The organism is Okeania hirsuta, assembly GCF_003838195.1.
Lineage (GTDB): Bacteria > Cyanobacteriota > Cyanobacteriia > Cyanobacteriales > Microcoleaceae > Okeania > Okeania hirsuta.
The window spans coordinates 1-57671 of sequence record NZ_RCBY01000017.1 but is presented as its reverse complement, the minus strand read 5'-3'; the positions used below and the strand labels follow the sequence as shown (position 1 = coordinate 57671).

Annotated in this window: 43 protein-coding genes and 6 pseudogenes (1 of these 49 running past the window's edge); 27 read left to right on the top strand and 22 right to left on the bottom strand. The window is 34.3% G+C overall.

Going from position 1 to position 57671, the window contains the following annotated elements; translation table 11 throughout:
- The 3 genes and pseudogenes from D5R40_RS05140 to D5R40_RS05130 form a co-directional block, all read left to right on the top strand.
- A pseudogene (locus tag D5R40_RS05140) lies at nucleotides 1–75 on the top strand (aldo/keto reductase) (its annotated part extends 562 nt beyond the left edge of the window); the annotation flags it as partial.
- Between the two features lie 335 nt (nucleotides 76–410).
- Complete coding sequence (locus D5R40_RS05135) at nucleotides 411–692, top strand: DUF2470 domain-containing protein (RefSeq protein WP_124145719.1); 282 nt, start codon at nucleotides 411–413, stop codon at nucleotides 690–692.
- A 274-nt stretch (nucleotides 693–966) separates the two neighbouring features.
- The gene (locus tag D5R40_RS05130; RefSeq protein ID WP_192901147.1) at nucleotides 967–1533 is read left to right on the top strand and encodes a Uma2 family endonuclease; all 567 of its coding nucleotides are present in this window, start codon (nucleotides 967–969) and stop codon (nucleotides 1531–1533) included.
- Between the two features lie 1815 nt (nucleotides 1534–3348).
- Here D5R40_RS05130 and D5R40_RS34620 read toward each other — a convergent pair.
- From D5R40_RS34620 to D5R40_RS05085, 9 genes are all read right to left on the bottom strand, one after another.
- Nucleotides 3349–3540, bottom strand: coding sequence for a hypothetical protein (locus tag D5R40_RS34620; RefSeq protein ID WP_124145721.1), 192 nt, complete (start codon nucleotides 3538–3540; stop codon nucleotides 3349–3351).
- 55 nt (nucleotides 3541–3595) lie between these two features.
- Entirely contained in the window at nucleotides 3596–6088 is a 2493-nt protein-coding gene (gene recG / locus D5R40_RS05120; protein WP_124145722.1) for an ATP-dependent DNA helicase RecG, read from the bottom strand.
- 1453 nt (nucleotides 6089–7541) lie between these two features.
- Entirely contained in the window at nucleotides 7542–8534 is a 993-nt protein-coding gene (locus D5R40_RS05115) for a hypothetical protein (protein WP_124154312.1), read from the bottom strand.
- Between the two features lie 92 nt (nucleotides 8535–8626).
- The gene (gene tsf, locus D5R40_RS05110; RefSeq protein WP_124145724.1) at nucleotides 8627–9286 is read right to left on the bottom strand and encodes a translation elongation factor Ts; all 660 of its coding nucleotides are present in this window, start codon (nucleotides 9284–9286) and stop codon (nucleotides 8627–8629) included.
- Nucleotides 9287–9712: 426 nt separating this feature from the next.
- Nucleotides 9713–10534 (bottom strand): 30S ribosomal protein S2, encoded by an 822-nt coding sequence (rpsB, locus tag D5R40_RS05105; RefSeq protein WP_124145725.1) that lies wholly within the window; start codon nucleotides 10532–10534, stop codon nucleotides 9713–9715.
- Nucleotides 10535–11404: 870 nt separating this feature from the next.
- On the bottom strand, nucleotides 11405–12877 hold the full coding sequence (locus D5R40_RS05100; RefSeq protein WP_124154311.1) for a glycosyltransferase family 39 protein: 1473 nt from the start codon (nucleotides 12875–12877) through the stop codon (nucleotides 11405–11407).
- Between the two features lie 277 nt (nucleotides 12878–13154).
- On the bottom strand, nucleotides 13155–13820 hold the full coding sequence (locus tag D5R40_RS05095; RefSeq protein ID WP_124154310.1) for an HAS-barrel domain-containing protein: 666 nt from the start codon (nucleotides 13818–13820) through the stop codon (nucleotides 13155–13157).
- A gap of 872 nt (nucleotides 13821–14692) precedes the next feature.
- Nucleotides 14693–14887 carry an NAD(P)H dehydrogenase subunit NdhS gene (locus D5R40_RS05090; protein ID WP_124145727.1) on the bottom strand — a complete coding sequence of 65 codons (195 nt, stop codon included), beginning with the start codon at nucleotides 14885–14887 and terminating at the stop codon, nucleotides 14693–14695.
- 88 nt (nucleotides 14888–14975) lie between these two features.
- Complete coding sequence (locus D5R40_RS05085) at nucleotides 14976–16046, bottom strand: Mrp/NBP35 family ATP-binding protein (protein ID WP_124154309.1); 1071 nt, start codon at nucleotides 16044–16046, stop codon at nucleotides 14976–14978.
- A gap of 503 nt (nucleotides 16047–16549) precedes the next feature.
- Here D5R40_RS05085 and hemF point away from each other — a divergent pair.
- Nucleotides 16550–17584: an oxygen-dependent coproporphyrinogen oxidase gene (gene hemF / locus D5R40_RS05080; RefSeq protein WP_124154308.1), complete on the top strand. Its 1035-nt coding sequence runs from the start codon at nucleotides 16550–16552 to the stop codon at nucleotides 17582–17584.
- A gap of 68 nt (nucleotides 17585–17652) precedes the next feature.
- Nucleotides 17653–18027 carry an STAS domain-containing protein gene (locus D5R40_RS05075; protein WP_124145730.1) on the top strand — a complete coding sequence of 125 codons (375 nt, stop codon included), beginning with the start codon at nucleotides 17653–17655 and terminating at the stop codon, nucleotides 18025–18027.
- A gap of 633 nt (nucleotides 18028–18660) precedes the next feature.
- Here D5R40_RS05075 and D5R40_RS05070 read toward each other — a convergent pair.
- Nucleotides 18661–19299 carry a chromophore lyase CpcT/CpeT gene (locus D5R40_RS05070; RefSeq protein ID WP_124154307.1) on the bottom strand — a complete coding sequence of 213 codons (639 nt, stop codon included), beginning with the start codon at nucleotides 19297–19299 and terminating at the stop codon, nucleotides 18661–18663.
- Nucleotides 19300–20456: 1157 nt separating this feature from the next.
- Between D5R40_RS05070 and psb29 the strand changes: the two genes are divergently transcribed.
- Nucleotides 20457–21179 carry a photosystem II biogenesis protein Psp29 gene (psb29, locus tag D5R40_RS05065; RefSeq protein ID WP_124145732.1) on the top strand — a complete coding sequence of 241 codons (723 nt, stop codon included), beginning with the start codon at nucleotides 20457–20459 and terminating at the stop codon, nucleotides 21177–21179.
- A gap of 396 nt (nucleotides 21180–21575) precedes the next feature.
- Here the strand turns inward: psb29 and D5R40_RS05060 are convergent, their stop codons facing one another.
- Complete coding sequence (locus D5R40_RS05060) at nucleotides 21576–22097, bottom strand: late competence development ComFB family protein (RefSeq protein WP_124145733.1); 522 nt, start codon at nucleotides 22095–22097, stop codon at nucleotides 21576–21578.
- Nucleotides 22098–22287: 190 nt separating this feature from the next.
- Complete coding sequence (locus tag D5R40_RS05055; protein WP_124145734.1) at nucleotides 22288–23163, bottom strand: M23 family metallopeptidase; 876 nt, start codon at nucleotides 23161–23163, stop codon at nucleotides 22288–22290.
- 257 nt (nucleotides 23164–23420) lie between these two features.
- Here D5R40_RS05055 and D5R40_RS05050 point away from each other — a divergent pair, with 257 nt between their 5' ends.
- A complete protein-coding gene (locus tag D5R40_RS05050) occupies nucleotides 23421–23693 on the top strand; it encodes a cation:proton antiporter regulatory subunit (RefSeq protein WP_240039022.1) in 273 nt (90 codons plus the stop codon).
- Between the two features lie 550 nt (nucleotides 23694–24243).
- Here D5R40_RS05050 and D5R40_RS05045 read toward each other — a convergent pair.
- Nucleotides 24244–24456, bottom strand: coding sequence for an Hfq-related RNA-binding protein (locus D5R40_RS05045; protein ID WP_124145736.1), 213 nt, complete (start codon nucleotides 24454–24456; stop codon nucleotides 24244–24246).
- Between the two features lie 76 nt (nucleotides 24457–24532).
- Here D5R40_RS05045 and dapF point away from each other — a divergent pair, with 76 nt between their 5' ends.
- From dapF to D5R40_RS37430, 7 genes are all read left to right on the top strand, one after another.
- Nucleotides 24533–25387, top strand: a complete 855-nt coding sequence (gene dapF / locus D5R40_RS05040) for a diaminopimelate epimerase (protein WP_124145737.1) — start codon at nucleotides 24533–24535, stop codon at nucleotides 25385–25387.
- A 440-nt stretch (nucleotides 25388–25827) separates the two neighbouring features.
- Nucleotides 25828–26973 carry a hypothetical protein gene (locus D5R40_RS05035; protein ID WP_124145738.1) on the top strand — a complete coding sequence of 382 codons (1146 nt, stop codon included), beginning with the start codon at nucleotides 25828–25830 and terminating at the stop codon, nucleotides 26971–26973.
- 328 nt (nucleotides 26974–27301) lie between these two features.
- Nucleotides 27302–27430, top strand: coding sequence for a hypothetical protein (locus tag D5R40_RS40800; protein WP_275670397.1), 129 nt, complete (start codon nucleotides 27302–27304; stop codon nucleotides 27428–27430).
- A 212-nt stretch (nucleotides 27431–27642) separates the two neighbouring features.
- Complete coding sequence (locus D5R40_RS05030) at nucleotides 27643–27999, top strand: hypothetical protein (RefSeq protein ID WP_124145739.1); 357 nt, start codon at nucleotides 27643–27645, stop codon at nucleotides 27997–27999.
- Nucleotides 28000–28329: 330 nt separating this feature from the next.
- Nucleotides 28330–28773 (top strand): hypothetical protein, encoded by a 444-nt coding sequence (locus D5R40_RS37440; protein WP_205127419.1) that lies wholly within the window; start codon nucleotides 28330–28332, stop codon nucleotides 28771–28773.
- 102 nt (nucleotides 28774–28875) lie between these two features.
- A complete protein-coding gene (locus tag D5R40_RS37435) occupies nucleotides 28876–29073 on the top strand; it encodes a hypothetical protein (protein WP_205127420.1) in 198 nt (65 codons plus the stop codon).
- Nucleotides 29074–29080: 7 nt separating this feature from the next.
- Entirely contained in the window at nucleotides 29081–29533 is a 453-nt protein-coding gene (locus D5R40_RS37430) for a phospholipase D-like domain-containing protein (RefSeq protein ID WP_339379431.1), read from the top strand.
- Nucleotides 29534–30078: 545 nt separating this feature from the next.
- Here the strand turns inward: D5R40_RS37430 and D5R40_RS05020 are convergent.
- Complete coding sequence (locus D5R40_RS05020) at nucleotides 30079–31035, bottom strand: DMT family transporter (RefSeq protein WP_124145740.1); 957 nt, start codon at nucleotides 31033–31035, stop codon at nucleotides 30079–30081.
- 857 nt (nucleotides 31036–31892) lie between these two features.
- On the opposite strand from D5R40_RS05020, the gene D5R40_RS05015 reads away from it, so the two are divergent.
- From D5R40_RS05015 to sigC, 7 genes and pseudogenes are all read left to right on the top strand, one after another.
- Nucleotides 31893–32684 (top strand): NCS2 family permease, encoded by a 792-nt coding sequence (locus D5R40_RS05015; protein WP_124154306.1) that lies wholly within the window; start codon nucleotides 31893–31895, stop codon nucleotides 32682–32684.
- Nucleotides 32685–32968: 284 nt separating this feature from the next.
- Nucleotides 32969–33112, top strand: a pseudogene (locus D5R40_RS42425) (transposase family protein); the annotation flags it as partial.
- A 57-nt stretch (nucleotides 33113–33169) separates the two neighbouring features.
- Nucleotides 33170–33358, top strand: a complete 189-nt coding sequence (locus D5R40_RS37420; protein WP_205127422.1) for a hypothetical protein — start codon at nucleotides 33170–33172, stop codon at nucleotides 33356–33358.
- A 12-nt stretch (nucleotides 33359–33370) separates the two neighbouring features.
- Nucleotides 33371–33697 (top strand): annotated as a pseudogene (locus D5R40_RS39140) (ISL3 family transposase).
- Nucleotides 33698–33865: 168 nt separating this feature from the next.
- Nucleotides 33866–34075 (top strand): annotated as a pseudogene (locus D5R40_RS42420) (transposase); the annotation flags it as partial.
- A 307-nt stretch (nucleotides 34076–34382) separates the two neighbouring features.
- Entirely contained in the window at nucleotides 34383–35285 is a 903-nt protein-coding gene (gene lipA / locus D5R40_RS05005; RefSeq protein WP_124145742.1) for a lipoyl synthase, read from the top strand.
- A gap of 639 nt (nucleotides 35286–35924) precedes the next feature.
- On the top strand, nucleotides 35925–37175 hold the full coding sequence (gene sigC, locus D5R40_RS05000) for an RNA polymerase sigma factor SigC (protein ID WP_124145754.1): 1251 nt from the start codon (nucleotides 35925–35927) through the stop codon (nucleotides 37173–37175).
- Between the two features lie 471 nt (nucleotides 37176–37646).
- On the opposite strand, the gene D5R40_RS04995 is transcribed toward sigC, so the two are convergent.
- Nucleotides 37647–38192 carry a C1 family peptidase gene (locus D5R40_RS04995; protein WP_124145743.1) on the bottom strand — a complete coding sequence of 182 codons (546 nt, stop codon included), beginning with the start codon at nucleotides 38190–38192 and terminating at the stop codon, nucleotides 37647–37649.
- Nucleotides 38193–38466: 274 nt separating this feature from the next.
- Nucleotides 38467–39429, bottom strand: coding sequence for an aldo/keto reductase (locus D5R40_RS04990; RefSeq protein WP_124154316.1), 963 nt, complete (start codon nucleotides 39427–39429; stop codon nucleotides 38467–38469).
- Between the two features lie 535 nt (nucleotides 39430–39964).
- Here D5R40_RS04990 and D5R40_RS39135 point away from each other — a divergent pair.
- A pseudogene (locus tag D5R40_RS39135) lies at nucleotides 39965–40471 on the top strand (DUF4347 domain-containing protein).
- A gap of 564 nt (nucleotides 40472–41035) precedes the next feature.
- A complete protein-coding gene (locus D5R40_RS04980; RefSeq protein WP_124154305.1) occupies nucleotides 41036–43360 on the top strand; it encodes an Ig-like domain-containing domain in 2325 nt (774 codons plus the stop codon).
- Between the two features lie 95 nt (nucleotides 43361–43455).
- On the opposite strand, the gene D5R40_RS04975 is transcribed toward D5R40_RS04980, so the two are convergent.
- The 4 genes from D5R40_RS04975 to D5R40_RS04960 all read right to left on the bottom strand — a co-directional run bounded on the left by D5R40_RS04975 (nucleotide 43456) and on the right by D5R40_RS04960 (nucleotide 51337).
- The gene (locus D5R40_RS04975; RefSeq protein ID WP_124154304.1) at nucleotides 43456–45993 is read right to left on the bottom strand and encodes a glycosyltransferase; all 2538 of its coding nucleotides are present in this window, start codon (nucleotides 45991–45993) and stop codon (nucleotides 43456–43458) included.
- 71 nt (nucleotides 45994–46064) lie between these two features.
- A complete protein-coding gene (locus D5R40_RS04970; protein ID WP_124145747.1) occupies nucleotides 46065–46844 on the bottom strand; it encodes a sulfotransferase family 2 domain-containing protein in 780 nt (259 codons plus the stop codon).
- A complete protein-coding gene (locus D5R40_RS04965; RefSeq protein WP_205127426.1) occupies nucleotides 46845–47579 on the bottom strand; it encodes a CatB-related O-acetyltransferase in 735 nt (244 codons plus the stop codon).
- Between the two features lie 11 nt (nucleotides 47580–47590).
- Nucleotides 47591–51337 (bottom strand): tetratricopeptide repeat protein, encoded by a 3747-nt coding sequence (locus tag D5R40_RS04960; protein ID WP_124154303.1) that lies wholly within the window; start codon nucleotides 51335–51337, stop codon nucleotides 47591–47593.
- 1086 nt (nucleotides 51338–52423) lie between these two features.
- Between D5R40_RS04960 and D5R40_RS04955 the strand changes: the two genes are divergently transcribed.
- Both D5R40_RS04955 and D5R40_RS04950 read left to right on the top strand, forming a co-directional pair.
- Nucleotides 52424–53086 carry an ureidoglycolate lyase gene (locus tag D5R40_RS04955; protein ID WP_124145749.1) on the top strand — a complete coding sequence of 221 codons (663 nt, stop codon included), beginning with the start codon at nucleotides 52424–52426 and terminating at the stop codon, nucleotides 53084–53086.
- Between the two features lie 1152 nt (nucleotides 53087–54238).
- Nucleotides 54239–54670: an NUDIX domain-containing protein gene (locus D5R40_RS04950; protein ID WP_124145750.1), complete on the top strand. Its 432-nt coding sequence runs from the start codon at nucleotides 54239–54241 to the stop codon at nucleotides 54668–54670.
- An 818-nt stretch (nucleotides 54671–55488) separates the two neighbouring features.
- Here the strand turns inward: D5R40_RS04950 and D5R40_RS39130 are convergent.
- A pseudogene (locus D5R40_RS39130) lies at nucleotides 55489–55992 on the bottom strand (transposase family protein).
- A gap of 91 nt (nucleotides 55993–56083) precedes the next feature.
- Nucleotides 56084–56224 (bottom strand): helix-turn-helix domain-containing protein, encoded by a 141-nt coding sequence (locus tag D5R40_RS42415; RefSeq protein ID WP_375339363.1) that lies wholly within the window; start codon nucleotides 56222–56224, stop codon nucleotides 56084–56086.
- Between the two features lie 42 nt (nucleotides 56225–56266).
- On the opposite strand from D5R40_RS42415, the gene D5R40_RS04930 reads away from it, so the two are divergent.
- Both D5R40_RS04930 and D5R40_RS04925 read left to right on the top strand, forming a co-directional pair.
- Complete coding sequence (locus D5R40_RS04930; protein ID WP_124154302.1) at nucleotides 56267–57187, top strand: HAD-IC family P-type ATPase; 921 nt, start codon at nucleotides 56267–56269, stop codon at nucleotides 57185–57187.
- 248 nt (nucleotides 57188–57435) lie between these two features.
- Nucleotides 57436–57639, top strand: a complete 204-nt coding sequence (locus D5R40_RS04925; protein WP_240039027.1) for a hypothetical protein — start codon at nucleotides 57436–57438, stop codon at nucleotides 57637–57639.
- Nucleotides 57640–57671 lie beyond the last annotated feature (32 nt).

Genomic DNA, 57671 nt, shown 5'->3' with positions numbered 1-57671 from the left:
ATTGATAATTTAAGTAGGGAGTCACGGAATTTGTTTAAAATTATTGGTGACTGTGGTGATGAATATCGAAGATAGGAGTCATGAAACATAAGTCAAAATACATGAGACAGGAGGCAGAAAATTAACTAAGCACTCAGAAGTTAGAATAAAATTATTAGGACTTATGCAGTACAATGTATCTCCATCATTGCAACCGACAGGGTTTGCGTAGCAGTCCGGAACGGAAAGCAATCTCAAATCCTAATTTTTCGTACCTTATGCATTTTACTTTCATCTGGGAATATGGTTGATATTAAGATTTTTCTAGATGTTTATAGCTCAATCTATAGTTCTCTTACCTAGTTTTTTTAGATTAAGTTTTTGAGCTTGTTTTATATTTAAAAATAATACTCATAAAAAGATTTGAAAATATGACTAATTCATTTACTTCAGAAATTAGTGCTCGCATTTGTTCCCATATGAATGAAGACCATGCAGATGCTGTACTTCTTTATGCTCAAAAATTTGGTAGTTCTGCCAATGCTACAGCAGCAAAGATGCTTTCTATTGATGCTCAAGGTATGAACTTAACTGCTGAATTTACTGGGGAAAGTTTACCGATAAGGATTGAATTTGACCATACTTTAAAGGATGCTGAAGATGCTCATCATACTCTTATTGATATGTTGAAACAAGCTCGTGTTCAAGAATGAGACTTGAGCACAAATATAGTAATAATTATTGCTAAAATTGGATTCGCTATTATAGGTATTCGTCTTTTATTTTCTAGTGAATTATACCAATTAAAAAAAAGAATACTACAAAAAGGTAGATATCGATCGGATATGCTAAAAAAAATAGCGACTATAGTTCATTTTAGATAGTTATTTCTATCGTCTACCCCTTTTTTTCAATATTTACCCCTTATTACTTCTTCCCTCTTCCCTCTTCCTTAAATAGTTAAGCTTAAATTGAGGCAAAATAATTATGTTAACTACTGTTAATTCACCCCAACAAGTTACTCTCGAAGAGTTTTTACAATTGCCAGAAACAAAACCAGCAAGTGAATATTTTAACAATCAAATTTATCAAAAACCAATGCCACAAGGAGAACATAGTAGAATTCAAATTTGTCTATCGTCAGCTATTAATCAAGCAGGTGAACCACAAAAGTTAGTAATGGCATTCCCAGAATTAAGATGTACTTTTAACGGACGTTCCATAGTTCCAGATATTTCAGTTTTTGCATGGCAACGTATTCCCACAAAAGCAAATGGTAGAATTGAAAATAGATTTGAAATAGCACCAGATTGGGTAATAGAAATTCTCTCGCCAGACCAAAGTTCTAATCAATTAATTAATAAAATTCTTTTCTGTCTCAATAATGGTACTCAGTTAGGTTGGTTAATAGATTCTGAAGATGAATCTGTAGTGATTTTTCAACCTAACCAACAACCAGAAATTAGGTATAATTCTGATAATTTACCAGTTCTCAATTTATTAACAGATTGGCAATTATCTATTGCAGATTTATTTAGTTGGTTATACAAGTAGTCGCAAAATAAATTTCCTATCATCTATAAATCTTTAAATTACAGCCTATTTCTCTGTTTTGATTTGTCTGGAGCGATCGCTCCATATCTAGAGAAGGGAAAGTAGGTTGCTTTGAGTTGAGTCTTTCTAGACTTTTGAGATTCTACTATTGCGTATGAAAAAATAGTTATGAATAAATTTTTGATTTTGAATTAATAATTAGTTTCTGTTTGTCTGTCTAGAGCGATCGCTCCATATCTAGAGAAGGAAAAGTAGGTTGCTCCTAGTTAACTATTTCCAGACTTTTGAGATTCTACTATTGCGTATGAAAAAATAGTTATGAATAAATTTTTGATTTTGAATTAATAATTAGTTTCTGTTTGTCTGTCTAGAGCGATCGCTCCAGACAGACAAACAGAAACTAATTATTAATTCAAAATCAAAAATTTATTCATAACTATTTCCAGACTTTTGAGATTCTACTATTGCGTATGAAAAAATAGTTATGAATAAATTTTTGATTTTGAATTAATAATTAGTTTCTGTTTATTTGTCTGGAGCGATCGCTCCAGACAAATAAACAGAAACTAATTATTAATTCAAAATCAAAAATTTATTCATAACTATTTCCAGACTTTTGAGATTCTACTATTGCGTATGAAAAAATAGTTATGAATAAATTTTTGATTTTGAATTAATAATTAGTTTCTGTTTATTTGTCTGGAGCGATCGCTCCAGACAAATAAACAGAAACTAATTATTAATTCAAAATCAAAAATTTATTCATAACTATTTCCAGACTTTTGAGATTCTACTATTGCGTATGAAAAAATAGTTATGAATAAATTTTTGATTTTGAATTAATAATTAGTTTCTGTTTATTTGTCTGGAGCGATCGCTCCATATCTAGAGGAGGAAAAGTAGGTTGGTCTCAACTGAGTCTTTCGGTGATTTTTGAGATTCTACTATTGCGTATAGAAAAATAGTGATGAATAAATTTTTGATTTTGAATTAATAATTAGTTTCTGTTTGTTTGTCTGGAGCGCTTGAGATTCTACTATTGCGTATAGAAAAATAGTAGTAAATAAATTTTTGATTTTAAATTAATCAATTAACTCCTGTTTGTTTGTCTAGAGCGATCGCTCAACATCTAGAGAAGGAAAAGTCAGTTGGTCTGAGTTGAGTCTTTCAGTGATTTTTGAGATTCTACTATTGCGTATGGAAAAATAGTGATGAATAAATTTTTGATTTTGAATTAATAATTAGTTTCTGTTTGTTTGTCTGGAGCGATCGCTCAACATCTTCAGAAGAAAAAGTAGTGTCGTGTCAAGCTGAAAATGGTGTATTAAATTTTTGAGTATAATTCTTGCTCTGACTAAGGTTTGGAGAATTTTCCTAAAACACTATTTCAAGCTTGACGCGCTAGTAGTGGACTGACACAGCTTAAATGGTGCATTAGATTCAATTCAAAAGTCAAAAGTCATGCATTCAAAAGTAAGAATTTTCAAGTTAAAAGCTAATGCACAGTTTTAGCTGTGTCAGTCTAGTAGGGTGTGTTAGCGAAGCGTAACGCACCGAAACCCACCCTACTGGACTCGGAAAACTGACAACTTCTGAAAGGTTTTCTACTAATTTAAGTACATAATAATCTTCTCAAATGGCGCGTTACTTCTACTGGACCTTCCCATACTGCTAAAATGGTGCGTTACATTTCATTAACGCACCCTACTGGACTGACACACTCCTGTTTGTTTGTCTAACACAAAATTATGATCTAGATTGAGTTCCTTAGAGATTCAAGATAAGCTTGATATAGCTCATCTGGATTCGTTACTGTCAATTCTGTATGGCCACATTCTCCACAAATAGTTGCCTCAAGAGCCTCTCTGTGTGACCGTTTAAAAATATAGCGTCTGGTTTTTTGAATACTTCAACTTCTAAAGGTGTTATGCTGCCATTGTGCCCCCTATCAATTATCCTGACATTGTGCATTAACTTTTCAGAATTACATTTTGGACATCTTTGCATATCTCTATAATACCTCCTGAAAATTCTAGGATTAATCTATTATAAATATTAAAAATCAATTTAAAATCGACCCCCCCATCATTTTCTGATACCGCCATTCCAACTCCCTCCTCAAAAGAGGCCAACTATTCAAACTTTCATCCTTCTCCATCACCCGAAAAGCAGCACCCCGCGCCAACTCCAAAACCTCCTGGTCCTCAACCAAACTCGCCAAAGCAAAATCCGGCAACCCAGACTGCTTCGTTCCCAAAACCTGACCAGGTCCCCGCAAACGCATATCCATCTCCGCAATAAAAAATCCATCCTGAGACTGCTCCAACACTTTCAAACGTTCAGTAGCATCAGTGGAACCCGCACCCCTCATCAACAAACAATAAGACCGATGGACACCACGACCCACTCGCCCCCGCAACTGATGTAACTGAGATAAACCAAACCTTTCTGCATTTTCAATCAACATTACTGTGGCATTCGGCACATCTACTCCTACTTCCACCACAGTTGTAGATACTAAAATCTGAGTTTGATTATCCCGAAATGCACTAATTGTTTGGTCTTTTTCTACACTTGTCATTCTGCCATGAAGTAAACCTATTTTAAATTCTGGGAAAACTTTTTCTGCTAACTTTTGATGTTCTTCAACTGCAGATTTTACATCCAATTTTTCTGACTCTTCAACTAAGGGTAAAACAACATAAACTTGTCTACCTTGAACTATTTCTCGGCGGATTAAATCGTAAGCTTTTTTACGTTGTCTTCCAGTTAAAGTAGTTGTTTGAATTGGTTGTCTTCCTGGTGGTAATTCATCTATTTGACTAACATCCAAATCTCCATGTAATGTCAGAGCTAAAGTTCTCGGAATTGGGGTAGCTGTCATTGCCAAAAAGTGCGGAGATTCACCTTTTTGTTGTAATTTTGCTCTTTGTTGAACACCAAATCTATGTTGTTCATCTATTACTACTAAACCTAATTTGTGAAAATTTACTGCTTCTTGAATTAGAGCATGAGTGCCGACTAATACTGGTAATTCTCCAGTCTCAAGTTGAGAGTGAATTTCTCGACGTTTTGCTACCTTTGTCGAACCAGTTAATAGTTCAACTGGCAAATGTAAAAGATTAAACCAAGCAACTAATTTTTTATAATGTTGTTCTGCTAATACTTCTGTTGGTGCCATTAAAGCAGCTTGATAACCTGCTTGAATTGCTGCTAACATCGCCACAACTGCTACTACAGTTTTTCCTGCTCCTACATCTCCTTGTACTAATCTTTTCATTGATTCAGGTTTTTGTAGGTCATTGAGTATTTCATTAACTACTCTTTTTTGAGCATTAGTTAATGCAAATGGAAGTAATTTATAGAATTGCTCGATTAATTTTCCTGTAGTTGGTAAAGCTATTCCTGTTTCTACTTTTTTTTGTAGTTGCCGACGTTTCAATAATCCTAATTGTAGGTAGAAAAATTCATCAAAAACTAAGCGACGACGAGCTGCTGCTAAACAATCTCGATCTATAGGAAAGTGAATATTTTTAATCGCATTTTTTAAATCTATTAATTGATATTGATTTAGTAATGCTTCAGGCAATGTATCTGATAATTGTTCTGCTGTTGGTAAAACTGTAAATATTGCTCTTCTAACAACATCTGCTCCTACTCCATCTGTTAAGGGATAAACTGGTACTAAACGACCAACTTTCATTGATTCAATTTTACCCCCTTCACTATCAAGAACTTCTATTTCTGGGTTATCTAAATTTTTTCCATATTTGTTTTCTTTAACTAAACCTGAAGCAGCTACTGTTGCACCGACTGGATAGATTTTTTTCTGCTGCATTTGCCAACCTTTATTACTAAATCTAGGTCCGGCAAAAAAGCGACTTATTTTGATTTGACCTGTAGCATCTGTGAGAGTAAGTTCAAGAATGGTTAATTTCTTATTTTTCGGGCTAGAAAAACAGTTAAATCGTTTAACTTTGCCAATTATTGTGACAGTTTCTCCAGGTTCTAGGTCGCGAATATGTACTTGACGAGCATAATCTATATGGTCTCTTGGGTAATAATAAAGTAATTCTCTAACTGTATATAATCCTAATGTCGCTAGGCGATCGCTGTTTCTTTTGCTAATATCTTTGACTTCTGTTAATGGTTGTTCTACATCAAGTTTATCGCTGTATTTTTGAGAAGTAACGGAGTTGCTTTTTAGTGTTTTTTGACTTTTTTCTTCTGATTTAAATCTCTCTTTTTTTATTGTTTCTTCTGGTTTTACACCTTCAGAAATATATTGCATTTTTTGTAAAAAATATTTAGTTATTTCTAGTAATTTTTGTCGCTCTTCTCTGGTCATTTCTGGATAGCTGACAAATTGATTAGATATCTCCTGAAATTGATTTTGATAACCTTTTAATATTATTGGTGACTTGCTCAAACTGATACTTAAAAAGTCATTAAATATATATTGTTTTCCCTGGATATTTTGAAATCCATATTGTACTTCTACTGACAAAGCTTTTTGTAGTCTTTCCCAGTCTATATTTTCTCTTTCGTTATTCATGACATATTATTTCTGTAATATTTTCTTAGTCGCTCATTTATAGAAATTCACACTTAAATAAATATCAGCATTCAGTTTTTTGACTTCTTTTATTTTGCTTTCTTTGAGGAAATCCATTTATATATTTAATGAATTTATTCATTAAATATATATTGTTTTCCCTGGATATTTGGAAATCCATATTGTACTTCTACTGACAAAGCTTTTTGTAGTCTTTCCCAGTCGATATTTTCTCTTTCGTTATTCATAGCATATTGTTTCTATAATATTTTCTTAGTCGCTCATTTATAGAAATTCACACTTAAATAAATATCAGCATTCAGTTTTTTGACTTCTTTTATTTTGCTTTCTTTGAAGAAATCCATTTATCTACCTATAATATATACAGCAGATTGCAGATAAATGAGGTACACATAAGAATGGTCAAGTGTTTGTCGTGTGAGCATCTTGCCCGCGACTGGTGTACCTTACTAATATGAAATACGCTGTAGAATAATATTTTAATCAGAGTTGACTGTAGATTGAGATAGACAAGTTAATAAATTTCATAATTCTGTGCCATTTCACATAAAATTCGTATAACAACCAATAGACATCTCCGGAAAAGAGGGAGTAGAGAGTAGGGGGGAAAGAATTGATGATTTATCTACGATAATTAATTTGGTTTTTTATTATTGGAGATGTCTAATATTTAATACCAAAGGTGATAAATTTTTGCTACAAATAGCTAGGATATTTCTTAGGAGTCAGTCCTCAGGAGTCAGAAGTCAGAATGAATAGCTTCAATACCATTTTTGACCTAGGAAATTCTCTTTTTTCTCCAAGGGACATCTCCTTTAAAGTCTTTTAATCATGCTTATTATTCGTAACATTCTTTTTTCAAAATGGTATAACACCTAATACCTAATTATGTGCCACCTCACATAAAATTAGTATTATCTAAGGAATTAATGAAGAAGTAAGAAAAAATTCAGGAAAAACTCCTTTTAGGTATGATTTTCCAATTACCTTTTTGTAGAATTAATCCATGATAATTAGTATTACTTCTGTCCTCGAATTACTTTAGTGTGAAAATTTTTAGCCCATATAATCTTAATGTATAGCAGAAATTACTTATCTAGGCGATTAGTTATCTAGAAAAGAAAAATATTGCATTGTCTGAATTTTAAGCTTTTGATATGTCAAATACAGTAATAGCGACTACTATATTTACCACAAATTTTATCGAATAACTAAGGTTTAAAGCTTAATTAAATCAAGGATAAAAAAGAAAAAAAATTATTTATAGAACTCCGTTCCACTGAAATGACCAAAAAACCTTCGTCCTTCTACTCCTCTTTACTTCTTCTTTCTTCCCTCCTGACTTGGTTCTTCCCCTCCTGGGAGGGGTTAGGGGTGGGTTGACTCCTAAGTAATGAAGATGAATATCATACACGTGCTTCAGCAATACCAATTATTCTTCATACCAACTAGAACGCCATGCTGACTCTGCCTCTATTACAGCTCGTTCACGTTGCTTTTTACGATATTCTCGCTGCAATTGGTTAAGTCTTCGATCAAGGTTACGAATTTTATTACGCCAGGCAGTAATATTAATATCAGTAAATTCTATTTCAGATAATCTGAGATTTACTGCTATAACTTTAGTAACTCTAGAATTTTTTTCTTCTTCTGGATCTTCTGCTTCAATTAATAAATTTAATAAATTAGGTTTTCCACCTAAAGGAGTATCACCTGATTCCATTTTGGTCGCAGCTTCTAAAACTTTTTTCGGTATTTTTTTCGGTAGTATTTCTGCATTTTTAAGGATGCAATTTGCCTGATGAGAAATTTTTTTGAGGATTTCAGGTATTTGCCTTTCTATATTCTCTTGCCAAGATATTAATGTATCTAAATTATCTAATTTATCAATAATATTTTCTGGGGAATTTTCTATTTCTTCTGTTTCAATTTTATTCAAATTTTCTTCTATCCGATCTGCCAATTTTTGCTCTTTATTATCAGATGTTTGAGTTGGAAATAATACAGCAGAATCAAATTCTATGTTTGTCTTTTGGTCTTTTAGTGGGGATGTTACTTCTTGCTGCTCCCCATCTTCTTCACTCAAAAGACTTATCATTAATTCTGGTGCTGAAGTCCCATCTAAATTTTGCTGTTCTTCTGGATTTTGTTCTAATAATTCTTCTAATTCTCTAACTGGTAATTTTGCTATTTCTCGCAACTCTGACTGCATTTTTTGTCGCTGAGGAAATGATAAATTAAGAAAAGCTTCTGGATATCCTTGAGTACATATATGATAACTAGCAAAAATTAATTGTTGGCCTATCCCTTGACCTAATACTTTGAAATAACCTTCATAAGTACCATAAAATTCTTTGGCAATTTCAGCGATCGCTACTTCTATTTCTTTCAATTTTTCCTCTACTTGCCTTGCTGCTCCCACCATAGTGAATTATTTTCTATCTATCAACAATTAAAAATTAAAAATAAACAGATTATCTCTGCTATTCTTAATTTTTAATTATGATTATTTATCAATTATTCCTTTGCCATTTGTGCTGCTACTTCTTCAGCAAAATTCTCCTCTTTTTTCTCAATACCCTCTCCCAAAACAAATCGTGTAAAACGACGTACTTGTACTTTTTCACCTAACTGAGCGCTAGTTTCCTTAACCAACTCTGCCACTGTGACATTTTGGTCTTTAATATAAGGTTGATCCATTAATGTTAATTCTTTGAGTCGCTTTTCTATTCTTCCCTGAACTATTTTTTCCCTAATATTTTCCGGCTTTTTACTAAGGTCTTCTCTACCCATTTCTATAGATTTTTCACTCTCCACAAATTCCGTAGGAATCTCATCTACTGAAATATATTCTACCTGTGGACAAGCTGCTATTTGCATAGCAATACTTTTCACTAAATGTTTGAATGCTTCATTCCGGGCAACAAAATCTGTCTGACAATTTACTTCTACTAAAACGCCAATTCTGCTACCTGTATGAATATAACTTTCAACCAGTCCTTCTGCTGCTACTTTACCCTCAAGTTTTCCTGCAGAAGCAATACCTTTTTGTCTTAGCCATTCTGTAGCCTTAGTAATATCGCCATTATTTTGCTCGAGAGCTTTTTTGCAGTCCATCATGCCTGCGCCTGTTGCTTTACGCAATTCTTGAACTAACTTTGCAGATATTTCTGGCATATTTTTTATTCCTCAATTTAACTTGACTACAATTTTAATATTTAGGAATTAATCCTACTTTAGTGCCTTAATTTAAAGTAGGCTTTTTAGAAATAATTTACGTTGTATTTTATCCCTAAAAACCCCACCTCAACTACTCAATAATATTAAAGCATTCAGCTATCAGCAGTCAGCTATCAGCAATTCGTAATTATAGTCATTTTAGTTTAGATTAAGAGAAGTATTTTTTGCGGTGAAAGGGTTTCCGCCGAAAAAGTATTTCATTCTTATTTAAAATGACTATATTCATTACTTCTAAGGTTTTTGTCCTGGAACCCATGGCAGTAACTTTTTATTATTTTTCAATTTTAAAGGTTGCTTTTACGCATACTCAAAATTAATAGCTGATAGCTAATAACTGACGGCTGAATGCTTACCTAGAATTTTTTATTCTTCTTCATTATTTTCTGCTGATGACTCTTCCTGATCATCACTTACATTAAATTCTTCTTCCGCTCCATCATAATCATAATCTTCTTCATATTCTTCATAGCTATCATAATCTTCTTGATCCAGAGTTTCTAGTTGACCATGACGACCTTCATAGATAGCATCAGCCAACTTACCTACTATAAGTTTGATTGAGCGGATAGCATCATCATTAGCTGGAATTGGAATATCAACTTGAGTCGGGTCACAATTCGTATCCAACAAAGAAACTATAGGAATATCCAACTTCTGACATTCTTGAACAGCATTATACTCTCGTCGCTGGTCTACCATGACAACTCCATCTGGCAAGCGACGCATATTTTTAATACCCCCCAGATATTTTTGTAACTTAGCCATTTCACGACGGAGAACCGAAGCTTCTTTTTTCGGGAGTAAATCTAGTGCCCCATTTGCTTCACGACGCTCTAGATCTTTGAGTCTTTCTACCCGAGTTTTAATAGTAGTCCAGTTAGTGAGCATCCCACCTAACCAACGTTGGTTAATATAATAAGCTCCACATCTACTGGCCTCTTGAGCGATAATACCAGCAGCTTGACGCTTCGTACCAACAAATAAGAATTTTTTTCCTTGTTCAGAGGCAGTTCTAATATAGTCGTAAGCTTCTTCCATTAATTGAGCTGTTTGAACAAGGTCAATAATATGAACGCCGTTACGCTCTGTAAAAATATACTGGGACATTCTTGGATTCCAGCGACGGGTCTGATGCCCAAAGTGGACTCCTGACTCTAACAATTGAGCCAAACTAACAACTGGCATAATTATAATCTCCTATTCGGGTTTAATCCTCCATCCAGGTGCATTCTCATAGATTCTTAATCTGTAGAACACCCGACTACCCAGATGTGCGATTTTAGACAACTTTTCTAGTGTATCATATCAAATCCCGTTAAACGGTTATGGAATGGTTAAGTCTTTAGGAGTCAGGAGTCAGAAGTAGAGATAATCACTTTGATGAGCGTAGTTATGACCGAAAAACTTTAGTCTCAAGTCGTAAGCATTCAGTTATTAGCGGTCAGCTATCAGCTTTTTAATAGACATCTCCTCCATGCATAGGGAGTAGGAAGTAGGGAGTAGATTGATAATTGCTTTGCGATAATTGATTTGATTTTTTATTATTGGAGATGTCTAATGAATGAAGCAAGCATTCATTTAATTTCTACTACATTCTCAGCCAGATATTCGTACTCTGAAGCTTTGATAAAATTGCTTTTTTCTCCTTTAAAGGTAATAAAGCTGAATGCTGAATGCTGAATGCTGAATGCTTACTTCAAGTCTCCCTTTTCAAGGGGATAAAAAAAGAGAATATTCTATATTTCAAGCCTCCTTATTGTAGAGGTACTGTTCAACAATTAATAATTAATAATTAATAATTAATAATTACCTCTCTTTGGAAACGGATAGGATTGACTAATCATGAAAATTTTTTCTTGTTTCTCCTTTAAAGGAGAGGCTTTAGACCAGAATTTTTCGGTAACTATTCGGTAACTAATAACTGATAACTGAAATGACAATTGGATATTTTTTTATGTCCAATTCCACCGAATTTGATGTCATATATATCCCTACCAATACTACTAACATTCCAATCTGAAAAAAAATTAATGGTTGCTTGGCAAATTAAAAAGCTTATTTTAAAGACTTTAAAATATAGTGATCGACAGCAGAAATATCATTGCTTTTTGAATAGAATTTGTTTATATATGAGTCAACATCACTAGATGTATATATAAAACCCTTAAATCTACCGATTAAAATTTGTTCAGGGCGATATTTTACAAGTAATTCATATACTTCATCTTGAGTCAGTTGGCCTGTCTTTATGCGCTTAGTAGAGAACACCGCAATTTCTGGAGGAACAAGTAAATCTGCATAAAAACCATAAATTGGAACATCTGTAAATAGCCATTTTGTTGAATCTTTATGCTCTATTAGACGATTTATAACTGCAAATTGTGGTTCATAGTTTTTTTGAAGACTAGGAATATCTTTTGAAACTTTAGGTTTTAATGTTAATAATGCAAATATCATTAAAATCAATGAAATACTTGCCCAAAAATAATTTCCTAATCTAAATTCTCGTTGCTGAAAAAGGTCAAAGAATGGAACAGATGCATAAGCGGCCAACCAAGCCATAGGAATAGCAATGAGACAATAATGATGTGGCCATACTGGTCTATGATTTAAAAGAAGCAATGTTCCTGTTCCTAGCCATGCAACTGGAAATATACCTTCCCATCTATGCCTCACAAAAACTACTAATATACCGAAAATAGCTAAAGAAAATAGATCGTAATCTTTATTGATGATGACTTTACTTAGCTTTTCAAAACCATTTTTCATGGTAAATGCAGCTTGAATTTCTTCTCCAAAATGAGTACCAAAAAGCTGTTCATAGCTTAACTCATTAAATAATAATGAAACAATCAAGAAAATAACAACTAAACTTATTATCCAAAGTAGTAAAGGGTACATCAATTTACTTCTTGGCTTCTGATTTGATTCAACATTAATTTTATTGACATCAAATAGAACAAGTAAAATAATTGGGATTAAAAAAACTGTAAAAAATTTAATTTTTAAAGACAATGCAAAAAGAACACCGGAAATAATCAATAAATATTTTTGCTGACTCTTTTTGTAAATAAATAAAAAGTAGATAGAAATTACGGCTAAAGATAATGAAGGAATTCCGATCATAACAGCACTACTAAATCTGATAAACCCTGATGAAGCAGCCAATGATATTGCTCCAATAAGAGCGGGGAACATTCCTAAAGAAATACGAATAGTTTCAAAGAAAAACCATATTAGTAATGCTGAAAAAGTTACAGTCAAAAGGCGTGCTGAAAAAACAGATTTTCCAACTATACTAAACCATAATGAAAGCAGGGCTGGGAAAAAGAAAGGCTGATCGCTCCAAATTTCTGTCTGCGGTGAGTAGCCTTGCATATAAAGTGAAGCCCTCATTAATTGAAGTCCTTCATCAAAATTGAGTTGAAATTCCTCCTTTAAGGGAACAATCATAGGAACTATTATAATTGCTAATACTAGATACAGTAGAAACAAAGATATGTAAAATACTTTTCGTTTAATCATCATTTTTGAGTTATAAATTTGATTCGTCAACTTAGCTCAAACCCTGATTTAACCTCGCCTTTAATTAAGTTAGAATTCCCCTAAATATAACTGCTTGAATAATTAATAATTATTAATTATTCATTTTTCCAAGCTCCTATCATAGGGAAAAAATATTTTCTTCCAATGGCGTTAATCCTCTCCCTTTTAATAAGAGGGAATTGTTAATTTTTAATTGCTGAAAAAAACCTTATCTTGCCAATCATCCAGCCTCTTAATTATTTACTGGATAAATCAGCTATTAAGGATGTATTTGCCCTAATATTATTTTTAAGCGGTCATAATCATCTCTCAACAAAACACTCATATTTCTACCTGCCTGAACTAACCAATTACGGTCGGCTTTTCTCAGTTGATAAATTTCTCTAATAGTAGCAGCTACTAAAGCATCAACAGGAGCATTAAATAACTGTAATAAAGTCCGCAAAAAATCTAATTTTTCACTAAACCTAACTATTTCTTCTGGTTCACATAAATAAACTGCTTGATGAATTTGAGGTGGACGGGGTGGAAGATATTGGTAAATTCTGCCATTTTCTGCTGTAGAACCATTTAATTCTTCTTGAGACTTAAAACCTACTATTGCTACCCTAAATTCTGTCTTCAACATAGCAAAAATTTGTGGTTGTTGTTCCCGTAACTGAGCTAAAGACATCCCTAAAGCTCTTGCTCTATGTACTGAATCAATAGGCAAGGTAGTTGCATAATAAACCACTCCATAAATCTGATTTCCTGATTGTTCATCCTCCGATTTTACCCAAGTACCAAAAGCAGGCATCATCGGAAAATCTAGCTCATCTGGTTCTAAACATTGAGCCAAAAATTCTGTTGTTGCTGTTTCTATTACTTCAGCTATGTAATTGTTCTGACGATTTGTATTAGCAAACTGGGGTAAAGGAAGACGCATAAGTATATAAGAAGGTGGTAGGTTGTAGGTGGTAACTTGTAGGTTTTAGGTGGTAGATGATTAATATTTCACCCAAAAACTCATACCATTCTTGATGTTTTTCTACAATTAATAATTACCTCTCCTTAAAATTTCTAGAATTGGAAAACAGGATTTTTTTCTTGATTTCCACAGGAAATAAAAGACTTAAAACCTGAATTATTAAGTAATGAAAAACAACTTAGTATTTACTAACTAAATTATTTGGCGTTGCTGAGTGGTAATGATTTTGAGATTAACTTTGGGCGCAAAACATCAGTTTTTCAATTTTACCTTCAGCTAATAGACATCTCCAAGAATCAAAAATCAATATCTATATCCCAAAGAAATTATCAATTCTTTCCCCTCTAGGGAGGGGGAGGGGCGAGGGGTGGGTTCCCTACAGCAAAGCTGCCTACTTCCTACTCCCTATGGGTGGAGTAGATGTCTAATTCTCATTACATTTAAGCTAACACCAATTATTTTTTCTTGCCACCTGCCGTTGCATCTACTACAGCGGTTTTCATTTCGGTCACTGTAGTGACATTCCATGGAACTTCCCTACAGGATTTTGATTGTGGCGATGTAATTCATCAATATGAAAAGTGCTGTAACTCTAATTATGAGAGTCTAAATGTTACTAACTTATCCCAAAGTATTGAAGAAGGTTGTAGGTGGTAAATAATTAAGATTTCATCCAAAATATCATACCATTCTTGATGTTTTTCTACAATTAATAATTACCTCTCCTTCAAGTTATATAATTTGTTTTGCTCTTGATTTATTCTTGCAAATAAAAGACTTTCAACCTAAATTGTTCAGTAATGAAAAAAATCTATTATTTACTAGCTAAATTATTTTTTCTTGCGACCTGCCGTAGCATCTACTAACTCTAATTCTGAGAGTCTAAATGTTACTAACTTATCCCAATTTCCACCTTCAAATAATACAGCAGCTTTACCGTCACTTACTCGTTGAACTTGTCCTTGAAATCCATAATAAGTATCACTAATATTTTTAACTTTAACTGCTACACCAGGTAAAATCATTGTTTTCTACTCCTATCAAAAATTTTCTTAATTTTAGGAAAATAAAAGCTTTTCTATTGTAATATTTTTGGCATCTATAAATCTTATTTTATGCCAAAGCTACAACAGAAACTCTACCAGCAATTTTTTGAGCGATCGCTTTCAACTCTTGAGCAGAACTAGAGTTGGGAGCGCCAACTACAATAGGTACTCCAGCATCTCCACCTTCTCTAACAGGCATTTCCAAAGGAACACCTCCAAGTAGTGGTACACCTAGTTCCTCTGCTGTTCTTTTACCACCACCAGAACCAAAAATGTCATACTTTTTCTCTGGCATATCTGGAGGGACAAAATAACTCATATTTTCAACTATTCCTAATACAGAAACCCCCAACTGCTGAAACATTTTTAGACCTTTGCGAGAGTCTAATAATGCCACTGTTTGAGGTGTTGTCACAATTACCACTCCAGACATAGGGACAGCTTGAGCTAATGTTAATTGAGCATCCCCAGTACCAGGAGGCAAGTCTACCAATAAATAATCTAAATCACCCCATTGCACTTGGTACAAAAATTGTCGGATAATTCCATTCAACATTGGACCACGCCAAATTACAGGTTGATCTTTATCAATTAAAAAAGCCATAGAAACCAACTTTACTCCATGATTAAAAGCTGGTTCCAGGACTTCTCCAGACTGTCCTGCTTGTACCATAACTTTAGCATCTGCTAGACCTAACATCGTTGGGTCGTTAGGGCCATAAATATCAGCATCAATCAAACCCACTTTAGCGCCCATTTGAGCTAATGCCACAGCTACATTCACTGCTACTGTGCTTTTACCCACTCCACCTTTACCACTAGAAACAGCAATAATATTTTTCACTCCATCAATACCTTGGCGGTCAGGTATAGTTTTCTGCTGAGGAGTCTCTGCTGTGACATCTACTATAACTTCCTTAACACCGGGAAGTTGCTTGACAGCTTTTTGACAGTCTTCGACAATAAATTCTCGTAATGGACAAGCTGGAGTTGTCAATACTAAGGTGAACTTAACTTGTCCATCTATAACTTTAATATTGCGAATCATATTTAGTTCTACCAAACTCTTTTGCAGTTCTGGGTCTTGCACTGGCCGTAAAACATCTAAAATAGATTGAGTATCAGGTATGGTTGACATATAATATCCTTCAAAAATTAAATTTTTCTTAAATTATATCTGCTATTTGCAAGATAATGTTAAATATTTTCTTCACTTAATTACTAATAATTAAATTAATTATTAATTTGATATTTTAATAAAAGTAATGAATCTTAACCTAAGAATTAATGTAATTTAGGTCGTCTAGAGAAATGATTGCCAATGAGATAAAAAATTAAATTTAGTAATTAGTAAAAGAATCAATAATAACTAGCTACAAAATCTTTTTTAAGCCATCAAGAATTTATCGTCTGCCGTATCATAATCATATAGTTTAGATGTAAATCAATAGGCAAGAGTAATTAAATAATTAAGAATTATAGTTGAGTATTTGACATCTTCTGATGACAAGATAGGTTGATTTACTCAAAAAAAACTGGAAAAAACAGGAAAATTTTACTAGACGATCGATAGCATGGTAGGATAAAAAGTCTGGAAAGATACATATAATTTTTAGCCAATTTGAAACACATATTGTACCTATGACAGCTTCCACTGAAACTCAAAAAACAACACCTCTATCTCTATCACTGGGTAGTACCCAAGGTCGAGTCAGTAAATTTATGCAGGATATACAAGATGAAATTTGTCAAGGACTGGAGCAACTAGATGGAATAGGCAAATTTAAAGAAGACCGTTGGGAACGCCCAGGTGGTGGTGGAGGAAGGTCTCGTGTAATTAGAGACGGTGCGGTTTTTGAACAGGGAGGAGTTAACTTTTCAGAAGTGTGGGGAGATAAACTACCACCAAGCATACTAGCACAAAGACCAGAAGCCGAAGGTCATGGTTTTTATGCGACCGGCACTTCAATGGTACTGCACCCTGAAAATCCTTATGTACCAACAGTGCATCTTAATTATCGCTATTTTGAAGCAGGACCTGTATGGTGGTTTGGTGGAGGTATAGATTTAACACCTTACTATCCCTATGCAGAAGACGCAAATCACTTTCATCAAACTATTAAAGCAGCCTGTGACAAAAGCCATAAAGAGTATTATCCTGTATTTAAAAGATGGTGTGACGAGTATTTTTACTTAAAGCATCGTCAAGAAATGCGAGGTGTAGGGGGTATCTTCTTTGATTATCAAGATGGTCAAGGGGAATTATACAAAGGGCCAGATAGTCAAGGACCAGCAGCAATCTATAGTCAGCAGTTAGGAGTTCCTGAATCTCGTAATTGGGAATCCTTATTTACATTTGTACAAAATTGTGGTAGATCATTCTTGCCAGCATATAAAACAATAGTAGAGCGACGGCAACCCATGGAATATGGCGATCGGGAACGCAACTTTCAGCTATACCGACGTGGCCGTTATGTTGAATTTAATCTAGTGTATGACAGAGGTACAATTTTTGGTTTGCAAACCAATGGTCGTACAGAGTCAATCTTGATGTCTTTGCCACCTTTGGTTCGTTGGGAATATGGCTACAGTCCAGAACCCAATACACCAGAAGCTGAACTATATGAAGTATTTTTAAAGCCTCATGATTGGGCTAACTGGAAACCAAATCATTAATTTATCTGAGTTAAACTACAGTTATATGGGCAAACACCATAGTTTATATCATCCCGAGGGAAGGGTCAGTGATTCATATTGAGCAAAAAACCCACACAACTCAGGACGGCACAACAGTAATCGTCCTAGCACCAACTGGACGCTTGGATATCACAACAGCTTGGCAGTTTCGCCTCAAGTTGCAGGAATGTATATCCAAACTAAGTCGTCATGTAGTGGTCAATTTAGGTCAGGTTAATTTTATTGATAGTTCTGGACTTACATCTCTGGTAGCAGGGATGCGAGATGCTGACAAAGTTAAGGGTAGTTTCCGAATTTGTAGTGTTCATCCAGAAGCTAAACTGGTATTTGAAGTAACTATGATGGATTCTGTGTTTGAGATTTTTGAAACAGAACAAGAAGCTCTTGATTATCGTGATGTCCGTGAAGGGAATAGAGCTTAAACAGTGTTGAGTTTAAGCAGAACTTAATCAATTTTATATCTAAACAAACTGTCCAGCAGAGTACTTCTTTAATAAATTCAAATTAGATTGAAATGGGATTACCAAGACCAGTCACAATACAGTAAAAGTATATAGCTGACAAGATGATTGTCAATTAGTCATCATAAATTGTCATTATTTTAGTAAGGGTATGTTGGGTTTTTCAGTCCTATTTACCATTATTATTTAGAACTATTGGTGAATTTTCCTTGGATTAAAGGCTGACAATTTTGTTTAACAAAAAGTTTTATGGTAAATCCACTGAATCTTCTAGAATTGGTGTCAGTAAAAGTTATCATAGTTTTTGTAGAAACTGACTTTTTGTTGATGACTAAATGCAGACATTAATTTGTTCTAGCTTGGCATCAGTTCAAAATCCCCAATCAGAATTTTAATTGCACTTATTTAGAATGTATTATTTTTGCCTTATGGTCTACCTTACTTGCAATTAATGCAAATTCAGTGGGTATGGATTTGTTATTTGGTTAAATATATATTTAAGTTGAACTCAGAGTTAAGCTTAATAATCTGAATGGCTGCCAATCATTAAAAACTGGTGGCCTTTTTTGAGAAATTAGAATATTACTGCACTACTTATAACATCAGTTCTGAACTAAAGCTACGACTTTTCATAAATTTATATTGCCCCAATAAAGCCCCCCAAGTACCTTTACCTGTTTGCGGATCTATACCTTTGTCATAACTAAGAAACTCTTGAGCGTTAACTTCAAAACCTAGTTCAACTTGGTAATATTGACTTTGATAGGTAAAGCCACAAACTGCATCAGGAGGTAGAATACCTTGAAAATATTCATTATCTTGGCCATGGTTGTGATTGATCACTTCTAGAGTGCAACCAGGTAAAAACTTCATTTGGCTAGGTTTAAGCTGTTTAAGAATTTCTGGGTTTTTCCCCGACCCGAGAATAGAAGGCACATCTTTTGGTAAATAGTACTGAATTTGTAAGGATGTGGAACTATCTGAGGATGTGGGACTATCTGATAATTGTCGAAGTTGCATAACTCTAGGTCGATATGGTTGGTCTAATTTGAGAATATTTGCTTGCTCGGCAAATAAAGCAATGCTAGGTTCTGGAAACAGAGTAATAGGGACAGGTCTGTGCCATAGTCGAAGCTGAACATACCATGCGGGGTCTGCGATCGCCTGGGTAGAATTATCAAATTCGCCAGCAAGATATCTAGCTAAAGATATTAACTCTGGAGAAAAGTTCATATTGATTTTTAATTTTGATTAAAATAATTATACAGATTACCTCAAGTATTAATTTAAATAGCTTCTAGCTATGTAGTGGTTAGCATTTTGTGAAACATAAAATGAACAGTAAGTAAAAACTATCTACTGAAATTGCTATGGAGGCTTGGTAAAATAGACTCTAAGTTGCAATTGTTTTAGAGTATTCCGTAATCTTGAAGGCTGAAGGCTATTTTCAACTTTAAAATCAAAGAAAATTAATTATAGTTTTATGTTTAATCCTTACTTGTGCTATTTTTAACTAAATTATCATAATTTAAAGGTTGGAAGCGACAACTTTTAAAGCATTGACTGTAGCAAAGTTGTAAAATATATGTAGTCTATATATACACAATATGCTACAAGCAAATTTGTGATGGAAAACAATTACCTTGTTTATACCAGGTTGTGTCACCACAATTCCTAATAGGACTAATAGGAAAGACAAGGTAGTTGGCCTAATATTTGTGTAGTAGTTTTCGAGAAGATTAAAATAATTAGTACTTGGCCCTTAAGTTGATAGAATATTCAACTGTGCCATACAGTCACGATCAATTAAACCAGTAAGAACTAAGTTAACTATTTTAATTTTATTTTTTACCGAAAAATTTGGTTTAAAGCCTCCTACTTTCAGGGCGAATTTGTGTTATTCTATAAAAAGTGGAAAGTATCTAACCACTCTAAAAGCCTAGCTACTTAAATCAGTAGCTGACTTAACCTTGAAAACTAGATTTATGGAGTTTTGTACAGTAATGCTTGTACATGGAAAAGCTCTAAGCAACAAGTACCAGAAAACCAAAGTTTTTTTTAAGGTTTGAACTGTACCGTAGGGCATAAGTCCACAGGGTATTGAAATAGAGCAAACCCTTGGGAAGAGAACTATCTCTGGATTAGGTATCTCAAGGTATCTGATTTAAGTGAACTCATTGTTGACGTAGCCTTGCGTCAGCAAGCCAAGAATTGTGGTCTCAGGAGAATCTTCGCGCCTGACCGCCGGAGAATATGTCAAATTTTAGTTATTACTGTAGGTATTTCATAAAGTCAAACCCACCCTGCTTTTCCAGTACTATGTGCTTTCAAGCTGGCCTAGTAGGAAATCAACATCTGACAGGGATGGGATTATAGAATTAGAACACTAGGTGAATAATATTCGTACTGTCTCAGATACTAAGAAAGCTTTTTATAATTCTCACACCCGTCCAATTAACTCCATATACAATCGAGTTGTTGAAGAGCTGTTAGTGGAAATGCACCTGATTTCCGTCAATGCTGATTATAGCTATAATCCATTTTATGCTTTGGGTATAGTTACAGCTTTTGACCGTTTTATGGAGGGATACTCTCCTGAACAGGACAAAATTTCTATTTTTAATGCTCTGATTCAAGCACAAGAAGAGGACTCAGATAAATACCGTGCAGATGCTAAAGGATTAGAAGATTTAGCGAGCCAAATGTCTGGACAGGATATGATATCGTGGATTTGCTTATCAGCAGATAGAGATGATGCTCAACATTTGCAAGATAATTTAAGAGCTATTTCAGATGGTTATAAATTTAAGTATAATCGCTTATTTGCTATAGGTTTATTCACTTTACTAGAAATAGCAGATACAGAGTTAGTTAAGGAACAACCGCAGCGTACAGAAGCGATCAAGAAAATTTCCCAGGCTTTAAACTTGCCAGAAGAAAAATTATTAAAAGATATCGAAATGTATCGTAGCAATTTAGAGAGAATAATTCAAGCTCGTAATGCTATGGAAGATTCTCTGATGGCAGCGAGGAAAAAAAGAGATAAACGTCGTAGCTTAGAAGAAGGAAATATACCTACTTCTCCTAGTAATACTTCAAAAAATAGTAATTAATAATAAATACCTAAAGATTGAATTATTGAATATTTAGTATTTTGACTGTATTTTCATTTTCTAAGATACTATGTACTGATATACAAAACATTCTCCTTGCTATTATTTCAATTTTATTTGTTGAGTAGAAGATGTTTTCAAACATCTCTACTCTAATTATTTCATAGGTGGTATTTCTAAAATTTAGTCCACTTTGTTCATAAACAAAATAAATAATGATATAGAATTGTCAATTTTTGATGTAAAAAAAACTACATATTTACCTAGCAAATAATAATTTAGAATACTTCATAATTACTAATATAAATATTTTTTTTGTTTATATAATTTTTTTATTCTTAGAACAAACAAGCCTAATGTACCTATCTAGTCAGGATAATTTAATTATAAATCAGATTATTGTTCATAATGTGGAGCATAAGATTTAAGTAATTCACTAAGTTGTGAACCAACATCAGGATAACTACCAAAAGGTGTAGAATTAATTGGTTGTCTATCTATATTTTGAGCAATAGCTTCATTTATCTGCTGAGAAATTAGATTTTGAAGTTCATCTTTAGCTTTAGACCTTTGAAACTGAGCGCCCTCCTCTGTAGTAGCATATAAAGGAGGAAGTCTATTTAAAGCATAAGCTGCAATATCTCCCACATCAAGGGTTTTTTCGCTAGTGGCCTCAATCTCTGTCACTCGTGCGATAGCCTCAGACAGCACTAGTTCTTCCATAACATTAATAAATTGTTTACGAGGTAAAACAACAACTTCTCCTGTTAATAAAGCTCCCATTAAACGATCAAGAGCCATATATTCCTCAATTGATAATTCAGAAGCCGTGTTACAAATTAATCCTACCTCTGCTTCCATAGAAGGTGTTAAATAACCATCTTGTAAAGCTTGTTCAACAATTTTTTCTATGCTCATAAGTTTTATTCTAAGTTTACTGAAAATAATTTTTAAATAAGGTTTCTACATATTTATCAGATTAAAATTATAAGTTAATCAAAGTCAAGATCAACTATCATCTTACTTTTCAGAGAAAAACTTAAAAATCACATATAAGTAAGTCGGTGGAAAAAAATTTCTGAGTCTTGATGTGTTAATTAGAAAAGTTTTATTCAATACCTTCGTATCGCCAAGGAACAGGATCGACAGCTTGACCAGATACATATAGTCCCCAATGTAGATGAGGACCTGTAGATGCCCCCGTAGATCCTACAGCACCAATTAACTGGCCAGCTTTGACAAAATCACCTTCTTTAACATTGATACGACTCAAATGAATAAAAATGCTCGTTACCCCTTGACCATGATCGATACCAACAGTATTACCATGAATTTCAAAACCCTGAGATTCTAATCCCACTAGAGCGACACGACCAGCAGCAGGAGCTACTACGGGAGAGCCATTATAATCTGCATAATCTACCCCACGATGATAATAGTTCTCAGCAAACTCTCCATTATAATACCGTCGCACCCCATAAATTGTACTTACAGGACCTTGGTTAGGTCGAATAAATGGACCATTCCAAAATTTCTCTGGAGTGACAAGTTTTTTAAATGCTCCCACTCTGTCAAATTCTAAGTCTGTTCCTTTGAGAGAATCTTTGCCAGGAGGCAACCAAATAGATTGAGTGGGAAAGGAGCGACTTTGCAGATTTACATTTACATTCTGCACACCTGCTTCAGTGTTAATTTGAAGCTGTCGTGTACCTGGTCGGTCTAAAGGAGTAGTTGGTAATAATGCCCTCAATTTATTTTGTCCAATTGAGAAAAAAGGATAGGTTTTTCCATCCATACTAACTGTAGGAGTTGCTCCTCTAATTGATTCCGGAATTACAACTGATAAAGTATCTCCAAGTTGTGGGTTAGTAGGAGTTATTTGTACAGTTTGGCTGAATCCAGGGCTAGCTATTACCAGTATTGTTGTAACTATAGCTAAAATTAAGCTAGGGATAAACTGTTTAATTTTGATAGACCAAAACATTAGTTTTTTTAGTTAAAATTTTTGCGATTAATTAAAGACTAAATTATTATATTTGCAGGTTCAAATTAAAAATATCCTATCATCTCAGGAGAAATCTATTTAAAGAAGGTTTTAGGTCGTAGGTTTTAGGTATTATACCCATTTAAAAAAAGAATGTTACGAATAATTGGGGGTGATAAAAAGATGTTACAAGATCCCAAGGAGAAGAAATTGACTATCCAGGAGGTCAGGCAATATTAGATATTGGTGATCGACTTTTGTTAGTAGGGGAACCTTCAGAATTAGAGAGTTTTGATAAGTTGGCAAAAGGAGAAATTGCTGTGCCAAAAGAAAGTACCTCTTGTCAATGGTTAATCTTAGGTGAGTCTAGTCCTTATACGGGCAAAAAAATATCTCAAGCAAATTTACGTCGTCAGTATGGGGTAGAAATTCAAGCAATTCGACGAGAAGGGAAATTTATCCGATGGCCTCAAGGAAATACGAAGTTACAAGTGGGCGATCGGTTGTTGATCTGTGGTGGTTTCCATTAACTAAGTCAAGTAAGGCAAATGAAAATTCCGCAGACTCAGGGATATCCTAAAAAACAAAAGTTAACTACAGTAGTGAATGAAACTACAGAAATTTAGCAATAGACATCTGGTGAAAAAGAATCGACTTTTTGCAAAAGTAGGCAATAGAATAGGCAACAGGGAAGAAAATTTATGAAAAAATACACAAAAAATAATCTATAAGTGTAATTTCTACTCCTATGTCTAATAGTTATAGTCGAATCAAAGTTTAGAACATTCCTCAATATTCAAACTAGCGTTAGAGATGACTTATAACTTCTGATTTGCGGGTAGTGCTATATTTGTCTTATGTGACTTTGCCACAAATTTTGTAGTTACATCATTATTCTGGAATTTTCTATTAGACATCTCAAATAATAAAAAATAAAATTAATTATCGTAGATAAATAATTGATTTGATGATTTATCTATGCTCCCTACTCCCTACTGCCTACTCCCTCTTTTCTGGAATTGTCTATTTCTGATTAAATTAAAATAATAAGGTAGAAAAACTTCGATGAAAAAATTAGGATTAGTTTTTTGGTTTGAGATAAACAATAGCTTGTCGCCAAATTATAATTGGTAAATCATACTGGTCTAAGAGGCAAATACAATTTGGGTCTTGCCAGAAAACTTTTCCTACATGGAGGTCGTTAGTAATTAGTTTTAGCTCTACTTCTTTCTTCTCTGTGATATAAGTTTGAATCTGGCGAACACTGGGTAAACTGGTATCAAAATCAGACATAATAATTATTCAATATATTTCCCACGTAATCTTTTCATTTAAAAGTAAATTTCAACTTAATTACTGGAGCATCATCATGACAGTATCATTCACCAAGTATCATGGCCTGGGCAACGATTTTATTTTGATAGATAATCGCCACCTCCCGCAACCTATAGTAACACCAGAACAGGCGATAAAATTGTGCGATCGCAATTTTGGTATTGGTGCAAATGGTGTGATTTTTGCTCTGCCTAGACAAGAGCAAGCAGATTATACCATGCGGATATTTAACTCTGATGGTTCAGAGTCAGAAATGTGCGGTAATGGGATTAGATGTTTAGCTAAATTTATTGCTGAAATAGATAATGATAATAAAACTAAATATAAAATTTATACTGGTGCAGGTCTGCTCGGAATCGAATTACAACCTGATGGCCAAGTAAAAGTTGATATGGGACAGCCAAAACTATTGGCATCGGAAATACCCACAACTCTAGGTAATGCTGATGAGAAAATTGTTAATCAAACTTTAGAAGTGGCAGGAAAGTCTTGGTCTGTTACCTGTGTAAATATGGGGAACCCACACTGTGTAACTTTTGTAGAGAATGTTGCTGATATAGCTCTAGAAATAGTAGGTCCTCAATTTGAGCATCACTCCGTATTTCCAGAACGCACTAATACAGAATTTATTCAAGTTATTAGCCCAAATTATGTGAAAATGCGAGTATGGGAAAGAGGTGCGGGTGCAACATTAGCTTGTGGTACGGGTGCTTGTGCATCAGTAGTGGCAGGGGTTTTAACTCAAAGAAGCGAGAACAAAGTTACAGTTGAACTACCTGGAGGTTGTTTGGAGATTGAATGGTCAACCACAGACCAAAAAGTTTATATGACTGGACCAGCAGAAAAAGTATTTACAGGAGTGATAAATGAATCAATAATGAATTTATAGAAATGTAGAGATTAGCAATTGTTTAAAATTAATTTTTTGAAAATTTCAAAATTAGTTTTAAATATCAAAGTTTACATTTTCAAGACAGTTATTAACAAAAATTAATTAAGTAGTATAGCAGAAGGCATAAGGCATAAGGAAAAATCTGACTTTGTCTGAGTTTTCAGCTTTTGATATGTTCTTACCTTTCCTTCGACTGCTATAAAAAAAATTAGCTGTACTATTTTCAATACTTAGAATAACTTTTATAGCAGTACGCGCTGGTATATTTACAAATTGCAGGAACTACCCAATAGCTAAAAGTCTGATAAAATAGGTTTTTTATTCCCCCAAATGAGCTGTTGCCTGTTGCCTGTTGCCTGCGCAAAGCGCTATAGATAAAAATTAAAAGTTATATTGCTTTTGACTGGGAATTTTGACTTAAAAATAGAGGTATATTCATGGGCGGAGGTATTTACCTAATTCGTGACAACGATCAACTTGTGGAAATGACAGAACAAGCTTATGAGTCTGAAGATCAACTACAAGAATTTATAGAAACTTATCCTAACCTAATTGCAGGAGATGATATAGACAGAGCTACTCCCAGAAGATGGTTATTAATATCACGGGAAATAGCAATATCAACAGAGGAAGATATCACACAACAATGGGCATTATCTCATTTATTTCTTGACCAAGAAGCAATTCCGACGTTAGTAATAGTTAAAGGTGCTTACGAAGAAGAAATTCGCCAACAAGTAGTAGGTCAAATGATTGATTATGCTGCTAATGTAGGAGTTTATTGGCCTCTGGAATCAATTATTGCTCAGTTTGAAGTCAACTGTCGGGAACATGGTCGCGATCCAGAACAAGTATTTGAAAAATTTCTGGGTCTAGATGCTGACGAAGAAAAGTTTTGGCAAAAAGTGAAAACGAATTTACAAGCAAATAAAATTCGTTTAGTATTTGTGGCAGATAATATTCCGGCAGAATTACGAAGAGTAGTAGAATTTCTGAACGAGCAGATAGATCCAGTAGAAGTTTTAGCATTAGAAATTAAACAGTATGTTAGTCAAGAAGGTTTAAGAACTTTAGTTCCAAGAGTAATTGGTCAAACGACTGAAGCACAACTGAAAAAATCAAGCACAACCCGTGAAAGAAGAAGGTGGGACGAAGTATCTTTCTTTCAAGAATTTCAAACTAGATGGGGTGCTGATGAGGCAGCAATACTCAGAAAAATTCATGAATGGGCAAAAAAACAAGAACCCATAACCTCAATTCAATGGGGGACAGGAGATGTTTATGGTGGTTTTACTACAATAGTTAATCAACCTGGAAAAAAGAGTCTAGAGTTATTTAGTATTGATATTTCAGGTCATCTAGAAATTTACTCGAATAAATATAGTGGTCAACCTCCATTTAATCACAACACTAAATGGTTGGAATTAAGAGCTAAACTTAGTTCGATCGGTCTAGCTCTACCAGAAAATTTAGAAGAATTTAGAGCGCCTAGTCTACGTTTATCCACATTACAAGATGATGCAGCATTACGGCAAGTAATAGAAACTTTTCATTGGATTATTGAAGAATTTAATCAAGGTTAAATTGTTAACAATTAATAATTAATAATTAATAATTACCTCTTCTTTAATATAAGGATTGTTTAAAAGGAAATTTTTTTATTTTTTTATACCTGTAGGACGACAGGCCGTAGTCCAGCCAAGGAGATGCTTTAAACCTTAATTTAACGGTAATTTAAAGGTTATTTAGATTAGGATGATAGGGTGGCGATCGCTTCAAAGATATTTAGAAATAATGGTAAATAGAGATGAATAATTTCTAGCAAGGGAGCAAGATGTTTCTATCAGGAAACATAACTAAAATAATAAAAATTCCCTATAATTAAAATGCAGCACCACCTAGAAATTTGTTTTGTTATTAGGTGTTAAAGAAAAGTCAATAATTTCAATTTGGATAGATGGAGAGTCAAAATTATTAGAAAGTATTCTGGGTGATAATCAAGAAAATTATCATAATTTCATAAATTTACAGAAGTTATAGCGCTGTGCGCAGGCAACAGGCAACAGGCAACAGCTCATCTGGGGGAATAAATTGCTGATAATATAAGACTTTTAGCTATTTTGCCCCTCCTGCAATTTGTAAATATACCAGCGCTCATTGCTATAAATAAGGAGTGGAATGAAAAATTGGTTAGGATAGTTTATGGGTAACTTTACTCAATTAAACCTCTATCCCCAGCGAGTCAACATTACTTGCGTAATGTAGGAAATATACCTTTTGAATGTATTCTTTTCTTTGCAGAAGGACAAGCTCTCACAGAAGATAAATTGCTAACTATTACGTTACAAAATATTGTTGGTGGGACACCGCTCGGGGTTCTTGGTCCGATTCTCGTTACTGATGAAACAAATGATCCTCAAGTGTATTATACAGCGCAAAGAGTTTCAGAAGCTCCTGAGCAAACCTATAGTTCAGTAAATCAAGGTCCTGAGATTGTCCAGGTTGTTGAAGCTTGTAGTGGAGTCGAACCTGATGTATCCAATCCTGGTTGTCCCAATAAACAGGAACAAATTTTTCCTTTATCCATTTACTCCACACTAAAACCCTAGAAGAAAAAAGCTTAGGCAGATAAGCAAGCAACTATTACTGGTATCGTTGATTTAACAAGAAGAGAATTGAGTATATAGCGTTTCTCAGACCTACGAGGGAGTAGCAGCTATTAAATTTAAGCGATCGCACTGAACATGGGATGTTTTTGGTATACCTCACAAGTTTGAGAAACACTATATTAATTGAAGATTAGGGTCAGAATTAACTTTTTTTGCAGTCTATATTAACTAATGTAGGAAAAATAAATGTTAAGGGATTTAGTTAGCAAACCCCTACAGTAAATTTATGTTTGATTTTATCTACCTATTTGTTTTTCGAGTTTTCTTGGTATGAAAAGTTCTCAAATAGAAAAGGTATTATCAGAATTAATTTCCCGAGATTTAGTCAAAAAAGAAGAAAACTTAAAGTTAACAGCAGCAGGTTTGAATGTTTTAGCACAACAAACAATTTTAGCTCCTATTTCTGAAACTCAGACTTTTTATCTAGACACTCTAAATGGAAAATTAACCAACTCCTTTTCTCTGAAAATTTTTGACAGTAAAATTCATAAAAATAGTGCGATAAATAAAATTATCAAAAAACCAAGGAAAGGTCATATAGAGGATTTAGTTGATTACTACCCAGATATTGAAAAACTTTTACAAAATTCCGATCCCAATAATCCTAATCCCATAGAATTAGTACAAGTTAATAACATAGAAAAAATATATCCTCAATACCATGAAGTTTTGCTAGTTTTGTATAAAAGTAATCCTAGCGATCGCGAAATTTAATATGAGATTTTTTCTAGAGGTTTTATTCAACCAGAATATCGGAAGACTATAGAACAATTGTATGCTGAAGGGAAAAAAATACTTGAGCCAATTTTTCAATAAATGGAAGAAGAGAAACCACCTCAAGATTCGGTCAACAAAGTTATTCCTAATATTCAAGATGATGATATTCAAACTGTAGAAAAGTTAACTACAAAAATTGACTCTATTGATTACCCTGATAATTTTGTAGAAACTAAAAATAATTCAGTCAAACAAGAAAAAAAAGCTTCAGAAAGAACTCAAGTAAGTTCAAAATAAAACTAGAATTTCAGAGGTAGTTCATACTTATCAAATTCGTGAATATTTAGTTAAAGCTTTAACAGAAGCAAAAAATAGATTAATGATAGTTTCACCTTCGATTAAAGTAAATGTAGTAGACAAAGAATTTTTATCAAATTTAGAAGCTACCCTCAGACGAAAAGTAAAAGTTTATATAATCTATGGAATTAAAGGTTCAAATTCTCAAAATGATGATAAGTCTATTAAACAATTAGAGAATTTAAAGGCAAATCACAAAAATCTCCTATTTGACAAAACTGAAAATAGTCATCGTAAACAAATTATTTGTGATGATAAATTTGCCATAGTAACCAGCTTTAACTTTTTATCATTTAGAGCAGACCCCAATTTAACATATAGAGATGAACTAGGAGTCATTATTAGAGATAAACAAACTATTGAAGATTTATTTAACAGTGGGATTAATTTAATTATTTAAAATCACAAATTTATTGATTTACAGGGGATTTCCAGATAGGGTTTGGTAGAGCTATCATAGGCAAGATGTCTGTGCTACAAAGGTTTTATAATTAATATTTGTACTTCATATACTTGGAATATGCTGTAGCAATCTTAAATAGGTTGTAACATTTTGTTCTAGGGGTTTGGTTACCAAATCCCATTTTAGCTTGGGTTTGGAGACCAAACCCCTACAGTTTTTCTCACAAATCTTGCACGGATTAGTATGTATGTACTATAAATCTCCACAAACACCAAATAAATCAACTTTTTCTTCAACCTTTGTAGGGACGTTCCATTGAACATCCCTACGTTATTTTTCACCAGATATCTGTTAACTATCTATTAGCTTTTCCTTATGGAATACTCCGCAAACAGCATTTAGCTATCAGCTAAAAATCCAGGAGTTTAGGTCTCTCACCCCACTAATTTTTCAAATATAGTGGTGCGTGTTAATAGGAGTTTTAATCCTTTACTATAAACCTTGAGAAGCTGATAGCTAATAGCTGAACGCTGACCGCTATTTCAATTACTAGCTTTCTGAATTGAAGGACTTGATTGAGCTAAATATAATCCTAATAAAACTATAGAAAATCCTATCCAACTAATTATAGTAAGTTGTTCCGAGAATAATCCCCAAGCAATTAAAGCAGTAATTACAGGTTCCAATAAAAAGCATAAAGCAACAAAACCAGAGGAAAAAGTTTTGAGACTATAAGTAACAAACCCATGACCTAAAACTTGGGCAATTACTGCTAAACCAATAATTGATAACCATCCTTCCCAAGAAAAAGGTAAAATATGATCTTCCGTGAATAAAGCAATAGGAAGAGTAAATAAACTACCACTTATACAAGTCCATAATAAGATAGTTGTTGCAGAAAATTTGGAGCGAAGTTTTTCAATTAATAAGTAGTAAGCACCAAATAAAATTGCAGATGCAAATGCTGCTAAGTCGCCAGTAAAATGTTCTAAATCTACTTGTATATCATCTGCTCCAATGGTAATTGCTCCGACTATAGTTATTGCCATTCCTATTAAAAATCTACGGTCAAAACGAAGACTTAAAAATATCCATCCTCCCAGAGCAGTAAAGATGGGAATCATATTATGAAGTATAGTTGAGTTCGCTACATTAGTTTGAGTTAAAGACCATGCCCAAAGAAGTAAACTAGGAGCAAAAGTAAAACCACCAGCTAATAACCAAGTCCAATCACTAAATGTATAAGTTGAATATTGTTCATTTTTATTAGTTGATGATTTATTTTTTTGAGCTTGGAAATTACTCCAAAAATACAATACAAAACCAGAGATAATAAAACGATCTAATACTGTGCTAGCAGGTCCTAATTCTCGTTCGCTTAATCGAATAAAAATTGCGGCTAAGGATACAGCTAATAATCCTATTAATAATGCTATTAAAGAGAAAGTTGTAGATTTTTTTGCTGAATTTTGGGGTAGTAATTCCAGTTGACTTGTCATGTTAAATTTACCTTTAAATTTTGTATAAGCCAGAAAAAAAACTTACATATTAGTCCTATTTTGTAGAAACACTAAAAAGGTTTTAGTTCTTTAGTCATTTTAAATGTTTAGCTATGAAAATCAAATAGGACTTAAGAATCTGTGATGCACCCTATAACTATAAGTTTAAAATTCCTTTGCTCTGCAACGCTGATGTGTTAGATAGAAATTACAGAAAAATCTTATTTTGCATAAGCCTTCTTAAAACAACCTATAATTCAATATTTTTTTGATATATGAATTTTAAAAAACAATTTTTATGGCAAGGAATGTGAAAAAAATCAAAAAAAATTACTGATTTATCAAAATAATTTGGTCTAAAACCCTGCCTTTTAAGGCGAATTTTTTTTAGAAGGTTGATCACAATCCCCCTTACAAAAATAACTTCTGGACTTTACCAATCTGATAGCTCCCATATCTGACTTCTGACTTCGTTAACGAAGGCTTACTAATGCCTAGAATCTATCGACAAAAAATTGCTGCAACAATTCTAAATAAATTAGAAATATATAAATAATTATACAGCATGGTTTTAACAAAATCAATTTTTTTTATGATGAAGGATAAAATTTGAAAAAGTAATGATAATGAAGCGAATATTTATGTATTTTTGCAAAAATCAATCAAAAATTGCTAAATATTGCTAAATATAGTGTATGTATAATACTTTTTGCAAAAGACTGAAACAGTTATCTATTAAAGTATTCTCAGTTAATAGAAACGGTATTTAGAATTGTAGAAAAAAACTTTTTTTACTTGACAAAAGATACAAATAAAGATACTTTCTCTAGCCAAATTCTCAATTGTTAGGTAGCAACATGACTCCAGAAAATGGCCAGTTAAATAAATTAGTAATTATTGCTAAATTTTTTCAATTTAACCAGCTCAAAACTAACTTTCGCACAGAGAGTGTAGCAGGAATAACTACCTTTGTGACAATGGCATATATTTTAGTAGTAAATCCTGACATATTATCTAAAGCAATTTTTTTGCAGAGCTCCGGCGATTTATTTGGAGAATTAGTAATTGCTACAGCAATATCAGCAGCATTAGCTACTCTAATTATGGGAATATACGGTAATTATCCATTTGCCTTAGCACCAGGCATGGGGTTAAACGCTTATTTTGCTTTTTCAGTAGTGTTGAAGTTAGGAATTTCTTGGCAAATTGCCTTGGCTGCTGTGTTGATAGAAGGCTTAATTTTTATTTGTTTAACTATTAGTAAAATTCGCAATCAAATAGTTAATGCTATTCCTGAATGTATTAAACAAGCTACAACAGTTGGTATTGGCTTATTTATTGCTTATATAGCTCTAATAAACACCAAAATTATTGTCTATGATGAAACTACAACTACAACTTTAGGGAATCTAAATCAACCAGAAACATTAGTAGCCATCGCTGGAATTATTATTACTTCTGGATTCATAGCTCGCAGGATTACTGGATCATTATTATGGGGAATTTTAGCAACTGCATTACTAAGTTGGATATTAGGAATTTCACCTTTACCTCAAGGAATTGCTAGCTTTCCTCAGTTGCCAACACACTTATTTGGTCAAGCATTTATTGGTTTAGAAAGCATAATAAAAATGGCTCTTCTAGAGTAGTTATGACAATTTAAGAATAAAAAAATTACATTTTCCTTAGTAATTTTAAAGTCAAGTATACTCAAACCCTTGCTAAATATTGACTAATGACAGATGTTAATGCTATTAAATGTATTGAATTTGAGCAACAAAAATGAAATTTTAATAATATGCCATCTAACTCCCTTCTCTTTTTGATCACTCAAATCATTAAATTTGAAGGCTTTAAAGCAACTAATTATCATTTTATTACTGAAAATGAATTACTGATTGAATGAGAAAATAAAGTCCAAACTACAACTTGTCCTCATTGTCAAAAGACTACAGATAAAATCCATCAATCTCATCGATATAGAGTCAGAGATATTTCCTTGAGTAGCTTTGATGTTTTTCTACTTGTTAATCGCCGTCAATTTAGATGTAAAAACTGTAAAAAAGTTTTTAGTTAGGAATTAAACTTTGTCAAAAAAAGAAGAACTTATAGGAAAAGATTAGCTCAAAAAGTCGTGACAGAACCATGGGAAACGGATGTCATTAATACTGGAAAAAGAAATAGAATGACTCCAGCAGAAATAGAAACCATACTTAAAGAATTAGGAGAGGATTTATTAAAGGAAAAACCTTCAAAGTTAAACAGGTTGGGTATTGATGAAATAACTGATTTAAAAGGAGGGAAGAATTATCCAGCAGTTTGAGTAGACTTAGAATTGAAAAAACCCATAGGATTATTGGAGAAAAGAAATAAGGAAGTCATAGGAGAATACTTGCGGAGCTTGGGTTCAGAGAGATTAAACCAAATAGAAGAAGTGAGCATAGATTTATGGAAGCCATATAAAAGTGTAGTGGAAGAATGAATACCCAATGCACAAATAGTAGTGGATAGGTTTCATGTAATGAAACAAATAAATGAAGAGTTAGATACCAGAATAAAAATAGAAAAAATCGAGGCACAAAAGTTTAAAAATCAAAAACAAAGAGAGCTAAAAATACCAGGAATAACCTTGATTAAGTATCCCTTATTAAATAAAAAATAGAAGCTGAATTAAACAGAGAAAGAGAAGTTAAAGGAAGTGGAAAAAGTCGCTCATAAATGAATGTCTATGTATCACAAAAAACAGAAGAAAAGAGACATATTTGAAAGTCAAATAACAGGCAATGAAGCTTTGTGGAAGATGGTGGAATAGACTCAATCATGTTATAAAGATTTTCCGAAAAGTTGTCAAACAATCAGAAGATGGATTGATGAGATTTTAGGATATTTTGATCACCGGACAACCCAAGGAACAGTAGAAGGAATTAATCAAAAAATCAAGTTAATTAAAAGGAGAGGTTATGGGTTAACTAACTTTGACAACTTTAGAAAAAGAACTTTACAGTCGTTGGCATTTTTGCTAGTAATTTTTCATATTTAGTCTAGAAGAGCCATAAAAACTAACATCTGGGAGCTAATCACCATTATTTTTGTTTTAATATTTGTAGATTTATTTGACACAGTAGGAACTTGAACAGGATTAGGAATAAAAACAGGCTTACTTTTGTTATTGTAGTGTGGTCTTAGAAGGTTGGGGTTACATATTATTATACAATGATTTATACCTATTTATATAAACTTGATTGTCAATCTTTCGCTACTTCCTAAACTCAGGAATTTACCGAAAAACTTACTTAAACCTCTTGTGGCTATTATGCGACATTTGTTAAACTAAACTTAAGGTAAAAATCACAGCAGAGGAAGAAGTGGTAGTTAAGCCGAACTGGTTACGAGTAAAAGCCCCTCAATGGCAAAGAGTTGGTAATGTCAAGGAAATTTTGCGAGACTTGAATCTCAATACGGTCTGCGAAGAGGCTTCCTGTCCAAATATAGGTGAGTGTTTTAATGCTGGTACAGCAACTTTCCTAATTATGGGACCTGCTTGTACCCGTGCTTGTCCCTACTGCGATATAGATTTTGAGAAAAAGCCTCAGCCTTTAGATACGACTGAACCAGAGCGACTGGCAGAAGCAGTTAAAAGGTTAAAGCTCAATCATGTAGTTATTACCTCTGTTAATAGAGATGACTTGAAAGATGGGGGCGCTACTCAATTTGCCAAATGTATTTCCCAAGTTAGAGAAATTTCACCTCAAACAAGCATAGAAGTCCTAATACCAGACTTATGTGGTAATTGGCAAGCTCTGGAAATAATTCTTCAAACAAAGCCAGAAGTACTTAATCATAATACCGAAACTGTTAAGCGACTGTATCGTAGAGTTCGCCCTCAAGGTGACTATCATCGTACATTAGAACTCTTCAGGCGATCGCGAGAATTTGCCCCAGAAGTATACACAAAATCTGGTATTATGGTAGGTCTGGGAGAAACTGAAGTAGAAGTCCAAACAGTAATGGAGGACTTACGGAGCGTTGACTGTGACATTTTAACTATTGGACAATACTTGCAACCAAGTCCTAAGCACCTACCAGTATCTAGTTTTGTCAAGCCAGAACAGTTTGATCGATGGAGAGAAATAGGCTATTCATTGGGTTTTTTACAAGTTGTTGCTTCCCCCTTGACTCGTAGCTCATATCATGCTGAACAGGTAAAAGAATTAATGAAAAATCATCCAAAGGCTAAAAGTAAGGAGTAGACTTTAGATTTTGCCTCATTTTTGCTACTCAGGAAAGCTATAATCACTTCTAAAGTACATCACCCATCACCCCTGATAGCAAAAATGATCACTGCTAAAATGTGATACCGATCACCTATTATTGTGTCTGAACTAACTTAATAGCTAGAAATTGATTAGTAACTATATTGAGTACACTACACATAAATTAAGTTACAAGCTTTATAAAAATTAAGCTGAGTCAAGAGTAAAGTGTAACCAGCAAAAAATAAAAATAACGATCTATAAGAATTTAACTTCCAAAGTCAGAAACTTCCCGAAGTGATCGGAAACAACCAGTAATAGTGATGAACATTAATATAACTTCTGACTATAGTCACCTTTCTATAGCAGAAGTCTCCGTATACTAAAAATCAAGCCTAGAAAAGTTACCTGGAGCAAAAACACACAGGCAAATGTACTCTTAAGGTCATCGCTAATATATTTAACGTAATATTTAATATAAGCGATTGCCTAAGTTCATTCAGTCTATAATTGTCAATACTCATCAGGAAACAAAATCTAGAGCAAATGCCAATATTCCTCAGAATAAGGCATTTTATCCATAGACTGTCCACTAAGTACAGCCTTTTGTCACTTGGAGCAACTGAGATGATCGCTATGTCAGCTACTTATCGTTACACTGAAGAATCTGAAGAAAAACTGCAAGACAATAATTTACAGACTAATATTTCTGAAGATATAGAGCAAATCATTGATAAACCAGAAACCAATGAATTAGAAATGGAAGATGGAGAAACAGAGAATGCTCAAAAAAGCACTAATCGTAGCACAACTGATTTAGTACGTTTGTATCTCCAAGAAATTGGTCGAGTTGACTTACTAGAAAGAGATCAAGAAGTCTCTGAAGCTCAAAAAGTCAAGCGCTATGTAGAGTTATGGGAGTTACTCAATGAATCAGCTAAAGAAGAAGAAGGCGTAATTCAGTGTTATGTTCAGTTGATTGAGATTCGTAATCGTCTGACAGCTCAGTTAGGACATAGGCCATCTTTAGAACGGTGGGCAAAAGCAGCAGATATACCTGTAGTAGAACTAAAACCTGCTCTGACTGCCGGAAAACTTCGTTGGGCAGAATTAGCAGGTTTAACTGTCAAAGAACTGGAGCAAGCTCAAAGTAATGGTATTAAAGCCAAAGACCACATGATTAATGCTAACTTGCGTTTAGTAGTGTCAGTAGCAAAAAAGTACCAGAATCGTGGTCTAGAGCTTTTAGATTTAATCCAAGAAGGAACTTTGGGTTTAGAAAGGGCAGTTGAAAAATTTGACCCAAGACGAGGGTATCGATTCAGCACTTATGCTTACTGGTGGATTCGTCAAGGAATTACAAGAGCGATCGCTACTCAAAGTCGTACAATTCGCTTACCTGTCCATATTACCGAAAAGTTAAACAAAATTAAAAAAGCACAACGAAAAATTTCTCAAGAAAAAGGACGTATAGCAAAACTTGAGGACATTGCCCAAGAACTAAAAATGACACCAACTCAAGTAAGAGAAGTGTTACTGAAAGTTCCACGTTCAATTTCTCTGGAAACTAAAGTCGGTAGTGATAAGGATACTGAGTTAGGAGAACTCCTAGAAACTGAAGATGCTTCTCCAGAAGAAATGTTGATGCGAGAATCTTTAGTACAAGCATTAAAAGGACTACTAGAAGATTTAACTCAAAGAGAAAAGTCGGTAATTTCAATGCGTTATGGTTTAGGAGATGGTAATCCTTACTCTTTATCAGAAATTGGTCGTTCTTTGAAACTATCTCGGGAACGAGTCCGTCAAATTGAAGCAAAAGCTCTACAGAAACTGCGCCAACCCAAGCGTCGTAGTCAGGTGCAGGATTACTTAGAGTCTTTGACTTAAGTAAAAAAGAAATAAATATGATGTCCTGTTCCCCCTCTGGGGGAGCTACGCTAACGGATAAGAGCGTCAACAAAAAACTTTCTCCTTCTACTACTCTTTCTTCTTCTTTCTTCCCTCCTGACTCCTGACTCCTGACTCCTAAATAATTAAGGTTAATATCATACACGCGCTTCAGCAACACCCATAATTACTTGTATTTCAGATAAAATTGCTATATTACTCTCAGGCTCAACTTTCAGCTTTTGTCAAATAACTGTAGCATGATGGTTTGTATTTCATTGAATTTCACAATATTCTTTGCTATCACTAATTTCTGGCATTTCTTCTTGGGGCGTTGCTGATTCTGGGTATGATTTGATAATTTTGTATTTGGGATTTTTTATTTTGGATGGTTTGAACTACTTGTTAATATTAACTTTTCCCTGTTCCCTGTTCCCTGTTCCCTGTTCCCTATAAACCTACTTTCATACCTTAATTCAGCAATGCCCTTCTTGGCAAAGGGTATTTTCTCGCATCAACCCAAGCTGCACCATAACCAATACGATTAGTATGATAAGCGATCCACATATAACCATCTTCACCCCAGTCAGTACCCCAAGAATTTTTCACTAACCAAGCACGTTTTTCATCATCCCAACCAATAATAGTCACAGCATGATTAGGAGTTCCATAGGCGTTCTCGTTATATACTCCACCCTTGTAGGCATGAAAAACATCAGTCATATATACAGCAGAAACAACCGGATCATGTTTACATAAAGCTTGTTTCATCTGAGACACAGAAGGAATACCGCCGTCGTTACGCACATATTCCCAAGTTGCCGCTTTCAAGGGAGTATTACGCTGGAAACGACAGACAGCATCTGTTGCTTGATAGCGAAAAATTCTTTCTGGTAAATTACCTTGTTCAACCATAAAATTAAACACAAGTCCGTACCAACCACCTTTGCAGGTTCCCCCACCACTACAACGGAGAACGTGCTGTTCTGAAGCATAATTCATCAAGTATAGAACCATCAGAGTAGTTCTTCAGATTACAGAACTGTACAAAAAATCCTTAACTGAACTGTATTGGGTTGTACTGCGTAACCTAATATAATTTTTTTCAGCTCTTAGAGGCAATTTTCTGTTTGGTGTAGGGGCGATATCAAATCAGCTCGGGTTCACTATAAACAAATATTCCAACCGATACGCCATTGCCAAATCTTTCTCGATATTCCCTTCCTGGGAGCAGTAGGGGTGGGTTCCCACACTCCCCACCCTCCCCATCTCCTATCGCCTACAACCTGCTTCAAAAATCCCACATGACAGGGCGATCGTCTAAAGGATCTGTGACTATTCGTCCGATCGCATCAATTTCTGCTAGCTCATCCTCAGATAATTTAACATCTCCAGCTTTAGCATTAGCAGTAGCTTGTTCGGCATTCCTTGCTCCAACTATAGCCTTTGTCTGGGGTTGAGCAATTAACCAGGCGATCGCTAGTTGAGCGAGACTGCACTGCTTACTTTCTGCAATAGGACGCAGTTTTTCTAAGGCTGTTTGCACTCGTTCGTAGTTTTCTTTGATATAAAATAGTCTATTTTTAGCACGAATATCCCCTTCAGCAAATCTGTGGTCTGGTCCGAATTTACCTGTTAATAATCCCTGTGCTAATGAAGAATAAGCAATAATAGAAATATTATTTTCAACACAGTAAGGCATTTCTTCTTTTTCTATTTTTCGCCAGAATAAAGAATAGGGTGGTTGGGTACTATCAATCTGACCATATTGAGCTGCTTCTGCTGTTTGTTCGCGAGAAAAATTAGACACACCAATTGCTCGAATTTTACCCTCTTTTTTAAGTTTATTAAGAGCATTCATTGTTTCTTCAATTGGTACAATTTCACTATTAAATGCACCAGACGGCCAGTGAATTTGATAGAGGTCAATATAATCAGTTTTCAGGTTTTTGAGGGAGCGATCGCAAGCTTCTATTACTTGGTTATATTTGAGATGATTTGGAAAAACTTTGGTCGCTAAAATTACTTGTTCTCGTACATCTGCCAATGCTTGAGCAACTATTCTTTCTGAGTAACCATCTCCATAAATTTCAGCAGTATCAATTGTGGTGATACCTGCATCAACAGCCCCTCTTATTCCTTTGATAGTTTCAGAATCTTCAATATCTGCCCATCCTCGTTTTCCAGCTTGCCATGTACCCATAATGATTGGGGTAATTTCAATTTCAGAGTTACCTAATGTTCGCTTCTCCATCATTGTCTCCTAATTATTCCGAGTCTAATTATAGCTATAACAGATTGTGCATTACAGCGCTTTTGCTGATTGATGAACCACATCGTCATAACCAAAACCCTGTAGGGGCGCCCTTGCGAAGCCCATGCCGTCAGGCTATATGGCCATTCGCCCATACTGTGCCGAAATGAAAACCGCTGTAAGTCAAGAACTAAAATTGAATTTGGGATACTATGGGTTATATATTTTATAGAGAAAATTAACTACATAATTTTACTTGTTGAGAAACTTGGTGTGACTAAATATTTTTGTATAGATATATTTTTGCCGATTGCAGTATATTTATTGATATAGAAAGACAATTTTCAAGTAATTACTGAAACTTTACAATTTCTTTAAAATAAGCCTCAGTAAATTCACGAAAGCAATTTGACTGAAAAAATAAAAAGTACCCCAAACAACTTGTAACTATAACAATAAAAAGCTAAAAAAAGTTAGGATTAATATATAAATATTAAATTTTCAGTTAGACAAATATTTAAAGGTAGGAAATTATATGGTTTCAAAATTATTAGGAGCGATAGACTTTCAGTCCACTGTCGCGATCGCCACTAAATCTATTGTATTTATAGATCCCACTGTAGAAGACTATCAGATTCTTGTTCGTGGAACAAATCCCAAGATTAAAATTGTGATCCTGGATACATATCGCGACAGTATCAAACAAATCACATAAACTTTAATTCGCAACCAGGGAGTAAAAACTGTTCATATAGTTTCTCATGGTGTGCCGGGATGTTTATATTTGGGCAATAGTCAATTAAGTATTAATACTATAAACAATGATTATGCTCAAGAGTTAGAAAATTGGTCAGTTACTAATATATTGCTTTATGGTTGTAATGTAGCTGCAGGAGATGCTGGTGCAGAATTTTTAGAAAAGTTGCATCAGCTCACAGGTGCAAATATTGCTGCTTCGGCAAGGCCAACTGGTAATGTTGCTTTGGGTGGTGACTGGGAGTTGGAAGTTATACCATGCATGAAAAAAGAATGTTACGAATAATAAGTGTGATTAAAAGGCAGGTGCAGGAGATGTCCCTTTGACAGAAAAGAGAATTTATGACCTAAAAACTGGTATTGAAACCATTCCCGTGTGACTCGGTCCGACTGAGTTTCCTTCCTGGGAAGGGCAGGGGTGGGTTGGTTTAGGGGTGGGTTGACTTCTAAGAAATACCCGAGCTATTTGTAGCAAACATTTATCAATTTGGTATTAGATGATCATACAAACATTCTCCAAAAGTTAGATGTAGATTTGTTCAAATTTGAACTATAACCTGGAGATACAGTCAGGTTTAACTTACCAGAAAGGCGAGATGAATCTGATACTTTCATTGCTGACACTCAAGTACAACTTTTTGATGCTGATGGTACTCAACTTAACTGGGAACCAGATGGCTCTGAATACGGTCAGTTTACTGCCGAAAATGCTGGTACATTCTATCTAGGTATTAGTGATTCTGGAAATAGTAGTTACGATCCTACTATTGAAGGTAGTGGTACAAACAGTTATAATTATGTTGAGGGTGGCAATTACCAGTTAACTATTGAAACAACTTCACAAAAACTTATGTCTAAAACAATTCTGTACGACAACACTACTGTTACCCCAGATGATAGTCAAGCAACTACTAATGGTGCTTGGTTTGATTTTGATAAGAGGTTAGCTTCTAATCCTTTTTCGTCTGGTGATGCAGAACAATTTGTCAATGGTACAAATACAGGTACAATTCTGAATACTACAGGCGGTGGAGCAAATCAGACCGATGGTAGTAATAACGATAATACAGCAGGTTACAGTAATTACTCATTAGTAGGGTTTGGTTTCTCTGAAGTTAGAAATGATTTTCCTAAACTCAATGCTGATAATGGCTACACCCTGAGCTTCACTCTTCAAGTAATAGATGAACAAAATACTAATGAAGATATAGATGGGGATGGTAAAAACGATCGGGCAGGTTTCAGTGTCAGTGTGGTTAGCGAAGATACATCAGAAGCGATCGAAATTAGCTTTGAAGAAGACCAGATTTGGGCACAAGGTATAGACCCCAATGCAGATGCAGCTAGCTTTAATTCCCTCATCCAAGCTGAGGTCGTTGATTTTGTTACTACTACTCAAGTCAACTACGATCTAGAAGTATCAGGTCAGGATAATAAATATTATCTATTTGCTGATGGCGAACTAATACTAGATGGCGATTTACGAGATTATTCTGCGGTTAATGCTTCTGGTTTACAGCCTTATGACAATTCTAGCCAGATTAGTTTAAGCGATCGCACTGACGATGCCCGTTCGATAGTTGAATTATCTGAAATTAGTGTTACAAATCCCAGTGCAACTCCCACAGATTTATTGATCTCAGAATATGTAGAAGGTAGCAGCAACAATAAAGCGATCGAGCTATATAACGGTACGGGAAGCGCGATAGATTTAACTGACTATACTCTAGAGTTTTACAGTAATGGCAATACAACTCCTGGCACGAGTATTGATTTATCAGGAACAGTAGCTAGCGGTGATGTATTTGTGTTAGCTGACGTTGATGCTGATGCAACCATTTTAGCACAAGCAGACCAAACAAGCGCGTCTACCTTTTTTAATGGTGATGATGCCATTGTATTGAAAAAGTCTGGTACTGTTCTTGATGTTATTGGACAAGTTGGAACCGATCCTGGTACTGAGTGGGGTAGTGGAAATGTATCAACTCAGAATAACACTTTGCGTCGCAAACCTAGTATTAACAGTGGAGATACTAACGAAACAGATGCTTTCGATCCATCAACTGAGTGGTATGGTTTTGCTACAGATACTTTTGATGGATTGGGGGTTTATCGGGGAAATATTACTGCTCCTAGTGATACTACTGCTCCTAGTGTTACTACCTTCACTCCTGCTGATGATGCGACAAGCATTGCTGTCGAGGCAAATTTAGAGATTCAATTTGATGAGGATATTGTTAAAGGCACTAATGGCGATATTGTTATCAAACAAGCTTCCAATGACCAGGTTTTTGAAACCATGAATGTTACTTCAGCACAAGTTGAGGTTAATGCTAATACTGTAACTATTGATCCTAGCTCTAATCTCGATCCATTAACTGAATATTATGTAGAAGTTAGTTCAGGTGCATTTCAAGATACATCAGAAAATGATTACCAAGGAATTTCTGACACAACTACTTGGAATTTTACTACTGCAGGAGAAACTATAGCTATACGACGAGGAAATCAAATCCTGATTGATGATGACAGTGATGGTACAACAGACCGCACCCTAATATATGGAAGCGGTGCAGAAGAAGACCAATATTTAGTGGGTGACTGGGATGGTGATAATAATGATGAAATTGCCGTGCGCCGTGGAAATGCAATTCACTTCGATAACGACAGTGATGGTACGATAGACGATACCTTATTGTATGGCACTGGTGCAGGAGAAGACCAATATCTCTCAGGTGACTGGGATGGCGATGGTATAGATGAAATTGCCTTGCGACGTGGAAACGTAATGTTCTTAGATGATGACAGTGATGGTACAACAGACCGCTATCTACCTTATGGCACTGGTGCAGGAGAAGACCAATATCTCTCAGGTGACTGGGATGGCGATGGTATAGATGAAATTGCCTTGCGACGTGGAAACGTAATGTTCTTAGATGATGACAGTGATGGTACAACAGACCGCTATCTACCTTATGGCACTGGTGCAGGAGAAGACCAATATCTCTCAGGTGACTGGGATGGCGATGGTATAGATGAAATTGCCTTGCGACGTGACGATAAATTCTTGATGAATTATGATACTGATGGCACACCAGATCGATATTTAGTTTATGGGTTAGGAAATGCGGAAGATGAATACTTGATAGGAGTTTTTTCAGACACTGTAGTGTAGTCTAATTTGATATAAAAAGGGATATCTTTTGACTTTAATTAAGCTCATGGATATCCCTTTTTAGCTGAAAACTATTGACCAATAGTTACCCGTATCTAATTTTCCAAAGATTTTAAGATAGACTTTAAAGTTTCTGAAAAAACTTGAGGAGAACATTCAGTTTCAACTCGCTTCATGGCATTTTTTCTAAGTTTATTCCACAAAGCTGAATCTTGATAAAGTTTGATACATTGTTGAGCAAAATCTACATTATTATCACCAACTAATAATTCTGTTTCATTTTTCCATCCTAACTGTTGAGCAATTAAAGATGTAGTCACAATAGGTAAACCATAAGCTGCTGCTTCATGTACTTTATGAGGAATTCCTGCTGCATATCGAGTGGGAGCTACAAATAATCTGGCCTGATTATAAAATGGTGTTAAATCATCTACTTTTCCTAATACTTTGATTGATGGGTTGTTTAAACTATTTACTTTTTGTTCAATTTCTTCTACAGTATTATTCCCAATAATTATCAATTCTACTGTTAAACCAAGTTGCTCTTGAATCATCGGAAATATTTCCGAAGTTAGCCATAAAATAGAATCAGCATTAGGAGATTTTTTTTCATATATTGAACCCACAAACAGTAAATTTTCTCTTTCTGCAAAAGTTTTAGGAGTAGGATTAATTGATAGAGAATGACCTAATAAACTGACATTAGTATAACCTTGTGAAAGAAATTGTTGTTGTTCTTGGGAGGAAACAGTAATAATATGATGGCTATTTTTAGCTAGCTTAATTTCTTCTTTAATGGCTGTTTGACGTTCTATTTCAGTAAAAGTAATTTGATTTAAACGTTTATATTCATAGTCTCGAATACTAAATATTGCTTCAGCATCATAAATAATTTTGGCTGATTTGAGAATATTTTCTTTAGCTAAAATAGAGTTTAAATGTTTAATATTATGGGGACGACTAATCAAAACTAAATCATAATATCCTTTGCGTTCTTTTAAAAAATCTTCTAACATAATTAACCCATATCCCCGCATAACTTCAACAGTTTGGGGAATATTACAATAAATAGTTGACCAATCTTCGAGATGACTGAGGTCTCCTGGATAAAGGGTGACAAAATAGCCTAATTTAACAAGACTACAGAGAATAGAATGACTGCGGGTATAACCCGAACCTAACCAAGGATGAGGAATTCTATCATCAATAAATAATATGTGTTTTGGTTTTTCTCTAGCTTGAGTTCGAGCAAATATTAAATTCTTCAGTTCAGTAGAATATTGAGACGAAAACCAGTCTTTGTGTTTTTGTTGAAATATCTTTTGATTTTTTTCCATCAGAGCGATCGCCTGTTTGCTGGAACCTGTATTACTGGAACTAGCAAACTCATAATGGAGAATATTTACATTGGGGTCGTAAATAATTTTTTTCCCTAATTTTTGCAGTCGCACACAATAGTCAGTTTCCTCAAAATAAGCTGGTTGATAATCTTCATCAAATCCTCCTAATTGTAAAAATAAATCCCGTCGAGTTAAGAGAAAAGCTGCGGAACAATAATCAACAGTACGTTTAAATTGATATTCTGGTGCAGTGGGTGAGTTTCCGCGTCCATATCCTAAGCAAGTACCATCTTGCCAAATGATACTTCCCGCTTCTTGGAGAGTACCATCGGGAAGGATTAGTTTTCCACCGACTGCACCAATATCATCTGAAGATTTTATGGTTTCGAGAGCGGAGGGGATACTATTGCCGAGAATTTGAGCATCATTATTTAAAAATAGGAGATAGTTTCCTTGGGCAATTTTGCTGCCTTGGTTACATCCCAGGAGATAGTGCAGATTTTGATGATTGAGGATAATTTTTGCCCCGTTTATCTGTTGTAGCAGTTGACGGGTGGTATCAGTGGAGTTGTTATCGACTAATATTAGTTCAAAAGATTTAAAGGAGTTTCTCAGAAGGGAGTATAAGCAGCTTAAAGTTATTTCTGCTCGGTTATAAAGAACAATAATGATGCTAATTTCTGGATTTTCAATTTTAGGGAAATTTAGTTGAGAGTTGGTATTGAGGAAGCTATCAAGGGTGATTTGATTAAGAGTATCAAGAGTTTGTTTTGCTTGGTCTAGTTGAGGAGTTTGGGGAAGAGACGGGGTTAGGGAACTTAAGGAATTTTGAGTAGATGGAAAACTCTCTGCTAAGGGATGGTTGGGTTGCAGTTGGAGAACTTTTTGATAGGCAAGTTGAGAGCGGTCAAATAATCCTTTTTTGGCAAACGCTTTTCCTAACCCCAAGTAAATTTCGGCATCATTGGGAGAAATTTCTAATGCTTGATAATAGGTTTGTAGATCGTCTGGGTTTTGTTGAATTTTCTGTTTGTAATAGTTAAGCAGATTAGTTTTTTCTGCTTTTGCTTGTTGTTGTAGAGCATCCCCGATTTTTTGATGTATTCCTGGGAAGTTGGGGTTGAGTTCGAGAGTGCGTTGGTAAGAGGCGATCGCTTCTGACCATCGTTTAACTTGGGTTAGTGATTCTCCTAACTCGTAATAAGATTGGTCATTAGGATTTTGTTGAACAATTTGATATAGTTCAATAATGTATTCTCCAACTTTTTCATCTTTGTAAAATGAAGAACTCATTTTCTTTTGTAATAAGTAAGTTTTGTATTAACTCTATATTTTTATAGGATAATAACTACCTTTTGACGTGATTAATGTGGAGGAAAAAATTTTTTATACAGTAAATTGTCCAATTCACAAAATTGTTCTATTTGTTGAATAACATTTTTATCTGCTCCTAACTCTTTCAATTTTTCTAATCTATCTTTAGCTTCTATAGTTTTATTCTGATTAACTAGGTAATTTTGAGAATTAAAACTTTTTGTAGACGTAATTTCTGATAAATCCTTTTTAAGTCTAGCTTGCCAATCATTAATATTATATACTTTATCTAAAGTAGACATATTTTCTAACGCTAATTTAAGAATATCTTCTGTATCTTTCAATATCTTATCTTTGCTAAGATTTTTTAATTTAGACCGCCCATTATAACTTCTACCTGCAAAATAATAAGTATAAAAGTTATCACAATGATCGTCTATAAAATTTCTAATAGATGTTTTTTGATTTACAAAATAGTCATAAGGAGAAAGAACCAAAGCCGCTTTTAAACCTTGTTTGTCACTTGCTTCTAACTCTTCTTTACTAAGTTTATTTGCTTCTTTTCTGAGATAGAAATAAAAAGATAAGATACGATCGCAAGGTTCTCTTAAAACAGTAAAAGTAAACTTATGACCTGGTAAGCTATCAAAAATACACCAGTCAAAATGTCCTGAAAATACCTGGTACTTATCCATTTCTTGCTTTGAGTAAGACAATAATTGATTATTGTCCCTAGCAGGACAAACTTTGTCTTTTCCTAAAAAATCAATTAATAGTTGATGGACTGATTGACCAGCAGTTTTTGGTATATGTAAAAAAATTATTTTCATCTATTTAAAAGTCCCTAAAAAAACTTTATTGGGTCGGTATTGTTTTTGATACTTTTTTAACTCTTCTATTTTGTCAACTGCTTTATTAATATCTTGAAAATCAATTTTTCCCAACTGCCAAGGAGAAAACTTCCACCACTGTAAAGCTTCTAAACGAGGAATTAATTCTTCATCTACCCTATATTTTTTCACAACAGCAGGGTTACCAGCAACTACAGCATAAGCTGGAACATCTTTAACAACAACAGCTCTAGCGGCAACAATTGCACCATTACCTATAGTAACACCAGCACGAACATAGGCTCCATGACCTATCCAAACATCATTACCTATGTTAGTTATTTTAACTTTAGTTCCAGGAACTTTTCCAACAAAATGAGAAATATATTGATGATATGATGTTGACTCGTCAAAAGAATGACCTACATCAAACAATTTTTCTGGTAGATATTGGAAGGGACTTGTGCTTAACCATGTAGTGGGATGATCCTGTCTTCCTATTTGTACATCTTCACCTATGGATGTATATCTACCTATTCTAGTAGCAAAGGAAAAACCACTAACTTGATAACTAAAAGCACCTAAATCTAATGAGTATTCAATACTGGCAAACTTCACACTACAAGGAGGTTCAAACCAACAGGAATTTGGCAACAAAAAAGTATTTGGACGTAATATTTCTACTCCATATTCTCTAAGTTTAGTTTTTAACTCTTTGGTAATTTCAATTTTCATAAATATCTATTTTAGAACAAATAATAACTATTCAAGAATGACTGTGAATAATAGTTGCCAATATTAACAGTATCTTCTTGCTCACGACATTGACTAGCAAAACTATATAATGCCTCAACCAAAGAAGCAACATTAACATTTGGCTCAATTAAATAACCTACTCCTAGCTTGCGAACCCTTTCACCTACTGCTCCTATATCAAAAGCAAAAGGATATAAACCATTTTCTAATGCTTCACTAAGAGTATAGCAATAAGTTTCTGGCCATGTACTAAAGAAGGCAGCAAAATCTAATTTACTTTTACTAATTAACTCATTTAGTTCTTCTTGTTTATAAGAGCCATAAATAGTAACATTTGACAATTTTTCAAATAAATTATTCTTTGCAGTTGTACCAATGACAATAAATTCAATTTCCTTCTTGATTTTGGCAGCATAACTGGCACAATCATAAAGAGTATTTAGACCTTTTATTTCTGATATACCACCAATTAAACCTATCTTAATGCTAGATTCATCATCATTTTGAGAGTGTAGAGTAATAGTTTTTCTTACTTCAGGATGATATCTTAATGTAAACTCTAATTCAGGAAAATATTTGCTCATTCTTGTAGTCATATCTTGACTAGGTACAAAGATTTTTCTGGCTCCTTTTAAGAAATTTTCTGAGTTTGAACGCCAGATTTCCATACTGTCTATTTCTTCGTATAATTTTTGTAGACTGTTATGGGCACCATGCTCTTCAATACATAATTCACATACTTGAATAGGTGGTTCTTGACAATATTTACCTTCACCCTGACTCAGACTCACCCTGGGACAAATAGACGCATAATCATGGAGAGTAACGTCGTAGTTAAGAGCTAATTCTTTCAACAATTTATCAAGAAAATTTTTAGAAAAACCTATTGTATGGTGAATATGAACATGAAATACTCCTAAATTTTGTAGATCTTGAATTAAAGTTTTCCCATCATTATTCAGATTATATCTTGCTAATAAATCCAACTTTGGATAAGTTAATTCAACCCAATCTTTTGATTCAGCATCTGGTTTAAGAATTAGACTCTTTATATTTTCTGAATCCAAAATATAAACTAAATCTTGCAAATATTTTTCAGTGCCACCTCCCAAGTTATGATTAATCATTAAAATGAAGCGATCGCCACAACGTCTTAACCTTTCTAAATCAATATTTCTCCGTGCAGTAGCAAAAATATCTGACTTAATAAATTCCTGAATAACTAAATCATATTCAGGATATTTTTCAGCAATTAATTTCATACTACGATTGATTAAATTAATCTTATCACCAACAAAAGATTGACTGCCAACGTGCTGAATAAATACTCCTGTTGCTGCAATATGTCGCCAACCTAAATCTAAAGCTCGTTGACACCAGTCAACTTCTTCTCCATATCCTTTACCCCATGTTTCAGCATCAAAATAACCAACTTCTCTCAAAGCATCACGGCGAATGTACAAACAAAAACCATGACCTGAAGGAACTTCAATCGTCACATTTTGATTAACTTGCCGACATATTTGAGCTAATTCTTCTAAAGTCAAATCTTTAGGTATATCTTCAGTTTCTTGACAATTAATAGGATAACTAAAAATTGTTGCATTATTACTAAAAGGTGTAGCTGTGGCAATTCTTTCTTCTTTATAGACCGCTTCTCGTAAATAGTCCAACCAATAATCTGTTACATAAGCATCTGAGTTTAGCAAGACAACATCTGACTGTGTATCAGACATCATTCCATTATTAACAGACTTGACAAAACCTTCATTTTCAGGGTGTTTAATCAATTTTATCTGACCTGAATTAGCTAACTCATCTAAATAAGTATGAATTTCTAGTTCAGGACTACAATCATTAATTACTGTGATTTTATATGGACGGTTTCGCTTAGATTGAATGACCCTTTCTAAACATTGTTGTGTTACTTTTAAATTTCTATATACTGGAACAATAACATTTAATGAAGCTTCTTGTTTTACCGATCGCCACCATGATAATTGGTGATATGTTTTGCCATTAAATAATTGTTGTTCATTTTTTTGTTGATGTCGTGTGAAATTCTTGAAATTTGGAAATACGAATTTAGTGAGCCATTGTTTTTCACCATCTGTTAAGAAATCAAATCCCGATACTTTTTGGTTCAATAATGAAATGGTGTTAGTTTTTGCTTCTTGTGAAATTACCATAATAGGAGTATTAAGGATTGGCAAATAAGAATCTTTTAAAGTGAATACTATTTCACTACCTCGCAACCTTTCCTCAGATAAATTTACAAAAAATCCCAATTTAGAAAAACCAAAAATTTCTCCTACATCATCTCTTTGTAAATTGGCTACAATTGACTGATACTTTAAGCCATTTACATAAACATCTAGTTCTAAACTATTGTGAGGTGAGTTAATATCAACTATCCAGCCTTCAATTCGCGTACTATTGACAACATCAATATTGCCCTTGATTTGCAAACTAAAATTTCTGTGTAAAATTATTTGTTGATTATCTAAACTTTTTATTTCTAATTTATGCTCTTTTCCATCCAAATATTCATCAGGTATAGTAAATTCAAAACCATATTTACCTTTTTCTAGATCATTGATTTTAGATTTATTATAATCATTACAAATAATTTGGTTGATGTTTCGACGATCAATGTATAGATTTATTGTTAATATTTTGGTTGAACCTTGCTGTTTAAATATCCAACCTTTAATACAATTTCCTATACATTCTTCATAAATTAAACTAATAAGTTTTTCATCAATAGCCACTGTTTCTTCTTGGTTCTCAGTTGCGATTTTTTCTTGAGCTAAATTTCTGTATTTTTGCCAGTTTTCTGTAGTTGTTTCAGTATGACTTAATTTTGAATTCTCTACCTCTATCTTCAAAACACCTGAATGTATTTTTAGTGCTTGTTGGCAAGCTGCAAATACAATTGCATTTTCCTCTATTTTAACTAAATTAGGTTGAATTTGAAGTGCCTTTTGATAAGCATCAAAAGCTTTTTGATACTCCCTCTTATCATACCAAGCATTTCCTAAACCTATATATAATTCAGCATCATCAGGCTTAATTTCTAATGCCTTTTGATAACTTTCTACATCTGTCGGGTCTTTCTCAATCGCTTGTCGATAACAACTTAATGCTTGCTCTAATCTTCCTTTAACTTGCTGATGCAATGCTTGATTGAATTTTTCCTCGACTTTAGGGGAAAAATTAGGTTGAATTTCCATGAATTGACGATAAGTAGCGATCGCCTCTTCCCAATTCCCCAACTTTACCAATACATCCCCTAAATTATCATAAGTCCAAGCAAAGTCAGGATTTAATTCTATTGCTCGACGATAAGCACTAACCGCCTCTTCCCACTTTTCTAACTTAACTAAAACATCTCCCAAGTTATTATAAGACCAACAAAAATCTGACTTTAATTCTATAGATTTATGATAATTAATAATCGCCTCTTCTAACTCTCCTATTTCTGGCAACAAATTCCCTAGTTTATGATATACTTCCCACAATTCTGGGTTGATTTCAACTGCTTTTTTATAAACATTTATTGCTTCTGTTTGATCTCCTGTTTCTACCAAAGCATCACCTAAAAAGTGGTAAGCATCTGCAAAATTTTGTTCTCTTTCAATTGCTTGACGATAAGCAGCGATCGCCTCTTTCCATTCTCTCTTTTTTGCTAAGGCTTTACCTAAGCTGAAATAAATTTTTGCCTGTTTAACATTCATTTTTTGCTGTTTTGTGAGCGATACAAATTTTTTTGAAGTTTCCTCTATTACCTACTCCTGTCTGATATATCTAGATCAATAATACAGCTATTTGCAGAGATAATCAGTACAGTAACAACAGTGAGTAAAAAAAAAATTTTATTTGCTCCAAGGAACACAACTGAATACCTAATATCATCTTCGTTTAATTAGTTATACTAAAGTTCTTAGGTGGTAGGTCGTAGGTGTAAATTCAAGCTCTAACACTGGAAACCGAGCACAAATTTGGGATATTCCTTCCAGATAACTTCAATAGAAAATTTTTATTATACTTAATCATCCGGACATGGTATAATTCTAACAACTTGGTTACTGCTTCAAAGTTTATGGGAAGAAATCTGCGGATAAATGCTTTTAGTTCCTACCGTAGATGCTTGATGGGATTAAATTCTGGTCAATAGGGAGATAGATACACTTATTTACAATTTTTGGCGTTGCTGATTTGAGGTATGAAATTCAACTAGTGGTAAATTTTCAGCCAAAACAATACTGCAAATTATACCTATTTCTTCCTAATTTAATCACCGAAAAACTTGTTTCTACCTACTGTGCTGACTCGGTCCTCCTGACTCACTCCTCGGTCTTCCTGTGAAATCATACATTTATTCAGCAACGCCCAATTTTTATATGGGTGGTTGATTCAGGATTATTTTAGAGGGTTTGAACTGTAAATATGCGAGAGAGAACTAATCTACTACCGCTCCAGGCGATAATTTGGGACCTAATTCTTCTTGGATAAATTGTTGAAAACTTTCTCCATTCATTTAATATTATTACTATTGTACCTAATAGTTCTGCAAAACGCTGTATTTTGCCATAGGGTAGGATGAGCGAACAGTAGTTAGATAGGATTAATCATACCAAATTCAAAAAAGATAGTTACACTAGAATCAGAACAAAACTTTTAAGAGATTTGCAAAAGACAACGGCAAGCAAATGTAGAAATGGCTGTTTGTTGAAACACAATTATCTAGTTGACAGAACTCTGCTAAGTCAATGATAGAGGCATTTTAGTCTCATATAAAAGCGCTGTAATATTTTTAACCAATGATACAACCAATTGATTATCTTTCTCCTGATGTACCCCTGGAACTGCCTTGGTACAAACTGCCAATTGTCATCGCTACACCTGAGTCACTCAAAGGTTATGGACAACTGGTAGATGATTATCGAAATTTTCCCATTGAAATTGTTACTTGGCCTGCTCAAGGTTGGCGTTCGATAGATGTAGATACAGGTAATCAAGGTGGTACTACTGCAGGCAATTTTGATGTGTGGTGGGAAGGAGATTTTTTGTATGGTAGAAACCAAGCAGTGAACGATCAATATCTATTTGGTTGGTCAAAAAATCCTGGGGAAGCTCAAAAAATTCCCCAGGAAAAATTAGATCGTTCTTGTGTTTTGTTATGGCATACAAATTATCATCCAGACAGTGGGCAATTATTTTTCCCTCTGAATAGTTCGCCATTTGTTGTACCTTTAGCTTTACCTGGTGATGATGTGAAACCAGAAGATTTTAAAGCTTTTTATTTTGATGGCACTCGGGGACTATATATACATCCTAATATTTGGCACGAAGGAATTTTTCCACTAACTTCAGAAGCTAGTTTTTATGATTGCCAAGGCAAGGTTCATGCCAGAGTTAGTTGTAATATTGCTCAAGAGTTTGGTTTGTTTCTTTCTGTACCCTTAAAAAAATTAGATAATTAATTTTATAATAAGTATTTTGACTTAGTTACTTTTCTTAATATTATCGGTCAGACTAATGAAAATATTTTGCTTGAAAAAGGTGGGGTTAATAGGCGATCGCTCCAATAATCATATTTATTAGAATAAAGTTTTTACCTCGATCCCCTATCTGATAACCCTCTAATCTCTAGCCAAGTTTCTTAATTATATTTGGAATCCAGCTCAATGCTAAGTAAATTAATCCCAAATAAACTGTAGCTGTTAGTAAAATGTAAAACCCATCAAAGTCTATCATTATGGATACCCCCTAGCTGTAATTTTTTTCTCTCTAATACTCTTATTATTGTTTTCAAGATCATGACATCTCCTAATTTAGTACCTCAATAGGGTGAAACCTGGAACTACCAGTTGGGTTAATCCGATGCCATCAACCATTTATCGCCTGTCTCTTAACAAAATGCGCCCTAGTATACATTCCCAATTTTTATTGGTAATTAATATCATATACTAATCCTAACATAAATCATTTTTTTGAGAAACAGACCGCTAAAGTTTTTCTACAAATATCTAAAATATAACCAAATAAAGACTATAAAAATATAAATCATAAAAAAAAGTTATATATTTGAATATTGATGTAGAGAATTCGATCTTATATATTCAGCTATGAGGATTCTTGATGATGTTTTTTCAGAGGTTGTATCTGGCCTAAAAGTTGTTGAGCAGTTCTGATGAACTTTTAATCTCAGAGAAAAGAGTATAATTATTGTTTTTAATATAGATAAATGAGATAAATCCAAGTATAACTACTTAGTAATAAGTTTATTAATATTTAGAATATCTGAAAACTTTTTTGTGAAAGTCTTTAAGATTACATATTGTCCAACTAAAAATGAATATACATCTCAAATGGTATCAATGTCTGGGACCGGCGTTTTTTGACTAGGAGTCAGGAGGACTGAGGACCGAGTCAGGAGATCAGGGGAAAGCATAAAGGAAAAAGGTGGAAAAATACTCCCCATTTCCCTAACTCTCCATCTCTTTTTAAATAAATCTCAAATGAGTTGTATGTGACTAGAGCGATCGCATTTTTATCAGCTCAAATACAATTGCTAAATAACTAGACTTATACTTAATATCTGAAAGAGGTTGAGTTAATTTTAATTAAAATAAATGCAAACAGAAGTAAGATTGAGAGTAGCAGTATTGGGGTTCTTCGTCGCAGACAATCAAGTTTTGTTGTTGCATCAAATGACAGACCCAGAACCTAATTGTTGGGACTTACCAGGAGGGGGACTGCAACCACAAGAGACCCTGATGGAGGGACTAGCGCGGGAAATTAGAGAAGAAACAGGAATTACTGATTTTCAAGTAGAGCGACTGCTAACAATAGCAGAGAATTTTTTTCCTCAAGGGGAGGGGAAGGTACTTCATAGTTTAAATATTATCTATCAATGTAGGGTGGAACCAAAACCAACTAATCTTAGTAGTGACGATCCAGAAGTCGGACCTCTGGGTATTAAGTGGTTGGCGATCGCGACTCTGACACCGCAGATGTGTTCAAATAGAGTTTGGACAGCATTACAAGCAGCAGATTTGGTGTAAATTTGAAAGGAAGAGGGAAGAGGTTCAATAATTGATAATTGATAATTGATAATTACCTCTCCCTAAAAGCTATCCCTTATAAGGAACTCCTGAAAACCTTGTGGTCAGCAGGGGAGCAGAGGAGCAGGGAGCAGGGGAGAAAGGAGACAGAATTATAGTAGATAGGAAAAACTACTTCAGTTATCAAAAAAAATGTACTTTTTAATACACTTTTTCTCTGACAAAAACCTTTTCAAGACTTATACATAACTTGTCTATTTTGTCAATTTTTATGTTAAGAAAGATGTTTATAAAGCATAGCCCTAAAAGGAAGAGGATTGAATAAAAGGAAAATTTTTTTCTCTCTTGGTCGATTGGATATGCTTAGGAAACCCATCCATCCCTCGACCGTTTGTTTCTCCACGGCGAGTTAGAGGATTTTTACCTTAATTATTCGGTAAACGGAAGAGGGAAAAGGAAGGAAGACTATTGAGCAAGAAAAAAACTTAAATTTCCTGTAAATATTTACCCTTGGGTTTACACAAACGATATAGTGCGGACATGATATTATCATATAGCGTTTCTCAGACTAATGAGGTACACCTATCTTTTTCTATTCTATTCCCTATTCCCTGTTCCCTGTTCCCTAAAACAAACGAATTTTGTACCTTACGCTTTTTGATAATTGCTATATATTGGAATTATATTGGAATAGTATTTAAGCAGGTACACAAAATTAATTACACATTTTTTAAGACTAAGTTACTTATATTGTAAACATTAGACTTGTCGCGAAATAAAACCTTAAAGTGAAATGGGAAAATTCTGGTTTTCACTGATTAAATTATCCTGCCATTAAGTAGAAATTCCAGAGTCCAGCCGCAGTGAACATGAAGCGATCGTCGCGCATCTTTAATGTGATTTCGATACAATCCTCTCCCTGCATTATATCTCTTCACGCCAGATATTGTATGTTCACATTTGACGCTAACGCTACTTTTCTCTCTATTGAAAAGTTTTTGTTCCTCAGTTAATTCCTTTCCTTTAGGTTTTTTCGTGGGAATTTTGATGTTGACGAATTCCTTCTGTAATCCCTGGAAACCCAAATCTACATGAATTTTCACTTCCAAAAAGCACAAAATCTACCAATTTTTCGCGCGTCCAACTGCCGAAGGCCCATGAACCTTGCCCTCTCTTGCTTTTGATAGGACGAGGACCCTTTTATCTGAGTCTGTCATGATCAGATGTTGACTCCTATGGCACTTTTTTTTACCTGAGTCATGATTTTTCTGCTTTTGCTGGTCTTTTGGACGCTGGATTGGCCGTTCCGTACCATCAATCATCACTTCTTTGGCAGATGGAAACCTGCCAATGAATTCTTCAATGCTTTGTAACTTACGTTCTGGTAAGGCCATTTTTTTCCCTAAAGCACTCTCAGGGCAACGGTTGTAGTCTTAACATCCAATAGTGTGCTCGGCTGCGGTGTAAGTCAAACAATATTCCTGCCACATCAAAGGTAGGGTAACACTTGAAGTAGAACAAGATAAAAAATAGCTTGTCTTTGGCCTCTAACAACCGCGCTTTTCTCCCTCCTCCTAAAGCTCGAACTCTAGGTTTTTGGCAAAAGAGCGTTCGCGGAGGGTGGCGGAGCGCCGTATCGCTTCCGAGACAGAAGGTAAACTTCAGGTGACAGATATTGTCACAAAAAATGGCTTGACTAAACCAGATTTAATCGAAGTAGCAGCTAAAGTTGAATCTTTATCAAATCATCCTATTGCTCAAGCAGTTTATAAATATAATTCTAGGAAAATTGATAATTCTGATGTTTCAGAATATCAAGAAATTGCCGGGTGTGGAATTAAGGCAAAAGTTGGTAATAAAACAGTTATTGCGGGAGGCGATCGCCTGTTACATTTAGAAGATATTCAACACGATATTTGTGATATTGGAGATACTGCAGTTCATTTAGCAGTTGATAGTAAATATGTTGGTTATATCGTAATATCTGACCAGATTAAATTAGATGCTGCTCGGGCAATTAAATCTTTGAAAAATTTGGGTGTGGAAAAAACTGTCATGTTAACGGGAGATAATCAAACAGTTGCTCAACGGGTGGCAGAAAATTTAGATTTAGATAGTTATGAAGCTGAATTATTACCAGAAGATAAAGTCAATGCCATTGAAAAATTACTATATCGGAATAATAGGAAAGTTGCTTTTGTTGGTGATGGAATTAATGATGCTCCGGTTATTGCTCGTGCTGATGTTGGTATAGCAATGGGTAGCATTGGTTCGGATGCTGCAATTGAAACTGCGGATGTTGTAATTATGACCGATGCTCCTTCTAAGGTTGCTGAAGCAATACAAATTGGCAGGAAAACGCGTCGCATTGTTTGGCAAAATATTGGTTTTGCTCTAGGAGTAAAGGGGTTGTTTATTTTGTTGGGAATAGCAGGGTTGGCAAATATTTGGGAAGCAGTATTTGCAGATGTGGGTGTAGCGTTAATTGCGATTTTTAATTCTAGTCGAGCGTTATGAAGTCAGAAGTAAAAAATTCAAAAGTCAAATTTGTAGTGGCGTGACACAGCTAAAATCTAGACTCTGAAAAGTATTTAACAACCCGTCGTAATGTACCATTTTCTATAAAGTCAGAAGTTCGTTGAACTTAGTCCTAATATGTTCGATCAAAGTTAGTGCAATTATAATATTAAATACCTAATATTAAGGAGTTAATTAAACCGATAAATGCTTACAAAAAATCTCTAATAATTGATAATCCTCAGCAGTTGGTTTTATCAGATTTACCATTTGCAGCAGGTCAAAAAGTGGAAATCATTATTTTAGCTGAAGATCATAATGAAGTTGATAGTCAACTAGAGGAATTACGTCAAAAAATTGATCGTGCAACTGAACAAATTTTAGCGGGAAATGTGAAAGATGGAGAATTAGTTTTTGAGCAGTTACAAACTAGTGCAGGATGGCAGAAATAAGTGACCAGTAGGAGCAATGCCCTCTTCCTGAG

Coding starts and splice junctions, on each gene's coding strand:
- D5R40_RS05060 (WP_124145733.1), bottom strand. CDS start 22,097: ATGAGCATAGAAAAAATTGTTGAACAAGCTTTACAAGATGGTTATTTA.
- D5R40_RS04990 (WP_124154316.1), bottom strand. CDS start 39,429: ATGGAGAAGCGAACATTAGGTAACTCTGAAATTGAAATTACCCCAATC.
- D5R40_RS04960 (WP_124154303.1), bottom strand. CDS start 51,337: ATGAATGTTAAACAGGCAAAAATTTATTTCAGCTTAGGTAAAGCCTTA.
- D5R40_RS04980 (WP_124154305.1), top strand. CDS start 41,036: ATGTCTAAAACAATTCTGTACGACAACACTACTGTTACCCCAGATGAT.
- D5R40_RS05135 (WP_124145719.1), top strand. CDS start 411: ATGACTAATTCATTTACTTCAGAAATTAGTGCTCGCATTTGTTCCCAT.
- dapF (WP_124145737.1), top strand. CDS start 24,533: ATGACAGTATCATTCACCAAGTATCATGGCCTGGGCAACGATTTTATT.
- D5R40_RS04970 (WP_124145747.1), bottom strand. CDS start 46,844: ATGAAAATAATTTTTTTACATATACCAAAAACTGCTGGTCAATCAGTC.
- D5R40_RS34620 (WP_124145721.1), bottom strand. CDS start 3,540: ATGCAAAGATGTCCAAAATGTAATTCTGAAAAGTTAATGCACAATGTC.
- D5R40_RS05055 (WP_124145734.1), bottom strand. CDS start 23,163: ATGTTTTGGTCTATCAAAATTAAACAGTTTATCCCTAGCTTAATTTTA.
- sigC (WP_124145754.1), top strand. CDS start 35,925: ATGTCAGCTACTTATCGTTACACTGAAGAATCTGAAGAAAAACTGCAA.
- D5R40_RS04975 (WP_124154304.1), bottom strand. CDS start 45,993: ATGAGTTCTTCATTTTACAAAGATGAAAAAGTTGGAGAATACATTATT.
- D5R40_RS05015 (WP_124154306.1), top strand. CDS start 31,893: ATGACTCCAGAAAATGGCCAGTTAAATAAATTAGTAATTATTGCTAAA.
- D5R40_RS37435 (WP_205127420.1), top strand. CDS start 28,876: ATGGAAGAAGAGAAACCACCTCAAGATTCGGTCAACAAAGTTATTCCT.
- D5R40_RS04965 (WP_205127426.1), bottom strand. CDS start 47,579: ATGAAAATTGAAATTACCAAAGAGTTAAAAACTAAACTTAGAGAATAT.
- D5R40_RS04950 (WP_124145750.1), top strand. CDS start 54,239: ATGCAAACAGAAGTAAGATTGAGAGTAGCAGTATTGGGGTTCTTCGTC.
- D5R40_RS05090 (WP_124145727.1), bottom strand. CDS start 14,887: ATGATTTTACCTGGTGTAGCAGTTAAAGTTAAAAATATTAGTGATACT.
- hemF (WP_124154308.1), top strand. CDS start 16,550: ATGACAGCTTCCACTGAAACTCAAAAAACAACACCTCTATCTCTATCA.
- D5R40_RS05085 (WP_124154309.1), bottom strand. CDS start 16,046: ATGTCAACCATACCTGATACTCAATCTATTTTAGATGTTTTACGGCCA.
- rpsB (WP_124145725.1), bottom strand. CDS start 10,534: ATGCCAGTTGTTAGTTTGGCTCAATTGTTAGAGTCAGGAGTCCACTTT.
- D5R40_RS37440 (WP_205127419.1), top strand. CDS start 28,330: ATGAAAAGTTCTCAAATAGAAAAGGTATTATCAGAATTAATTTCCCGA.
- D5R40_RS05035 (WP_124145738.1), top strand. CDS start 25,828: ATGGGCGGAGGTATTTACCTAATTCGTGACAACGATCAACTTGTGGAA.
- D5R40_RS05115 (WP_124154312.1), bottom strand. CDS start 8,534: ATGGTGGGAGCAGCAAGGCAAGTAGAGGAAAAATTGAAAGAAATAGAA.
- recG (WP_124145722.1), bottom strand. CDS start 6,088: ATGAATAACGAAAGAGAAAATATAGACTGGGAAAGACTACAAAAAGCT.
- D5R40_RS05020 (WP_124145740.1), bottom strand. CDS start 31,035: ATGACAAGTCAACTGGAATTACTACCCCAAAATTCAGCAAAAAAATCT.
- D5R40_RS04955 (WP_124145749.1), top strand. CDS start 52,424: ATGATACAACCAATTGATTATCTTTCTCCTGATGTACCCCTGGAACTG.
- D5R40_RS05095 (WP_124154310.1), bottom strand. CDS start 13,820: ATGCGTCTTCCTTTACCCCAGTTTGCTAATACAAATCGTCAGAACAAT.
- D5R40_RS05130 (WP_192901147.1), top strand. CDS start 967: ATGTTAACTACTGTTAATTCACCCCAACAAGTTACTCTCGAAGAGTTT.
- D5R40_RS05100 (WP_124154311.1), bottom strand. CDS start 12,877: ATGATGATTAAACGAAAAGTATTTTACATATCTTTGTTTCTACTGTAT.
- D5R40_RS04995 (WP_124145743.1), bottom strand. CDS start 38,192: ATGGTTCTATACTTGATGAATTATGCTTCAGAACAGCACGTTCTCCGT.
- D5R40_RS05070 (WP_124154307.1), bottom strand. CDS start 19,299: ATGAACTTTTCTCCAGAGTTAATATCTTTAGCTAGATATCTTGCTGGC.
- D5R40_RS05045 (WP_124145736.1), bottom strand. CDS start 24,456: ATGTCTGATTTTGATACCAGTTTACCCAGTGTTCGCCAGATTCAAACT.
- tsf (WP_124145724.1), bottom strand. CDS start 9,286: ATGCCAGAAATATCTGCAAAGTTAGTTCAAGAATTGCGTAAAGCAACA.